At 72.6% G+C, this 57,671-nt stretch carries 37 protein-coding genes (1 of these 37 running past the window's edge); 17 read left to right on the top strand and 20 right to left on the bottom strand.

Annotation, left to right across the window (positions count from 1 at the left end; translation table 11 throughout):
• From AB0F52_RS46425 to AB0F52_RS46415, 3 genes are all read right to left on the bottom strand, one after another.
• Nucleotides 1-853, bottom strand: the 5' portion of a protein-coding gene (locus AB0F52_RS46425) for a glycosyl hydrolase family 18 protein (RefSeq protein ID WP_360185298.1). It extends 1,403 nt beyond the left edge of the window; only the first 853 of its 2,256 coding nucleotides appear in the window; it begins with the start codon at nt 851-853; its stop codon lies off the left edge, out of view.
• A gap of 118 nt (nt 854-971) precedes the next feature.
• On the bottom strand, nt 972-1,751 hold the full coding sequence (locus AB0F52_RS46420) for an enoyl-CoA hydratase/isomerase family protein (RefSeq protein WP_360185295.1): 780 nt from the start codon (nt 1,749-1,751) through the stop codon (nt 972-974).
• A gap of 3 nt (nt 1,752-1,754) precedes the next feature.
• Complete coding sequence (locus AB0F52_RS46415; protein ID WP_360185292.1) at nt 1,755-2,666, bottom strand: PaaX family transcriptional regulator C-terminal domain-containing protein; 912 nt, start codon at nt 2,664-2,666, stop codon at nt 1,755-1,757.
• A 147-nt stretch (nt 2,667-2,813) separates the two neighbouring features.
• Between AB0F52_RS46415 and AB0F52_RS46410 the strand changes: the two genes are divergently transcribed.
• Nucleotides 2,814-4,451 (top strand): ABC-F family ATP-binding cassette domain-containing protein, encoded by a 1,638-nt coding sequence (locus AB0F52_RS46410; protein WP_360185289.1) that lies wholly within the window; start codon nt 2,814-2,816, stop codon nt 4,449-4,451.
• Between the two features lie 686 nt (nt 4,452-5,137).
• On the opposite strand, the gene AB0F52_RS46405 is transcribed toward AB0F52_RS46410, so the two are convergent.
• The 5 genes from AB0F52_RS46405 to AB0F52_RS46385 all read right to left on the bottom strand — a co-directional run bounded on the left by AB0F52_RS46405 (nt 5,138) and on the right by AB0F52_RS46385 (nt 11,395).
• A complete protein-coding gene (locus AB0F52_RS46405; protein ID WP_360185286.1) occupies nt 5,138-5,977 on the bottom strand; it encodes a carbohydrate ABC transporter permease in 840 nt (279 codons plus the stop codon).
• The gene (locus AB0F52_RS46400) at nt 5,974-6,939 is read right to left on the bottom strand and encodes a sugar ABC transporter permease (protein ID WP_360185283.1); all 966 of its coding nucleotides are present in this window, start codon (nt 6,937-6,939) and stop codon (nt 5,974-5,976) included. The genes AB0F52_RS46405 and AB0F52_RS46400 overlap by 4 nt, the downstream gene beginning before the upstream one ends.
• Complete coding sequence (locus AB0F52_RS46395) at nt 6,921-8,192, bottom strand: extracellular solute-binding protein (protein WP_360185280.1); 1,272 nt, start codon at nt 8,190-8,192, stop codon at nt 6,921-6,923. The genes AB0F52_RS46400 and AB0F52_RS46395 overlap by 19 nt, the downstream gene beginning before the upstream one ends.
• A 112-nt stretch (nt 8,193-8,304) precedes the next feature.
• Nucleotides 8,305-10,395, bottom strand: coding sequence for an alpha-galactosidase (locus AB0F52_RS46390; protein ID WP_360185277.1), 2,091 nt, complete (start codon nt 10,393-10,395; stop codon nt 8,305-8,307).
• A gap of 55 nt (nt 10,396-10,450) precedes the next feature.
• Nucleotides 10,451-11,395 (bottom strand): methionyl-tRNA formyltransferase, encoded by a 945-nt coding sequence (locus tag AB0F52_RS46385; protein WP_360185274.1) that lies wholly within the window; start codon nt 11,393-11,395, stop codon nt 10,451-10,453.
• 114 nt (nt 11,396-11,509) lie between these two features.
• On the opposite strand from AB0F52_RS46385, the gene AB0F52_RS46380 reads away from it, so the two are divergent.
• Nucleotides 11,510-12,808 carry a lysine N(6)-hydroxylase/L-ornithine N(5)-oxygenase family protein gene (locus AB0F52_RS46380; RefSeq protein WP_360185271.1) on the top strand — a complete coding sequence of 433 codons (1,299 nt, stop codon included), beginning with the start codon at nt 11,510-11,512 and terminating at the stop codon, nt 12,806-12,808.
• Nucleotides 12,809-13,159: 351 nt separating this feature from the next.
• Here AB0F52_RS46380 and AB0F52_RS46375 read toward each other — a convergent pair whose 3' ends face one another.
• The 4 genes from AB0F52_RS46375 to AB0F52_RS46360 form a co-directional block, all read right to left on the bottom strand.
• The gene (locus AB0F52_RS46375; RefSeq protein WP_360185269.1) at nt 13,160-13,645 is read right to left on the bottom strand and encodes a DinB family protein; all 486 of its coding nucleotides are present in this window, start codon (nt 13,643-13,645) and stop codon (nt 13,160-13,162) included.
• A gap of 80 nt (nt 13,646-13,725) precedes the next feature.
• Nucleotides 13,726-14,529, bottom strand: a complete 804-nt coding sequence (locus AB0F52_RS46370; protein ID WP_360185266.1) for an ABC transporter ATP-binding protein — start codon at nt 14,527-14,529, stop codon at nt 13,726-13,728.
• A gap of 4 nt (nt 14,530-14,533) precedes the next feature.
• Nucleotides 14,534-15,592 (bottom strand): iron chelate uptake ABC transporter family permease subunit, encoded by a 1,059-nt coding sequence (locus tag AB0F52_RS46365; protein ID WP_360185263.1) that lies wholly within the window; start codon nt 15,590-15,592, stop codon nt 14,534-14,536.
• Nucleotides 15,592-16,629, bottom strand: coding sequence for an iron chelate uptake ABC transporter family permease subunit (locus AB0F52_RS46360; protein WP_360185260.1), 1,038 nt, complete (start codon nt 16,627-16,629; stop codon nt 15,592-15,594). The genes AB0F52_RS46365 and AB0F52_RS46360 overlap by 1 nt, the downstream gene beginning before the upstream one ends.
• A gap of 153 nt (nt 16,630-16,782) precedes the next feature.
• Between AB0F52_RS46360 and AB0F52_RS46355 the strand changes: the two genes are divergently transcribed.
• From AB0F52_RS46355 to AB0F52_RS46340, 4 genes are all read left to right on the top strand, one after another.
• Complete coding sequence (locus AB0F52_RS46355; RefSeq protein ID WP_360185257.1) at nt 16,783-34,806, top strand: amino acid adenylation domain-containing protein; 18,024 nt, start codon at nt 16,783-16,785, stop codon at nt 34,804-34,806.
• 2 nt (nt 34,807-34,808) lie between these two features.
• Entirely contained in the window at nt 34,809-35,222 is a 414-nt protein-coding gene (gene panD / locus AB0F52_RS46350) for an aspartate 1-decarboxylase (RefSeq protein ID WP_360185254.1), read from the top strand.
• A gap of 81 nt (nt 35,223-35,303) precedes the next feature.
• Nucleotides 35,304-36,329, top strand: coding sequence for an ABC transporter substrate-binding protein (locus AB0F52_RS46345; RefSeq protein WP_360185251.1), 1,026 nt, complete (start codon nt 35,304-35,306; stop codon nt 36,327-36,329).
• 11 nt (nt 36,330-36,340) lie between these two features.
• On the top strand, nt 36,341-36,550 hold the full coding sequence (locus AB0F52_RS46340) for an MbtH family protein (protein ID WP_360185248.1): 210 nt from the start codon (nt 36,341-36,343) through the stop codon (nt 36,548-36,550).
• Between the two features lie 158 nt (nt 36,551-36,708).
• On the opposite strand, the gene AB0F52_RS46335 is transcribed toward AB0F52_RS46340, so the two are convergent.
• The 3 genes from AB0F52_RS46335 to AB0F52_RS46325 are packed head-to-tail and all read right to left on the bottom strand — an operon-like array spanning nt 36,709 to nt 41,041.
• Complete coding sequence (locus tag AB0F52_RS46335; protein WP_360185245.1) at nt 36,709-38,460, bottom strand: ABC transporter ATP-binding protein; 1,752 nt, start codon at nt 38,458-38,460, stop codon at nt 36,709-36,711.
• Nucleotides 38,457-40,127: an ABC transporter ATP-binding protein gene (locus AB0F52_RS46330; protein WP_360185242.1), complete on the bottom strand. Its 1,671-nt coding sequence runs from the start codon at nt 40,125-40,127 to the stop codon at nt 38,457-38,459. The genes AB0F52_RS46335 and AB0F52_RS46330 overlap by 4 nt, the downstream gene beginning before the upstream one ends.
• A 53-nt stretch (nt 40,128-40,180) precedes the next feature.
• Nucleotides 40,181-41,041 carry a hypothetical protein gene (locus AB0F52_RS46325; protein ID WP_360185239.1) on the bottom strand — a complete coding sequence of 287 codons (861 nt, stop codon included), beginning with the start codon at nt 41,039-41,041 and terminating at the stop codon, nt 40,181-40,183.
• A gap of 44 nt (nt 41,042-41,085) precedes the next feature.
• On the opposite strand from AB0F52_RS46325, the gene AB0F52_RS46320 reads away from it, so the two are divergent.
• From AB0F52_RS46320 to AB0F52_RS46290, 7 genes are all read left to right on the top strand, one after another.
• Nucleotides 41,086-41,598 carry a DinB family protein gene (locus tag AB0F52_RS46320; RefSeq protein ID WP_360185236.1) on the top strand — a complete coding sequence of 171 codons (513 nt, stop codon included), beginning with the start codon at nt 41,086-41,088 and terminating at the stop codon, nt 41,596-41,598.
• A 755-nt stretch (nt 41,599-42,353) separates the two neighbouring features.
• A complete protein-coding gene (locus AB0F52_RS46315; protein WP_360185233.1) occupies nt 42,354-43,454 on the top strand; it encodes a hypothetical protein in 1,101 nt (366 codons plus the stop codon).
• A 9-nt stretch (nt 43,455-43,463) separates the two neighbouring features.
• Nucleotides 43,464-44,174, top strand: a complete 711-nt coding sequence (locus AB0F52_RS46310) for an MBL fold metallo-hydrolase (protein WP_013226852.1) — start codon at nt 43,464-43,466, stop codon at nt 44,172-44,174.
• Between the two features lie 126 nt (nt 44,175-44,300).
• Nucleotides 44,301-45,119 (top strand): ABC transporter permease, encoded by an 819-nt coding sequence (locus tag AB0F52_RS46305; protein WP_360185230.1) that lies wholly within the window; start codon nt 44,301-44,303, stop codon nt 45,117-45,119.
• Nucleotides 45,104-45,808 carry an ABC transporter ATP-binding protein gene (locus AB0F52_RS46300; RefSeq protein WP_360185227.1) on the top strand — a complete coding sequence of 235 codons (705 nt, stop codon included), beginning with the start codon at nt 45,104-45,106 and terminating at the stop codon, nt 45,806-45,808. The genes AB0F52_RS46305 and AB0F52_RS46300 overlap by 16 nt, the downstream gene beginning before the upstream one ends.
• Nucleotides 45,795-46,802, top strand: coding sequence for an ABC transporter substrate-binding protein (locus tag AB0F52_RS46295; RefSeq protein ID WP_360185224.1), 1,008 nt, complete (start codon nt 45,795-45,797; stop codon nt 46,800-46,802). The genes AB0F52_RS46300 and AB0F52_RS46295 overlap by 14 nt, the downstream gene beginning before the upstream one ends.
• On the top strand, nt 46,799-47,902 hold the full coding sequence (locus AB0F52_RS46290; protein WP_360185221.1) for an LLM class flavin-dependent oxidoreductase: 1,104 nt from the start codon (nt 46,799-46,801) through the stop codon (nt 47,900-47,902). Before AB0F52_RS46295 ends, AB0F52_RS46290 begins: the two co-directional genes overlap by 4 nt.
• On the opposite strand, the gene AB0F52_RS46285 is transcribed toward AB0F52_RS46290, so the two are convergent.
• The 5 genes from AB0F52_RS46285 to AB0F52_RS46265 form a co-directional block, all read right to left on the bottom strand.
• Entirely contained in the window at nt 47,899-48,504 is a 606-nt protein-coding gene (locus tag AB0F52_RS46285) for a class F sortase (protein WP_360185218.1), read from the bottom strand. The genes AB0F52_RS46290 and AB0F52_RS46285 overlap by 4 nt on opposite strands.
• Nucleotides 48,494-49,333, bottom strand: a complete 840-nt coding sequence (locus AB0F52_RS46280) for a DUF4397 domain-containing protein (RefSeq protein ID WP_360185216.1) — start codon at nt 49,331-49,333, stop codon at nt 48,494-48,496. Before AB0F52_RS46280 ends, AB0F52_RS46285 begins: the two co-directional genes overlap by 11 nt.
• An 18-nt stretch (nt 49,334-49,351) precedes the next feature.
• Nucleotides 49,352-51,166, bottom strand: coding sequence for a glycosyl transferase (locus AB0F52_RS46275; protein WP_360185213.1), 1,815 nt, complete (start codon nt 51,164-51,166; stop codon nt 49,352-49,354).
• A 95-nt stretch (nt 51,167-51,261) separates the two neighbouring features.
• Nucleotides 51,262-52,047 carry an IclR family transcriptional regulator gene (locus tag AB0F52_RS46270; protein ID WP_360185211.1) on the bottom strand — a complete coding sequence of 262 codons (786 nt, stop codon included), beginning with the start codon at nt 52,045-52,047 and terminating at the stop codon, nt 51,262-51,264.
• Between the two features lie 58 nt (nt 52,048-52,105).
• Nucleotides 52,106-52,696, bottom strand: a complete 591-nt coding sequence (locus AB0F52_RS46265; RefSeq protein ID WP_360185208.1) for a TetR/AcrR family transcriptional regulator — start codon at nt 52,694-52,696, stop codon at nt 52,106-52,108.
• Between the two features lie 87 nt (nt 52,697-52,783).
• On the opposite strand from AB0F52_RS46265, the gene AB0F52_RS46260 reads away from it, so the two are divergent.
• The 4 genes from AB0F52_RS46260 to AB0F52_RS46245 form a co-directional block, all read left to right on the top strand.
• Nucleotides 52,784-53,701 (top strand): oxygenase MpaB family protein, encoded by a 918-nt coding sequence (locus tag AB0F52_RS46260; RefSeq protein ID WP_360185205.1) that lies wholly within the window; start codon nt 52,784-52,786, stop codon nt 53,699-53,701.
• 9 nt (nt 53,702-53,710) lie between these two features.
• Entirely contained in the window at nt 53,711-54,736 is a 1,026-nt protein-coding gene (locus AB0F52_RS46255; protein ID WP_360185202.1) for an LLM class F420-dependent oxidoreductase, read from the top strand.
• A 121-nt stretch (nt 54,737-54,857) separates the two neighbouring features.
• The gene (locus tag AB0F52_RS46250; protein WP_360185199.1) at nt 54,858-56,171 is read left to right on the top strand and encodes an MFS transporter; all 1,314 of its coding nucleotides are present in this window, start codon (nt 54,858-54,860) and stop codon (nt 56,169-56,171) included.
• Nucleotides 56,158-57,671 (top strand): aminotransferase class V-fold PLP-dependent enzyme (locus tag AB0F52_RS46245; RefSeq protein ID WP_360185197.1); only part of this gene is annotated, 1,514 nt, incomplete at its 3' end. The genes AB0F52_RS46250 and AB0F52_RS46245, both read left to right, overlap by 14 nt.

Raw genomic sequence — 57,671 nt, 5'->3', positions numbered from 1 at the left:
TCACCACCGCCGCCGTCGTGGTCACCGTCGTGGCCAAAATGGACCCGCGGTAGACGTCGTAGCTGACCACGCCGGTGTTGTCGGTCGACGCCGTCCAGGCGAGGGAGACGCTGCCCGCATCGGCGGCCGTCGAGCGCAGCCCGCCCGGCGCGGACGGTGGCTGCGTGTCATCGGACGGGTTGTTGGTGGTCACCGCGAGCGTCGCGCTCGCGGGAGAGGTGGTCCCCTTGGCGTCCTTCGCTTTCACCGTGAACGAGTAGGCCGTGCCCGGAGCGAGCCCGGAAACCGTGGCGCTCGTCCCGGTGACCGACGCGGCCAGAGAAGTCCCCTGGTAGACGTCGTACCCGGTCACCGGAAGCGAACCGGCGGCCGACGCGTTCCACGCCAGCGCGACCGTCTTGGTCGTCTTCGCGACCAGGCGCAGGTTCGCCGGCGCGCCCGGCGGGGTGTCCGGTGAACCGTCGCAGTTGGCGTTGTCGACGCGGCACTGCGTGGGCGTCGCCGCGGCGCTGAGCCGGATAGCCGGGCTGTACGGGTAGGTGGTCCGGCCCGGCGCCAGCGTCGCGATGTAGTAGGCGGGGGTCAGCGTGACCTGGGTGCCGTTCTGGGTCACCGTGCCGTTTTCCCCGGTCGAAGCGGTGACGCCGGCGGGGAGCGTGAAGGTGATCGCCCAGTTGCTCACCGACGCGGTTCCGGTGTTGGCGACGGTGTAGGTGCCGGTGGTGCCGTTCATCGCCAGGGTGGCGGTCAGCGAGCCGGCTGCGGCGGCGGGTGGCGCGAGCGCCGCGGTACCACCGAGCGCGATGAGCGAGGCAGCGAGTGCGGAGCGTAGTCGTGCAGGGGTGCGTCTCATGGCGGTTCTCCAAGCGGCACGAGGCGGGGACGATGTGGTCTAGACCACATCGAATGTAACCCGGCGCGAGGAGAACCGCGCACGCCCGAACGGCGGCAACCGGTGTCCGAACGGACTGTTAACGACCCGAGAAGGTCGCTTTCCCCGGTCCGTCGGCGAGGAACGACTTCACCGCGTCGCGGAGGTCCTCGGTCTCGAAGAGCTCGGCCGCGATCGTCGTGATGTGCGCGTTCGCCTCGGGGACGCCGCCGGCCGAGAAGTGGTCGAGGACGCGCTTGGTCGCCGCGTGGGCCCGGGTCGGTCCCTCGGCCAGCCGGCGTGTGAAGGCCCTCGCCGCCTCGTCGAAGCCCTCGCTCGGCAGGACGCGGTTGACGACGTTCCAGCGCTCCAGCGTCGCGGCGTCGTAGGTGTCGCCGGTCATCACGAACTCCTTGGCGCGCCCGACGCCGGCCCGCGCGGCGAGCCGCTGGGTGCCGCCCATGGTCGGCGTCAGGCCCACGACCTTCTCGACCAGGCCGAACTTCGCGCGGTCGGCGGCGAGGATGATGTCGCAGGCCACGGCCACCTCGAACGCCCAGGTCAGGCACAGGCCGTGCGCGGCGAACACCGTCGGGAACGGCAGCGCCGCGATCCGGTCCGGCACCGCGAGCATGGCGTCGAAGAGCACTTTCGCCTCGGCGGGCGAGCCCTGGGCGTCGAACAGCGAGACGTCGACGCCGCCGCTGACGATCTTGCCTTCGGCGCGGATCAGCAGCGCCCGCGCGGGTTCGGCCTCCAGCTCGCCGATCGCCGAGGCGAGCGAGGACTGCAGCGAAGCCGTGTAGAGGTTCAACGGCGGAGCGTCGACGGTTAGGACGGCGAGCCCGCCGTCACGATCGAGGCGGACCTGCTCAGTCATTGCTCACCCTGCTTCTTCGGCTTCGACGATGTCGTCCCAATACTGCTGGGCCTCCGGGCGCCAGTCGACGTGTTTGTGATGGAACAGTTCCGCCGCTTTCGTCCCGCTCCACTTCGCCGGGAGCAGCTCGGCGGGCAGCTGCGGGTCGAGGAACGGGAACCGCCGCCACTCGTGGACCAGCTCGGTCTGGGCGCGCAGCACCGCGCGGCCGCCGGTCGGGTGCAGGCCGGTGAAGCGGTCGATGAAGTCCTCGTAGCGGTCTTTCAGTTCGGTCAGGTCCCACGACCGGGCGACCATGGACTCCTGCTCGCCGACCTCGCCGTACGCGGCGGTGAACGACATCGCCTGCGCCTCCAGGCCCAGGTCGTTGACGATCTGCTGGGCCTCGCGCTGGCGGGACAGGTCCGGGCTGACCCACACGCCGGCGACCGGCGAGCCGAAGCCCGCCCAGGTCAGGCGGGTGCGCAGCCGGTGCCGGAGGTCGCGCTTGGCCTCCGGCACGGAGACGATCAGCATCAGCCACTGCCCGTTCCAGCTGCGTTCCTCGCGGCCGAACGCGTAGATCCGGTCGGCGCCCTCGGTCAGCAGGCGGCGCCCCGGCGGGGTCAGCGACCAGCGCACGCGGCGCCCGACGCGCTCGGAAACCACCCAGCCCTCGGCGGCGGAGCGGGCCAGCGCCTGCCGGGCGGACTTCTCCTCGATGTCGAGGATGCCCAGCACCTCGACGAGCATCGACGTCCAGACCGGTTTGTCGCGCGGCAGCGTGTACTCGCCGAGGACGGTCATCAGCAGCGACCGCGCGCTGGCGTGACTGACCTCGCGGCGCCGGCTCACCGTGGGCCGTGGCGCGGACGATCGGCCTTCCCTCGGCTTCGGCCTGCGGCCGAGGGTGACCGGGGGAGCGGGCTCGCCCATGCTGTTTCACCGACCTCACTGCGCTGCGGGACTGACAACCGAACAGGGTACCCACAGTGAGTGATCAAAGCGCCACGGGACACACACAGCCGGTGGTTTTGACCTTGATCTGACAGTTCACGGCGAGGTCGTAGACTCGGCTACCTCATGAGCGCAACTCTCGTCGCGAAGGACCTGGCCGCCGGCCACGGTGACCGCACCCTCTTTTCCGGCCTCGATCTCGTCGTCGCGCCCGGGGACGTCGTCGGCCTGGTCGGGGTCAACGGCGCCGGCAAGTCGACCCTCCTGCGGACCCTGGCCGGGCTCGCGAAGCCGGACAGCGGCGAGGTCCGGCTGAACCCGCCGGCCGCGACCGTCGGGCACCTGCCGCAGGAGCCGGAACGGCGGGAAGGCGAGTCGGTGCGCGCCTTCCTGGCGCGGCGCACCGGCGTCTCGGCGGCGCAGGCCGACCTCGACTCGGCGACCGACGCGCTGACGGCGGGCTCCGCGGGCGCGGACGACCAGTACGCCGCGGCCCTGGACCGGTGGCTCGCCCTCGGCGGCGCCGACCTCGACGACCGGGCCGCCGAAGTCGCCGCGGACCTCGGCCTGGCCGTGGACCTCGACCAGCCGATGACGTCGCTCTCGGGCGGCCAGGCGGCGCGCGCGGGGCTCGCTTCGCTGCTGCTGAGCCGTTACGACGTCTTCCTGCTCGACGAGCCGACGAACGACCTCGACCTGGACGGCCTGGCCCGGCTGGAGCGGTTCGTCTCGGGCCTGCGCGCGGCGACGGTGCTGGTCAGCCACGACCGCGAGTTCCTGGCCAGGACCGTCGACCGCGTCGTCGAGCTGGACCTGGCCCAGCAGCAGGTGAACGTCTACGGCGGCGGGTACGAGGCGTACCTCGAGGAGCGCGAAGTCGCCCGGCGGCACGCGCGCGAGGAGTACGAGGAGTTCGCCGACACGAAGGCGTCGCTCGAGGCGCGCGGGCGGATGCAGCGGGCGTGGATGGAGAAGGGCGTCAAGAACGCCCGCCGAAAGCAGCCCGACAACGACAAGGCGGCGCGCAAGTTCCGCTCGGAAGCCACGGAGAAGCAGGCGTCGAAGGCGCGGCAGACCGACCGGATGATCGAGCGCCTGGACGTCGTCGAAGAGCCGCGCAAGGAGTGGGAGCTGCGGATGGAGATCGCCGCGGCCCCGCGAGCGGGCGCGGTGGTCTCGACTTCGCGTGGGGCGGTGGTCCGGCGGGGCGGGTTCACGCTCGGGCCGGTCGACCTGCAGATCGACTGGGCGGACAAGGTCGCGATCACCGGGGCGAACGGGTCGGGCAAGTCGACGCTCCTGGCGGCGCTGCTGGGCCGGGTGCCCCTCGACTCGGGCGCCACCGCGCTGGGGCCGGGTGTGGTGGTCGGCGAGGTCGACCAGGCGCGGCGGCTGTTCCTGGGTGACGTCCCGCTGTTTTCGGCGTTCGCCCGTGAGGTGCCGGAGCTGGCGGACGCGGACGTGCGGACGCTGCTGGCGAAGTACGGCTTGAAGGCCGCACACGTCCTGCGCTCGGCGGCGACGCTCTCGCCGGGCGAGCGGACGCGGGCGGCGCTGGCTTTGCTGCAGGCGCGGGGGGTGAACCTGCTGGTGCTGGACGAGCCGACCAACCACCTGGACCTGCCGGCGATCGAGCAGCTGGAGGCGGCACTGGACAAGTACCCGGGGACGCTGCTGCTGGTGACGCATGATCGGCGGATGCTTGATGCCGTGCAGGTGACGCGCCGGTTGGTGGTCGATGGGGGGAAGGTCAGCGAGGTGTGACCTGTGGTGGGGGCGGCTCTTGGGCTTCGGCGGTGTGAGCGGTGCTCTCGCTTTGGGCCACTGTGTTGAGGGGGCCACTGTGTTGAGGGGCCGTATTGAGGATCATTGTGAGCGGTGCTCTCGACTGTGAGCGGTGGCGGCTGTCAGGGGTGAGCAGTGCTCTCGACAGTGAGCACTGCTCGCTGCGGAGGCGAGAGCGATGCTCTCAAATCTGTGCGCTGTCTTCCGTTGGGTCGGAGCGGTGCTCTCGTGGCGCGAGCACCGTCGGTTGGGGCGGGTGAGCGGCGCTCTCGTAACTGACAGCTGCCCGTCGCCGGGGTGGGAGCAGCGCTCTCGGGGCGAGCGCGGCGTGCTGTGGAGTTTGAGCAGTGCTCTCGACGGTGAGTGGTGCTAGCAATCGAATGTGAGCAGCGCTCTCGGACTTGGACGCGGGGCGCTGCTGCGGCTGAGCGGTGCTCTCGGGTGTAAGCGCTGCATGCTGCCGGGGTGTGAGCAGTGCTCTCGGGTGTAAGCGCTACGTGCGCTGGGGTGTGAGCGGTGCTCTCGCTTCTGAGCGCCTCCGCGGTGGCGCGTGAGCGGTGCTCTCGGATGTGAGCGCCTCCCGCAGTCGCGCGTGAGCAGTGCTCTCGGAAGTGAGCTCCGGTTGCGCACGACGGGTGAGCGGTGCTCTCGCGGGAGAGCGCCGCTCACCCCTTTGTCGCCCCGCCGGTCAGGCCCTTCACGAACTGCTTCTGCAACGCCAGATAAAAGATCAACACCGGCAGTGTCGCCAGGAACATCAGTGCGAACACGCTCCCCAGGTCCGCCTGGTACTGGCCGATCGACCGGTAGATGCCCGTCGTGATCGTCGTTCCCTGGCTGGGGCCCAAAATGATCAGCGGGTCGATGAAGTCGTTCCAGATCCACACGCCCAAGAAGATCAACACCGAGGCCGTTGCCGGGCGCAACAGCGGGAACACCACTCGCCAGAACACCTGCATGCGGCTCGCGCCGTCGAGCAGGGCGGCCTCCTCCAGTTCCACCGGCACGCCGCGGATGAACCCGGTGAACACGAACACCCCGAACGGCACGTAGTACCCCACGTTGAACAGGATCAGCCCCTGCAGGGTGGCCATCAAATGAGTCACCCTGAGGACGTCGGTGATCGGGATCAGGATCACCTGCGGCGGGATCATCAAGCCGGCCAGCAGGACCAGCGTGAGCACCTTCGTCCACCGCTTGCCCGAGCGCGCCAAGTAGTGGCCGAGCATCGCGGACAGCACCGTCAGGACCAGGATCGACAACACCGTCACGACGATGCTGTTGGTCAAGCTGACCCAGAACAGCCCGTCCGGCCGGGTCAGCACCGCGTGGATGTTCGCCAACGTCGGCGGCAGCGGCAGCGACGCCGGCTCCTTCGCGATCAGCTCGCCCCGCTTGAACACGTTGGCCAGCACCAGGTACAGCGGCACGAAGAAGACCGCGCTGACGAGAAGGGCAACCGCGGGCCGGGCAATGGAACCGGGACGACGGCGGGAAAGGGTCACAGGTCCACCTCCCGGCGGCGGAGGAAGTTCAGCACCACCGTCGTCACCAGCGCCACGATCACCAGCATCAACACAGCCATCGCGGACGCGTAACCGACGTGGTTCGAGTCGAAACCCGTCTGCAGGACGTCGAACGCGATCGTCGCCGTGGCGCCGGAACCCGGGCCTCCGTTGGTGATCACCTTGACGTAGTCGTAGGTCTTGAACGCCGAGATCAGCAGCACCACCGTGTTGATCGTCAGCGACGGCGCCAGCAACGGCCACGTCACCGCGCGGAACCGGCGCAACGGCCCCGCGCCGTCGATCTCCGCCGCCTCCAGCAGCTCCGGCGGAATCCCCTGCAGGCCGGCCAGGTAGACCACGACGCAGAACCCGAGCATCTGCCAGCACACGATCGACGCGACCGAGTACAGCGCCAGGTCCGGATCGGACAACCAGCCCGGAGGGTGCGAGACGCCCAGGCCACGCAACAGGCTGTTGAGCGGCCCGCGGTCGTCGAGCAACCGGGACCAGACGATCGACACCACGACCGAGCTGAGGATCACCGGGGTGAAGAACACGCTCCGCAAAGCGTTGTACAGCCAGCCTTTCCGGTCCAGCAGCAGCGCCACGCCGAGACCCAGGACGTTGGGGACGATCACCACGATCACCGTCAGGATCGTGGTCACCCGCAGCGCGGTCAGAAACTGCGAGTCGGTGAACAGCAGGCGGTAGTTGTCAAAGCCGACGAACTTCACCGGGGGGTGGAACGGGTTGTAGTTCGTCAGGCTGTACCCGAAGCTGATCAGGATCGGCGCCATCACGAAACACAGGTACACGAGCACGCCCGGCGCGCCGAACGACGCGAAGTGCGCCAGCCGCGGCAGGACCGGCCGGCGTCGGCGGCGGCGCGGGGCCACCGGGCGGGGCGGGGCCGGGGGAGCGGCGACGGCGGTCAAGGACGTCAGCCCGCCTTCGCCCACTCGGTGTCCAGGAAGGCGCACGCGTCGGCCACGGACTTGCGGCCGGTGATCACGTCCTGGGCGGCCTGGTCGACCTTGTCCTTCATCCCGGGCAGCAGCCCGTCGTCGGCGGTTTCCCAGCGGAACGCGTGCACCACGGCGTTCTGCTGCACGGCCTGGGTGTAGAGGTCGTAGCCGGCCTTGAACGTCGCTCCGACGTCGGACGGCGGCGTGTAGCCCTTGATCGCCGGGAACAGGCCGTCGGCCTTGACGGAGGCGTCCAGCTGGTCCTTGTCGAGCTGGAAACCGAGGGCGAACTTCCGGGCGGCGTCGAGGTTCGCGGCCTTGGCGTTGACGATCATGCCGCCGCCGGTGTAGGCGGGGACGACCAGCTTTCCGTCCTCGGTGGGGAAGTTGAAGACGCCGACCTCGAAGTCGTGCTTCTTCGAGTCGGCGTTGGCGGCGAACCAGTTGCCCATCGGGTACATCGCGCTCTGGCCGTCGAGGAAGGCCTGCTCGGTCGCCGCGTAGTCGCGGGACACGCTGGTCTTGTCGACGTACTCCTTCGCCGCGAGGTCGGCGAGCTTCGAAAACGCGTGCTGGAACGCGGGATCGGCGAACTTCACCTTGTCCTGACGCCGCTGGGTGAGCCAGTCCGGCATCGTGTTGTAGACCTCGGTGCTGACCAGTCCGGAGAGGATCATCGACGACGGGAAGCCGTCCTTGCCGCCGCCGATGGTGAACGGCGCGTAGCCCTTGTCCTTGAGCTTGCCGGCGTCGGCGACGAGTTCGTCCCACGTCTTCGGCGGCGCCGCGATGCCCGCGTCGGCGAACATCTTTTTGTTGTAGTAGATCGGCGGGATGGTCTGGGTGTTCGCCGGCAGCTGGTAGTACTTGCCGTTCACCGGGTTGGCCTGCGGGAACTGGAAGTCCTTCAGCTCCTCGGGCGTCCACGCGTAGAGGTTGCCCGCCTCGGCGAAACCGGCCGAGTCGACGGCGATCATCACGTCGGGGAACTGGCCGGACTGCAGGAGCTGCTTCGCGTACGCCGTCCGCCCGTCGGCGGTCGGGGCGACGAGCTTCTTGACCTTGACGCCCGGGTTCTTGTCCGTGACGCGCTTGATGGCGGCGTCCCAGTAGGCGGGGGTGAGGTTCGGGGTTTCGAACGTCAGGAAGGTGATCTCCGCGTCGCCGCCACCGCCGGTGTTCGACCCGACCGAGCACGCGCTCACCGCTAGGAGCGCCACTGCTCCCAGCGTCAGGGACCTTCTCATGACCGCCGCCTTCCGTCACCCACCATATGTGATGTATGAGGCATTCGATCGGACGTTTACCGGAGTGTCAAGCGTCGAATACCGTCGAAAGTGCGGCTGATGGCCCGATAGATCAGATCTTTAACCGGTTGAGGCGGACGACTCTGCTGGCGAAGTCGCCGGTCGGGAGGCCGGGCGGCAGTCCGCCGGCGAGCAGCACGGCGCCGCTGTACGGGGTCCCGGAATCCGGATCCAGGTACCGGTGAGCGGGATCGAGGCCGGCCAGCCGCAGCGGCCGCTCCGGCTCGCCGAAGTGCGCGGCCTGCCGGTACTCGAACACGACCACGCGATCGCCGTGCACGTACTGGAGAGCGGTGACGCCGTCGTCGACCGGCGGCCGGAGCCGGTACAGCGCGCCGTGCTGCACGACCGGCCGGATGTCCTTGTAGAGCGCCACGAGATCCCGGGCCGCCGCGAGCTCGTCGGCCGGCCAGTGCACGAGGTCGCCGCCGAGGCCGAGCACACCGGCCATGGCGACGTGGAACCGGAACGCGAGCGGCACCGAACGGGCCGTCACGAAATTGGGGTTGTCGGTGACCCAGGCGGACATCGCGCGGGCGGGATAGAGCTGGCTGTACCCGTGCTGGATCCGCAGCCGGTCGAGCGCGTCGGTGTTGTCGGAGGTCCAGACCTGGTCGGTGCGGGCCAGGACGCCGAGGTCGATCCGGCCGCCACCGCCCGCGCAGGACTCGATCCGCAGGCCGGGGTGGTCCGCGCGCAGCCGGTCGAGCAGCGCGTACACCGCGCGGGTGTGCTCGACCCACAGCCGGTCCTGGTCAGTTTCGCCGGGCCAGCCCGCTTCGCTGAACGGCCGGTTCATGTCCCACTTGAGGAAGTCGACGCCGTGCTCGCCGACGAGCCGGTCGAGCCACTCGTGCGCCCACTCGGCGACGTCCGGGCGCGCGAAGTTGAGCACCAGCTGCCGCCGCAGCTCCGAGCGGCGCCGGTGCGGGTGGTGCAGCACCCAATCCGGGTGGGAGCGGTAGAGGTCGCTGTCGGGGTTGACCATCTCGGGCTCGACCCAGATGCCGAACCGCATCCCGAGCCCGTGCACCGCGTCGACCAGCGGCTTCAGCCCGTCGGGGAACCGTGCGCGGTTGACCTGCCAGTCGCCGAGCCCGGCGTGGTCGCCGGTGCGGGCGCCGAACCAGCCGTCGTCCATCACGAACAGCTCGACGCCGAGCGCCGCCGCCCGCTCGGCCAGCGCGCGCAGGCCCGCCTCGGTGACGTCGAATCCGGTGGCCTCCCAAGAGTTGTAGAGCACCGGACGCAGTTCGTCCGCGTGCGGCAGGACGTGCGCGAGGACGTAGGCGTGCCACGCGCGGCTCGCCGCGCCGAACCCGCCGTCGGTGTACAGCCCGGCGGAAACCGGCGTGGTCAGCGGACGGCCCGGCCCGACGCGGTGGACGACGCCGTCCTGGCCGAAACCCCCGCTGACCGTCAGCCGTCCGGTCGACGAGCGGGTGGTGGTCAGGCGCCACGACCCGCTCCAGGCCAGCGCGACGCCGTAGACCTCGCCGTGGCGCTCGGTCGCCGTGCCGTCGTCGACCATCACCCAGGGGTTGGCGTGGTGGCCGGTGATCCCGCGACGGCTCCCGAAGCCGGTTTCGCCGTGCGGCGCACTCACGCGGTGCAGCTGCGTCTCCGCCGCCCAGCGACCGGTGACGTGGCTCAGCCGGTAGTCCTCGAAGAGCGGCACCGCCCAGGTCGCCGAGTCGGCCCGGACGACCTCGACGTCGGTGTCGGCGTTCAGCTCGGTCCAACGTTCGAGGACGGCGCCGCGCAGCCGGTAGTGCAGGGTGATCCGCAGCGGGTAGTGCCGGTCCGCGAAGAACAGGCGCAGGTGCTCACCGGTGATTTCGTGGTTCTCGTACCGCCATTCGAGGGCCCGCGTCCCGTCGGCGAAGCGGACCTGCAGCGCGGGCGTCCAGTACCGGGTGCCCCCGTCGGCGGCCAGTTCGGCGAGTCCCTCGTTCGGATCGTTGAAGCCGTCCCACCAGGGAAGGGTTTTCCCGGACAGCTCGAGGACTTCGGCGTCGGACAGCGCGGGGCCCCAGTGGACGTGGGTCGGGACGTCGTCTTCGTCCAGCCGCAGCGCATACGTGCCCGACTCGCCGGTGAGCACCCAGGTGCGGTGTTCGTCGAGGAAGCTGATCCCGGCCATGCGGGACATCCTGCTCACCGGCGTGGCCGCCGCCAAGGGATGTCCCGCTCACCGGTCAGGGACGGTCGGTGAGGTAGCCGCCCATCGTCTTGAAGTACTCGTGCGCGGGCAGTTCGGTCCCGTCGGCGGTGCGGACGCGCTCGACGAGCAGGCCGGGGGACCGGCCGCGCCGGGCGTCCGGCCCGGCGACGATCACGACGCCGTCGCCCTCGCGGATGAAGATCCGGCCCGGCGTGCCGCCGTAGTGGCCTTGGGAGACCGACGCCTTCAGGATCCGCAGCTCCTCGCCGCGGTGGTAGGCGAACGCGTTCGGGTACGGGTCCGACAGCGCGCGCACGAACCGCTCGAGGTCGGCGGGCGGGAGGGTCCAGTCGATCAGGCTGTCCCGCTTGGCCCGCTTGTGGAAGAAACTGGCCTTGGACCGGTCCTGCGGCACCGGCGTGTAGCCGGTCTCGATCAATGCGATGGCTTCGGCGGTGATCGGCGCGATGAGGTCGACCGTGCGGTGGAAGAGGTCGGTCGTGGTGTCGGACGGCCCGACCGGGATCGCGCGCTGCAGCACGATGTCGCCGGCGTCGAGCTCGCCGTCCATCATGTGGGCGGTGACGCCGACCTCGGGCTCGCCGTTGATGACGGCCCAGATGAGCGGCGAGAAGCCCGCGTACGCCGGCAGCAGCGAGTCGTGGATGTTCAGGGTGCCGTGCCGCGGCAGCTCGAAGATCTCCGGCGGCAGCCAGGTGCGCCAGTTGTTCGCCACGATCAGGTCGAGGTCGGCGGCCTTGAGCTCGGCCAGCAGCTCGGCGTCGTCCGGGCGGTTGCGCAGGAGAACCGGGATGTCGTGCGCGGAAGCGAGGTCGGCGACCGAGTCCGCCCAGATCCGCTCGTAGGCGTGGTCGCTCTTCGGGTGCGTGACCACGAGGGCGACCTCGTGACCGGCGTCGATGAGCGCCCGCAGGGTCCGGTGCCCCCAGGTCTGGTAGCCGAACATCGCCACGCGCATTCGAGAGTGCCTTTCATGATCGGGGGACGAACATCACCACGAACGTACTAGGCGAGGCTCGCCTAAGTTAGGTTAGGGTTCCCTGAACCGTACCGGAGCGCGCGAGGGAGCAACATGACTGCAGAGGTCCCGATCCACGACATCGTCGGCGTGGGCTTCGGACCGTCGAACCTGGCCCTCGCGATCGCCCTCGCCGAGCACAACGCCGGTCCCGGTGAGCCGGTGACCGCGCACTTCCTCGAGCGGCAGCCGCGCTTCGGCTGGCACCGCGGGATGTTGATCGAGACCGCGACCATGCAGGTGTCGTTCCTCAAGGACCTGGTCACCATGCGGAACCCGACCAGCGGGTTCAGCTTCCTCAACTACCTGCACGCCGCCGGGCGGCTGGTCGACTTCATCAACCACAAGAACCTCTTCCCGCTGCGGGTCGAGTTCCACGACTACTTCGAGTGGGCGGCCGCCAAGGTCGACGACGTCGTCTCCTACGGCACCGAGGTCGTCTCGGTGACACCGGTGTACGACGGGTCCGAAGTCGCGTACTTCGACGTCCGGGCCTCGGACGGCTCCTGCCTGCGCGCCCGCAACCTGGTGATGGGCACGGGTCTGCGGCCGCAGCTGCCCGAGGGCGTCGCCGCCGGGGACCGGATCTGGCACAACAGCGAACTGCTGTTCCGGGTCGACGCGTTGCGCGATGCCGACCCGAAGCGGTTCGTCGTGGTCGGGGCCGGCCAGAGCGCGGCCGAGGTCGCCGCGTTGCTGCACGAAGAGTTCCCCTGCGCCGAGGTGTGCGCGGTCTTCGCCCGCTACGGCTACAGCCCGGCCGACGACAGCTCGTTCGCCAACCGCATCTTCGACCCGGACGCCGTCGACCAGTTCTACCGCGCGGGCGAGCCGGTGAAGGACCGCCTGATGCGCTACCACGGCGCGACGAACTACTCGGCCGTCGACATCGACCTGATCGACGAGCTCTACCGGCGCGTCTACCGCGAGAAGGTGCTGGGCGTGGAACGGTTGCGGCTGTTCAACGTCTCGCGCCCGGTCGAAGTGACCGACAGCGGAACGGTGACGGTGGAGTCCCTGACGACGGGCGAGCGCACGGTCCTGGACGCCGACGCGGTCGTCTACGCCACGGGGTACCGGCCCGCGGACCCGACGCCGCTGCTCGGCGAACTGGGCCCGCGGTGCCTGCGCGACGCCGAAGGCCGGCTCCGCGTCGAGCGCGACTACCGGCTGGTGACCGAATTCCCGCTGCGCGGCGGGATCTACCTGCAGGGCGGCACCGAGCACACGCACGGCATCACGTCGTCGCTGCTGTCGAACACCGCGGTGCGGGTGGGGGAGATCCTGCAGTCCGTCGTGGACCGCCGGGTGGTCGCGGAGCCGGCCGGGGAGCTTGCCGTCAGCCTACGCTGAATCGCCACACGGCGGTGACATTTAGACGTAGGGTGAGCGCACGACCACCGCCGGACCCGGGAACAGCTGCTTCAGCCGGTCCAGCGCCCGGTCGCTCGCCGAATGCTTGTCTGCTGTCAGCAGCCCCGAGGGCACCCAGGGGTGCCCGGTCGAAGGCGGCTCGAGGAACTCCTGAAGGCGGTCGAAGACGGCGGCGGACAGCGCGTGATGCCGGTTGTCCGGACCTTGTCCGGGTACGCCGTCGCGATGACTTCGAAGTGCCGGCACGAACCGGGATAGGCGATCCGCAGGGAGCCCTCGATCGGCCCGTCGTATCACTGGAGCACGGCGAGCCGGCCGGGGAGTTGGCCGTCAGCGTGCGGTGAGCTGTTCCCGGAGGATGTCGCCGTGGCCGGTGTGGCGGGCGAGCTCCTCGATCAGGAACAGGTAGACGAAGCGGAGGGTGACCTCGCCGACGACGGGGTGCGTCCAGCGGTCGTCGAGCGAGAAACCCGCCGCGATCTCCCGTGAGCGCGCGCTGGTCCGTTCGTACTCGGCGATCACGTCGTCGACCGTTTCTTCGTCGGTGACCACGAAACTGGGGTCCCCGGGGGTCGAAGGCCCGTCGATCTCGGCCTGGTCGAGCCCGGCGATGAGCCACTGGAACCAGCGGCGCTCGGCGACGGCGGCGTGCTTCACCAGGGCGATCGGCGTGGTCAGGGACGGGACCAGCCGGCGCCGGGCGTCCGCTTCCGACAGCCCGCGCGCGTTCTCGACGAGCGCGAGGCGGCCGCGGTCGAGCATGGCCTCCAGCAGTTCGCGTTCGGGGCCGGTGGTCTTTTCGGGCAGCGCGTACACGGCAGTCAGCTTCCTGGGTGGGGGAGTTCGGCCGGATCGGTCCTCGGAGACGGTGAGGACGGCCGGGCCCCAGGATAGCGCTAGTGCACCGGCGCCGGGTGGTGGCGGCTGATCGGGATCACCATCGGCGTCCCGCTCACCGGGTCCGGGGCGACCTGGCAGCGGACGTCGAAGACCTCCTCGACCAGGTTCTCGGTGATCACCGACGCCGGCTCGCCAGAGGCCACCACGCGGCCCGCCTTCATCGCGATCACGTGGTCGGCGTACCGGCACGCCTGGGGCAGGTCGTGCAGCACCATCACCACCGTGCGGCCCTCCGCGCGGTTGAGGTCGACGACCAGGTCGAGCACGTCGATCTGGTGGGCGAGGTCGAGGTACGTCGTCGGCTCGTCGAGCAGCAGCACCGGCGTGCCCTGCGCGACCGCCATCGCGATCCACGCGCGCTGGCGCTGGCCGCCGGACAGCTCGTCCACCGGGCGGCCGGCGAGGTCCAGCAGCGAGGTGGCCTCCAGCGCCGCGCGGACCGCGTCTTCGTCCGATGTGGACCACTGGCGCCACCAGCTCTGGTGCGGGGCGCGGCCGCGGCCGACGAGGTCGGCCACCGTCATGCCTTCGGGGGCCACCGGGGACTGTGGCAGGATGCCGAGTCTTTGAGCGACCTGGCGGGTGGGCAGGTCGTGGATCGAACGGCCGTCCAGGTACACCCCGCCCGCCTTCGGCGTGAGCAGCCGGGCCAGCGTGCGCAGCAGCGTCGACTTGCCGCACGCGTTCGGCCCGACGATCGCGGTGATCTTCCCGGCCGGGATGTCGAGGTCGAGGCCGTCGATGACGACCCGGTCGTCGTAGGCGACGCGCAGGTCCTGCACGCGCAGGGACGGTGTCATCTTCTCAGCCTCCGGAGCCGGATCGGTTGGCCCTGGCCAGCAGCCAGAGCAGCAGCGGGGCGCCGAGCGCGCCGGTCACGATGCCGACCGGCAGCGGGGACGCCGTGAGGGTGCGGGCCAGGAGGTCGCTGCCCAGCACCACCACCGCGCCGGTGAGCGCGGATGCGATGAGCGGTGGGGAAGGCCGGCGCGCCAGGCGTTGCGCGATCTGCGGCGCGGTCAGCGCCACGAACGAGATGGGGCCCGCGGACGCCGTCGCGAAGGCCACCAGCCCGGCGCCGGCCAGCAGCAGCCCCAGCCGGACCGGCTGCACCGGCGTGCCGAGCCCGGCCGCCACGTCGTCGCCGAGCTGCAGCGTGCCCATCCACCGCGACAGGGCCAGCACGAGCGGCAGCAGCACCGCCAGCGCGCCGGCCAGCGGGACGACGTGCTCCCAGCCGCGGTTGGCGAGGTTGCCCACCAGCCAGCCGATCGACGCCTGGGCTTCGGTGATCTGCGCGCGGCTGAGCAGGTAGTCGGTCAGGCTGGTGCACATCGCGAAGATGCCGATGCCCACCAGGATGATCCGGTAGCCGGTGGTGCCGCGCCGCCACGCGAGGACGTACACGAGCAGGCCGGTCAGCAGCCCTCCCAGCAGGCCGAGCGTGGGGGTGCCGAGGCCGCCGCCGAAGCCGAACGAGATCCCGGCGACGACGGCGGTGGCCGCGCCCGCGTTGATGCCGATCAGGTCCGGGCTGGCCAGCGGGTTGCGCGTGATGGTCTGGAACACCGCGCCGGACGCGCCGAACGCCAGCCCGGCCAGCAGCCCGGTCAGCGCCCGCGGCAGCCGCAGCTCCCGCACGATGTAGCCGGTGCCGCTGTCGCCCCCGCCGAACACAGCGGGCAGGACGTCGGACACGCCGAGCGGGACGTCGCCGATCGTCATGCCCACGCAGAACAACGCGAACGCCAGCACGGCGAGCACGAGCGAGACGGCCACCGGCCGGAGCCGGACCTGGCCGGACACCGCGGGTTTCGCGAGGCGGAAGGTGACGCGGCCGCGCCGGACCTGCAGCAGGCTCATCAGGCCTCCACCAGCTTGCGGCGGCGGACCAGCCAGATGAAGAACGGTGCGCCGAGGAAGGCGACGATCACCCCGGCGCGGACCTCGCCGGGCCGGGCCATGATCCGGCCGAGGATGTCCGCGGCCAGCAGCAGGCAGGGCGCGAGGACCGCGGTGTAGGGCAGCAGCCACCGGTGGTCCGGCCCGATGACGAACCGCACGGCGTGCGGGACGACCAGGCCGAGGAACACGATCGGGCCGGCGACCGCGACGGACGCGCCGGTCAGGAGCGTGATGGCCAGAGCGCCGCGCAGCCGCAGCGGGCCCAGCCGCCGCCCGAGCGCCACCGCGACGTCGTCGCCGAGGGCGAGGCTGTTCAGCGCGGGGCCGCTCGCGATGGCCAGCACCACGCCGGCGACGAGGAAGGGCAGCACCCGCAGCAGGGATCCGCTGTCGACGCCGGCGAGCGAACCGGCCGACCAGAACCGGAACCGGTTGAGCGCCACCGGGTCCGACAGCACCATCGCGCTGGTGAACGACCCGAGCAGCGCCGTGACGGCGGCTCCGGCGAGGGCCAGCTTGACCGGGCTCGAGCCGTTGCGGCCCCGGGTGCCGAGGAAGTAGACGACCGTGGTCGCGGCGAGCGCACCGGCGAAGGCGAACCAGATGTAGCCGTAGAGGGAGCTCACGCCGAGCACCGTGATGGAGAAGACGATGGCGAACGCGGCCCCGGCGCTGACGCCGAGCAGTCCCGGGTCGGCCAGGGGGTTGCGGGTCAGCGCCTGCATGAGCGTGCCGGCCAGCCCGAGCGCGGCGCCGATCAGTACGGCCAGGAGCGTGCGCGGCATCCGGACACTGTGGATGATCACGGCGTCGGCGGAGCCGTCGTCGTGCCACAGGGCCTGCCAGACGGCGCTGAACGAGATCTCCTTGGAGCCCAGCCAGACACTCAGCAGGCAGAGGAAAACCAGGACACCGAGAGCGGCCAGCAGACCGAGCGCGCGGCCCGTGTGTGGCGGGCGTCGCTCGAGAGCGATCCCTCCGGGGTCTGTTCGCACCGCACCTCCGACTGGTACTGATTTAGGTAAGGCTAACCGATGGTACAGGAGTGCATCCTCACCATCCGTTTGTTAGGGTCACCTAAGTTGGCACCCCGATCGGGGTGCCGTGAGCAGCGGGAGGCTGGTCTACCGGTGAGCAACGGTGACGCTGTGCAGCAGCAGGTGTCGAGGCTCGGTTTCTGGCGGGACCGCCTCGCTTCGGCGCCGAAGGAGCTGCCGCTGCCGGTCGACCGGCCGTACCCGGCGGAGCCCGCCGCCCCGGTGACGCTCGCCCGGCCCGTGCCCGAGGCCGACGAGCTCACGCTCCTCGCGGCGTTCACCGTGCTGTTGTCCCGCTATGCGGGAACGGCCGACGTCCTGCTCGGGATCGGCTCGCTGGTGCCATTGCGGGTGGATCTGGGCGGCTCGCCCGGATTCGCCGACGTCGTCGCGCGTGTCCGTGAGGCGCGAGAAGCGGCGCTGGGGCACGAGGTGCCCTTCGCCGACCTGGTCGCCGAGCTGGACCCGGAGCCCGGTCGCGGCGGGTCGCTGCTCGTCAATGTCGGCTTCGGCGCCGAGACCGGCCTGCCCCTGGACCTGAACCTGACCGGCGAGGGGGTGCGCTACCGCCCCGACGTCCTCGATGAGTCCACTGTGGACCGCATGCTCGACCACCTGGGCCATCTCCTCGCCGAGGCGGCGGAACGTCCACAGTGGCCGGTCGACCGGCTCGCGCTGATGGCCGCGCCGGAACTGGACCGGATCCTGGACGGCTGGAACGACACGGACCTGGCGACGCCGCCGTCGACCTTGCCGGAGCTGTTCGCGGCCCGGGTCCGGGAAAACCCGGACGGGATCGCGCTGGTCTTCGAAGACGAGGAACTCACCTACGCCGAGCTCGACGCCCGCGCGAACCGGCTCGCCCACGTCCTCGTCGGCCGCGGCGCCGGTCCGGAACGGGTCGTCGCGCTCGCCGTGCCGCGGTCGGTGGACATGATCGTCGCCGAACTCGCGGTGCTCAAGGCCGGCGCCGCGTACCTGCCGCTGGACCAGGACTACCCGGCCGAGCGCATCGCGTTCATGGTCGCCGACGCCCGCCCGGTCTGCGTGGTCACCACCCGCGAACTCGCCGATCGGTTCGACGGCGATGTCCTGCTCCTGGACGAGGTGAGCCTGGACGACGTCCCGGCGACGGACCCGGCCGCCGCGATCGTCCCGGCCAACGCCGCCTACGTCATCTACACCTCCGGCTCCACCGGGCGCCCCAAGGGCGTCGTGGTCTCCCACGCGGGTGTCGCGAAGCTCGTCGCGACGCAGTCCGAGCGGTTCGGCGTCGGCCCGCACAGCCGCGTGCTGCAGTTCGCGTCGCCGAGTTTCGACGTCGCGTTCTGGGACCTGTGCCTCGGTCTGCTCTCCGGCGGCCGCTTGGTGGTCGTCCCGGCCGAACGCCGGGTGCCCGGCCCCGAGCTGGCCGAATACGCGCACGCCCACGGTGTCGACTTCATGATCCTCCCGCCCGCGCTGCTCGCGGAGTTCCCCGAGGACTGCGACCTGCCGCGGAACAGCGTGCTGCTGGCGGGCACTGAACGGGTGTCGCCGGAGCTGGTCCGCCGCTGGGCGCCGGGGCGGCGGATGTTCAACGCCTACGGTCCGACCGAGGCCACGACCAACTCGACGCTCGGCCTTTGCGATCCGGAGATCGTTCCCGGCTCCGCCGTCCCGATCGGCGTGCCGGATCCCGGCACCCGGGCGTACGTCCTCGACGCGCACCTCGCCCCGGTGCCGATCGGGGTGGTGGGGGAGCTGTACCTCGCGGGAAGCGGCCTGGCGCGGGGCTATCTCGGGCGGCCGGGGCTGACGGCGGAGCGGTTCGTGGCCGACCCCTTCGGCTCCGGTGGCCGGCTCTACCGGACCGGTGACCTGGTCAAGTGGCTGCCGGACGGGCGGTTGGTGTTCCTGGGCCGGGCCGACGACCAGGTCAAGATCCGCGGCTACCGGATCGAGCTCGGCGAAATCGAGTCGGTGCTCGCCGAACACCCGCGCGTCGGGCAGCCGGTCGTCGTCGCGCAGGACGGGCAGCTGATCGCCTACGCCGTGCCGGCGCCCGACCGGGACCGGACGGCCGAGCAGGGCCACGTCGACGAATGGCACGACGTCCACGAGGAGATGCTCGCCGGGTCCCACGGCATCGAAGAGAACTTCGCCGGCTGGAACTCCAGCTACGACGGCTCGGAGCTCCCCCTCGACGAGATGCGGGAGTGGCACGCGGCGACGATCGAGCGGATCCGGGCGCTCCGGCCGAAGCGGGTGCTGGAGATCGGTGTCGGCAGCGGGCTGATCCTGTCGCGGATCGCCCCGGACGCCGCTGAAATCTATTGGGGCGTCGACCTTTCGGAGAGCGCCATCGAGAACGTCCGGCGCGAGGTCGCCGCCATGCCCGAGCTGGCGGGCAAGGTTCATCTCGCCGCGCGGCCCGCCCACGACCTCGGCGAACTGCCGGACTTCGACACGGTGATCATCAACTCCGTCGCCCAGTACTTCCCGAGTGCGGACTACCTCGCCGAAGTCGTGAAAACCGCCGCCGCGCGGCTGGCCCCGGGCGGGACCATCTTCCTCGGCGACATCCGCAACCTGCGTTCGCTGCGGGCCTTCCGGACCGCGGTCGAGCTGCACCGCGGCCGGACCGACGTCGCCGCGGTGGACCAGGCGATCGCGCGGGACGGCGAGCTGGTCCTCGACCCGGACTTCTTCGCCGCCCTGGCCCGGGAACTCGACGGCTTCGGCGACGTCGACCTGTGGGTCAAGCGCGGCCACGCGCACAACGAGCTGACCCGGCACCGCTACGACGTCGTCCTGCGGAAGGCCCCGCGGCCGGAAGCGGCCGAAGAGCAGGTCGTCGCGTTCGGCGACCTCGGTGCGGTGGAACGGTTCCTGTCCGCCGAGGCGCCGGAGAGGCTGCGCGTCACCGCGATCCCGGACGCGCGGCTGGCCGGCGAACTGGCCGCGGTCCGCGCCCTGGACACCGGTGACGCCGGGGCCGCCCTGACCGCGCTCGGCCGCCGGGACGGCGTCGACCCGGAAGACCTGCACCGGCTCGGCGAACGCGCCGGCTACCACGTGGCCGTCACCTTGGCGGCCGCGGGCGGCGAGCTGGAAGCCGTCTTCACGAGGGGCGAAGACGGTTCCGCCTACCGGCCGGTGCGCCAGACGGGCGCGCCGGGGTCGTACGCCAACAACCCCGCGGCCCGGCGAGAGACCGGGGCGCTGGTGGCGTCGCTGCGCGCGCACGTCCGGGACCGGCTGCCGCGGTACATGGTGCCTTCGGCGTTCGTGATCCTCGACAAGCTGCCGGTGCTCGCCTCCGGCAAGCTGGACCGCAAGGCCCTGCCGAGCCCCGAGCGGTTCACCGCCGGGCCCGGCCGCGCGCCGCGCAACCCCGTCGAGCAGCTGCTGTGCGAGATGTTCGCCGACGTCCTCGGGGTGCCGCAGGCCGGGCCGGACGACGACTTCTTCGCGCTCGGCGGGCACTCGCTGCTCGCCACCCGGCTGATCCAGCGCATCCGCGCGGCCGTCGGCGCCGAAGTGCCGGTGCGGGCGGTGTTCGACGCGCCGACGCCGGCCGCCCTCGCGGACCTCCTCGCCGGCGCCGTCACCGAGACCGGGCGGCGCCCGCTCGTGCGCGTCACCGAGCGGCCGGAGCGGCTGCCGCTCTCGTTCGCGCAGCAGCGCCTGTGGTTCCTGCACGGGCTGGAAGGCGGCTCGGCGACCTACAACGTCCCGCTCGTCATGGAGCTGGCCGGGGAGCTCGACGTCGACGCGCTGCGTTCGGCGCTCGCCGACGTCCTGGGCCGGCACGAGGCACTGCGGACGGTCTTCCCGGTCGTCGATGGCGTGCCGTACCAGCGGGTGCTTCCCGAAGGGACGGTGGCGCTGACCGTCCGGAAAGTGTCCGATGTAGACGCCGAAGTGGCCGCGCTCGTGCGCGGCGTGTTCGACCTCGGTGCCGGGGTGCCGGTGCGCGCGGAACTGCTGGCCGCCGACCCGCGGCGGCACGTGCTGGTCCTGGTCGTGCACCACATCGCCGCCGACGGCTGGTCGCTGTCACCCCTGTGGCGGGACATCGCGGCCGCCTACCGCGCGCGCCTGCGCGGCGAAGCTCCCCAGTGGACGCCGCTGCCCGTGCAGTACGCGGACTACACGCTCTGGCAACGCGATCTCCTCGCCACGGAGGAGGCCGCCCAGCTCGGCTACTGGCGGGAAGCCCTCGACGGCCTGCCCGACCGGATCCCGCTGCCGCTCGACCGGCCGCACCCGCCGGCCTCCGCCTACCGCGGCGGGTTCTTCACCTTCACCTGGGACGCCGGGCTCCAGGCCGGGCTCGCCGACCTGGCCCTCGCGTGCGGGGCCAGCCCGTTCATGGTCGTGCACGCGGGCCTGGCGGCGCTGCTCACGCGGCTCGGCGCGGGCACCGACATCCCGATCGGCACCCCGATCGCCGGCCGGACCGACCCGGCCCTCGACGAGCTCGTCGGGTTCTTCGTCAACACCCTGGTGCTGCGGGTGGACACCGGCGGTGACCCGTCGTTCCGCGACCTCGTGGCCCGGGTGCGCGAGCGCAGCCTCGACGCCTACGCCCACCAGGACGTCCCGTTCGAGCGGCTGGTCGAGGTGCTCAACCCGGCCCGGTCGCTGGCCCACCACCCGCTGTTCCAGACCATGCTCGCCTGGCAGAACACCCCCGGCACCGGCGTCGCACTGCCCGGCCTGACCGTGACCGAGCGGCCCGTCGGCACCGGCACGGCCAAGTTCGATCTCTGGTTCTCCTTCACCGAGCGCGCCGACGGCCTGCACGGCCAGGCCGAGTTCAACGCCGAGGTGTTCGACCGGGCCACCGTGACCGGCGTCCTCGACCGCCTGGAAACCCTGCTCCGCCAGGTCGCGGCCGCCCCGGACCGCCGCCTCGGCGCCCTCGACGTGCTCACCCCGGCCGAGCGCGACGGCCTCGAACGGACCTGGTCAGGGGCCGTCGAGGACGTCCCGGCGGTCACCGTCCCCGAGCTGTTCGCCGCTCAGGTCGCGCGGACCCCTGACCACCCCGCGCTGGTCTTCGAGGACGAAGAACTCACCTACGCCGAGCTCGACGCCGTCTCCGACCGCCTGGCCCGCGTGCTGGCCGCGCGGGGTGCCGGGCCGGAGCGCGTGGTCGCGTTGGCGCTGCCCCGCTCGACGCACCTGGTCACCGCGATCCTCGCCGTGCTCAAGGCGGGCGCGGCCTACCTGCCGCTCGACCCCGGCTACCCGGCCGACCGCATCGCGTTCATGCTCGAAGACGCCGACCCGGCGCTGGTGCTGGCCGTCGCGGACACCGCCGTCCCGGGCGCCCTGCTCCTGGATGACCCGGACACCCTGGCCGGAGTTTCGGACGCGCCCCTGGAAGTCGTGCCGCGGCCGGAGAACCCGGCGTACGTCATCTACACCTCCGGGTCGACGGGCCGGCCGAAGGGCGTGGTCGTCCCGCACGCCGGGATCGTGAACCGGCTGCTGTGGATGCAGGCCGAGTACGGCCTCACCGCCGGCGACCGCGTGCTGCAGAAGACGCCGTCGAGCTTCGACGTCTCGGTGTGGGAGTTCCTCTGGCCGCTGATCACCGGCGCCACCGAGGTGCTCGCCCGGCCGGACGGGCACAAGGACCCCGCCTACCTCGCGCGGCTGATCCGCGACCGGGACATCACGACCGTCCACTTCGTCCCGTCGATGCTCCAGGTCTTCCTCCAGGAGCCGGCGGCGGGGGAGTGCACGAGCCTGCGCCGGGTGCTGTGCAGCGGTGAGGCCCTGCCCCCGGACGCCGTCGCGCAGTTCGGTCGAGTCCTGACCGCCGAGCTGCACAACCTCTACGGCCCGACCGAAGCCTCGGTCGACGTCACGTCGTGGCGGACGTCCACGGAGGACACTTCCGTCCCCATCGGACGTGCGGTGTGGAACACCCGCACCTACGTCCTCGACGCCGCCCTGCGTCCGGTGCCGCCGGGTACCCCCGGCGAGCTGTACCTGGCCGGCGTCCAGCTCGCCCGCGGCTACCTCGGCCGGGCCGGGCTCACCGCCGAGCGGTTCGTCGCCGACCCCTTCGGCGCGCCCGGCGCCCGGATGTACCGCACCGGGGACCTCGCCCGCTTCCGCCCCGACGGCGTCCTCGAGTTCCTCGGCCGCGGCGACGAGCAGATCAAGATCCGCGGCTTCCGCGTCGAACCCGGGGAGATCGCCGCGACCCTGGCCGCCCACGACGACGTCGCCCACGCCGTCGTCGTCGCCCGCGAGGACCGGCCCGGCGACGTCCGCCTGGTCGGGTACGTCGTCCCCGCCGACACCGCCGGTTCGGCCGGGGAGGAGACCGAGCAGGTCGGCGAGTGGCGCGAGCTGTACGACTCGATGTACTCGGGCGACCGCGACGAGTTCGCGGGCTGGACCTCCAGCTACACCGGCGAGCCGATCCCGCGCGCGGAGATGCGCGAGTGGCGCGACACGATCGTCACCCGGATCCGCGACCTGAACCCGCGGCGGGTCCTGGAAATCGGCGTCGGCAGCGGCCTGCTGCTGACCGAGCTGGCCCCGCACTGCGAGGCCTACTGGGGCACGGACTTCTCCGCCGAGGTCATCGCTTCGCTGGGCGAGCGGGTCGCCGCCGATCCGGTGCTCGCCGGGCGGGTCGAACTGCGCACCGGCGACGCCGCCGACGTCACCGGCCTGCCGCCGGAGTTCTTCGACACCATCGTGCTCAACTCCGTCGTCCAGTACTTCCCGAGCGGGACGTACCTCCTGGATGTCGTGCGCAAGGCCCTGGACCTCTTGGCGCCGGGCGGCTCGCTCTTCGTTGGGGACGTCCGGGACCTGCGCCAGGTCCGGGCGTTCCACACGGCTGTGGCCCAGGCCCGCGGCGGTGACGTCGAACAGCGCCTGCTGCGGGAGAAGGAGCTCCTGGTAGCGCCGGAGTTCTTCGCGGGCCTGGACGGGGTCGCCGCGGACATCCGGGTCAAGCGCGGCCGCGCGGTCAACGAACTCACCCAGTACCGCTACGACGTCGTCCTGCGCCCCGGTACTGCCGAGCCGCTCAAGGCCGAGGCGCTGACCTGGGGCACCGATGTGTCCACTGTGGATGAAGTGGCCGCGCGGATTCGCGACGGCCTGCGCGTCGAAGGCGTCCCCAACGGGCGGATCACCGAAGGCGTGAACCCCGAAGACTGGTACGAGCTGGGTGCGGTCGTCACCTGGTCCGCGGCCGGCGACGGCTCGGTCGACGTCCTGTTCACCAGCGGCGACCCGGCCGGCGCGGTCCGGCCCGGCCCGGACCCGATCCTGTCCTACACCGGCAATCCCCGGCGCTCGCGCCGGAGCACGGCCTTGCCCGCGGACCTGCGCACCTTCGCCGCCGAACGGCTGCCGGAGCACATGGTGCCGTCGGCGATCGTCGTGCTCGACGCGCTGCCGGTGACGGCGAACGGCAAACTCGACCGCCGCGCGCTGCCGGCCCCGGACGTGAGCGCACCGGTCTCGGACCGCGAGCCGCGCACCCCGGTCGAACGGGAGCTGTGCGCGCTGTTCGCCGACGTCCTCGGCCTGCCGCGGGTCGGCCCGGACGACAGCTTCTTCGCCCTCGGCGGGCACTCGCTGCTGGCCACCCGGCTGATCGCCCGCGTCCGCACCGCCCTGCACGCCGAACTGGAGGTGCGGGCGGTCTTCGAGACGCCGACCCCGGCGGGCCTGGCCGGGGTGCTCGCCACCGCCCGCGGTGCCGCGCGCCCGCCGCTGGTCCCGGTGCGCAGGCCGGACCTCGTCCCGCTGTCCGGCGCCCAGCAGCGGCTGTGGTTCCTGCACCACCTCGAAGGGCCGTCGGCCACCTACAACGTCCCGCTGATCATGCGTCTCGAAGGCGATCTCGACGTCGAGGCACTGCGCCGGGCACTGACGGACGTGGTCGCCCGGCACGAAGCGCTGCGCACCCGGTTCCCGCAGCGGGACGGCGTGCCCTACCAGGACATCCTCCCGGCCGGCGAGGTCGACCTGCCCGTCCGTGAAGTCGAGGACCTCGACGAGGCCCTGACCGGGCTGGTCCGCGGGTCGTTCGACTTGGAGCGGCACGTGCCGGTGCGCGCGGAGCTGCTGCGGCTCAGCGCCCGCGAGCACGTCTTCGCGCTGGTGTTCCACCACATCGCCTCCGACGGCTGGTCGATGGCCCCGCTGTGGCGCGACATCGCCACGGCCTACGCCGCCCGCCGGTCCGGTAAAGCTCCACAGTGGACGACGCTGCCGGTGCAGTACGCGGACTACACGCTGTGGCAACAGGATCTGCTCGGCCGCGAAGACGACCCGGACAGCGTGCTCAGCGGCCAGCTGGACTACTGGCGGACGGCCCTCGACGGCCTGCCGGACCGGATCGAGCTGCCGTTGGACCGGCCGCACCCGGCGACCGCGACCTTCCGCGGCGAGCTGCACACCTTCACCTGGGACGCCGGGCTCCACGCGGGGCTGGCCGACCTGGCCCGCGAGAGCGGCGCGAGCGTGTTCATGGTCGTGCACGCGGCCCTCGCCGCCCTGCTCACGCGCCTCGGTGCGGGCACCGACGTGCCGATCGGCTCGCCCATCGCCGGCCGCACCGACCCGGCCCTGGACGACCTCGTCGGCTTCTTCGTCAACACCCTGGTCCTGCGCGTCGACACCGGCGGCGAGCCGACGTTCCGGGAACTGCTCGCCCGGGTCCGCGAGCGCAACCTCGACGCCTACGCCCACCAGGACGTGCCGTTCGAGCGGCTGGTCGAAGTGCTCAACCCGGCGCGGTCGCTGTCCTACCACCCGCTGTTCCAGGTGATGATCGCCGGGCAGAACAACGCCCGCGCCGAGGTGACCCTGCCCGGCCTGGCCGTCACGGAGATCCCGGTGACCACCGGCACGTCGAAGTTCGACCTCTCGATCTCGCTGACCGAGCGCGACGCCGGGATCGCCGGGGTGCTGGAATTCAACGCCGACGTCTTCGACCACCCGAGCGCGAACGCGATTCTGCGCCGTCTCGAAGTGCTGCTGCGCGCAGCCTTGGCCGAACCCGACCGCCCGGTCGGCGCCCTGGACCTCCTCGAAGGGGACGAGCGCGACCGCGTGCTCACCGCATGGGCCGGGTCCCTCGAGCCGGCGGGCACCGAGACGTTCCCCGGGATGTTCGCCCGCCGCGTCGCCGAGGCCCCCGATGCGGTCGCGCTCGTGTTCGAGGACGTCGAGCTGACCTACGCCGAGGTGAACGCCCGCGCCAACCGGCTCGCGCACCTGCTGCTCGAGCGCGGCGCGGGACCGGAGCGGGTCGTCGCGCTGGCCGTGCCGCGGTCCCCGGACATGATCATCGCCGAACTGGCGGTGCTCAAGGCCGGTGCCGCGTACCTGCCGATCGACGTCGACTACCCGGGCGACCGGATCGCCTACATGGTCGACGACGCGGCCCCGGTCTGCGTGGTGACGACCCGGGACGTCGAGGCGAAGCTGCCCCCAGCTCTGTCCCGGGTCCTCCTGGACGACGTGGCACTCGCCGGAATGTCCACCGAGGACCCCGAGGTGACGATCGCGCCGGAGAACGCGGCGTACGTGATCTACACGTCCGGCTCCTCCGGACGGCCGAAGGGCGTCGTCCTCCAGCACTCCGGCGTCGCGAAGCTGGTCGCCACCCAGGTCGAACGCTTCGGCGTCGGCCCGCACAGCCGGGTGCTGCAGTTCGCGTCGCCGAGTTTCGACGTCGCGTTCTGGGACCTCTGCCTCGGCCTGCTCTCGGGCGGGCGCCTGGTCGTGGTCCCGGCCGAGCGGCGGGTCGCGGGCCCGGCGCTGACCGAGTACGCGCACGCCCACGGCGTCGACTTCATGATCCTGCCGCCCGCCCTGCTCGACGCGATGCCGGCGGACCTCGACCTCCCGCGCGACAGCGTGCTGCTCGCGGGCACCGAACGGGTGTCGCCGGAGCTGGTGCGCCGCTGGGCGCCGGGCCGGCGGATGTTCAACGCCTACGGCCCGACCGAGGCGACCACCAACTCGACGCTCGGGGAGAGCGACCCGGCCGAGCTGGCGGACGCGACGATCGTCCCGATCGGCATCCCCGACCCCGGCACCCGCGCGTACGTGCTCGACGCCGGGTTGCGGCCGGTCCCGCCCGGCGTGGTGGGGGAGCTGTACCTCGCCGGCAGCGGTCTGGCGCGGGGGTATCTCGGGCGGCCGGGCCTGACCGCGGAGCGGTTCGTCGCGGACCCGTTCGGTGCGGGTGGGCGCCTCTACCGCACGGGTGACCTGGTCAAATGGCTGCCGGACGGGCGGCTGGTGTTCCTCGGCCGGGCCGACGACCAGGTCAAGATCCGCGGCTACCGCATCGAACTCGGCGAAATCGAGTCCGTGCTGGCCGAGCACCCGGCCGTCGGGCAGTCCGTCGTCGTCGCCCGGGACGGGCGGCTCATCGCCTACGCCGTGCCGTCGGCCGGGCGGGACGAACAAGCGGAACTGGACCACGTCGGCGAGTGGCGCGAGCTGCACGAGAACGTCTTCACCGAAGCGGCGTCCGGTGGGCTCGAGGAGAACTTCACCGGCTGGAACTCCAGCTACGACGGCTCGGAGATCCCCCGGGACGAGATGCGGGAGTGGCACGCGGCGACGATCGACCGGATCCGGGCGCTGCAGCCGAAGCGCGTCCTGGAGATCGGGGTCGGCAGCGGCCTGATCCTGTCGCGGATCGCCCCGGACGCCGAAGAGTACTGGGGCGTCGACCTGTCCGAGCAGGCCATCGCCAACCTGCGGCGGGAACTCGCGGGGACGCCGTTCGCGGCCAAGGTCCACCTGGCCGCGCGGCCCGCCCACGACCTGGGCGAACTGCCGGACTTCGACACGGTGATCATCAACTCGGTCGCCCAGTACTTCCCGAGCGTCGGCTACCTCGCCGAAGTCCTCCGCACGGCCGCGGCGCACGTCCGGCCGGGCGGCGTGCTCTTCCTCGGCGACATCCGGAACCTCCGCTCGCTGCGGGCGTTCCGGACCGCGACCGAGCTGCACCGCGGCCGGACCGACGTCGCCGCGGTGGACCAGGCGATCGCGCGGGACGGCGAGCTGGTCCTCGACCCGGGCTTCTTCACGGCTCTGGCTCTCGACGGCTTCGGCGACGTCGACCTGTGGGTCAAGCGCGGCCACGCGCACAACGAGCTGACCCGGCACCGCTACGACGTCGTCCTGCGGAAGGCCCCGAAACCGGCCGCGGCCGCCGAGCAGGTCGTGCCCTTCGAGTCCGTCGGCGAACTGGACCGGCTGCTGGCCGCGCACCCGGCCCGGCTGCGCGTGACCGGCGTGTCCGACGCCAGGCTGTCCGGTGAACTCGCCGCCGTCGCCGCGCTGGCCGCGGGCGACGCCGAGACGGCACTGTCCTCTCTGGAGGATCGGTCCGGAGTGGACCCCGAGACCCTGCACGACCTCGGCGGCCGGCACGGCTACCGCGTGTACGCGACCCTCACCGCGCACGCGGGCGAGCTGGAAGTCGTGTTCACCACGGGCGAGCCCACCCGGATCCACCGCGCCCACCCGGTCCGGGCCGCCCTCGACGCGCTGGGCAACCACCCGGCCGGGCAGCGGGACACCGGTGCGCTGGTGGCGGCGCTGCGGGCGCACGCCCGCGACCGGCTGCCGCGGTACATGGTGCCGTCGGCGATCGTGCTGCTGGACCGGCTCCCGCTGCTGGCTTCCGGCAAACTGGACCGGCGCGCCCTGCCGAACCCCGACAAGCAGGCGGCCACCACCGGCCGGGCTCCGCGGACGCCGGTCGAAGAAGTCCTCTGCGGGCTCTTCGCCGAGGTCCTCGACACGGCGTCGATCGGCGTCGACGACGACTTCTTCGCCCTCGGCGGGCATTCGCTGATGGCCACCCGGCTGGTCGCCAGGCTGCGCGCGGTGTTCGGCGTCGAACTGCAGGTGCGCTCGGTGTTCGAGACGCCGACGGTGGCGGGGCTGGCCGCTCTGCTGGCCACGTCGGGCGCTTCGCCCGCCCGGCCCGCCCTGGTGCGCGCCGACCCGCGTCCGGACGTGCTGCCGCTGTCGTTCGCCCAGCAGCGGCTGTGGTTCCTGCGCCGCCTGGAAGGCCCGTCGGCGACGTACAACATGCCGACGGCGGTCCGGCTGAGCGGCGCCCTCGACGTCGACGCACTGCGTACGGCATTGTCCGATGTGGTCGAGCGCCACGAAGCCCTGCGCACGGTCTTCCCGGAGATCGACGGCGAGGCCCGGCAGCTCGTCCTCGGCGACGTCACGATCCCGCTGCCGGTCCGGACGGTCACCGAGGCCACGCTCGCCGACGCGGTGTCCGAAGCGGCCGCGACGGTGTTCGAGCTCGAGTCGGAGATCCCGCTGCGGGCGCAGCTGCTCCGCCTCGGGGCCCGCGAGCACGTCCTGGCGCTGGTGTTCCACCACATCGCCTCGGACGGCTGGTCGACCGCGCCGCTGTGGCGCGACCTCGCGACGGCCTACACCGCCCGCCAGACCGGGGAAGCTCCACAGTGGACGCCGTTGCCGGTGCAGTACGCGGACTACACGCTGTGGCAGCGGGACGTCCTCGGCGAGCCGGTGATCGAACCGCAGCTGGCGTATTGGCGCGAGGCCCTCGCGGGCCTGCCGGAGCGGATCGAACTGCCCACGGACCGGCCGCACCCGGCGGAAGCGTCCTACCGCGGAGAGCAGTTCGCCTTCGGCTGGGACGCCGGACTCCACAGTGGACTCCTCGAGCTGGCCCGCGCCTGCGGCGCGAGCGTGTTCATGGTCGTGCACGCCGGGCTGACCGCAGTGCTCACCCGGCTCGGTGCGGGCACCGACATCCCGCTCGGCACGTCCATCGCCGGCCGCACCGACGCCGCGCTCGACGAGCTCGTCGGGTTCTTCGTCAACACCCTGGTGCTGCGGGTGGACACCGGCGGTGACCCGTCGTTCCGCGACCTCGTGGCCCGGGTGCGCGAGCGCAGCCTCGACGCCTACGCCCACCAGGACGTGCCCTTCGAGCGCTTGGTCGAAGCGCTGAACCCGGTCCGGTCGCTGGCCCACCACCCGCTGTTCCAGACGATGCTGGCCTGGCAGAACAACGCCGTCGCCGACCTCGCGCTGCCGGGTCTCACCGTCGCGGAGGAGCCCGTCCGCACCGGCACCGCCCGCGCCGACCTGACGTTCTTCGTCGGCGAGCGGCCCGGGCACCAGGCCGGGATCCGCGGCACGGCCGAGTACAACAGCGACGTCTTCGACCGCGCGAGTGTCGAGGCGATCCTGGAGCGGCTGCGGACGCTGCTGGCCGCCGTCGTCGCCGACCCGGACACGAGGATCGGCGCCGTCGACCTGCTCACCCGCGCCGAGCGCGACCAGCTCGCCGCCGACCCGGCGACACCCCTGCCCGCGGAGACGCCCGCGGGGCTGTTCGCCGCCCAGGTCACGCGGACACCGGACGCACTTGCCTTGGTGTTCGGCGCCGAGCGGCTCAGCTACGCCGAACTGGACACGCGGGCCACGGCCCTCGCCCGGGCGCTGCTCGCGCGGGGCGCGGGGCCGGAACGGGTGGTCGCGGTCGCGCTGCCGCGGTCGGTGGACCTCGTCGTCGCGCTGCTGGCGGTGCTCAAGACCGGTGCCGCGTACCTGCCCCTGGACCTGAACCACCCGGCCGAGCGCCTCGAGCTGATGCTCGCCGGCGCGGCACCGCACCTGGTCGTCGCCGAGGGCGGCTTCGGGGAGCGGCTCGTCCGGCCGGGGGACACCGGGCCGGAACCCGCCTGGCCGTCGATCGGCCCGGACCACCCGGCGTACGTGATCTTCACGTCGGGCTCCACCGGCCGCCCGAAGGCGGTCGCCGGAACCCAGCGAGCCCTGGCCAACCGGCTGCACTGGGGCCGCTCGGCGCTCGGGCCCGGTGTGCGCGTGGCCAAGAGCGCGCTGACGTTCATCGACGGCTCGACCGAGCTGCTCGGCGGCCTGGTGGCAGGCGACCCGGTGGTCCTCGCCGACGACGTGACGGCCACCGACCCGATCGCGCTCGCCGCGTTGGTGCGCGAGTCCGGCGCCCAGGTGCTGACCGTCGTCCCGAGCCTCCTCGACAGCTTCGCCGAAGACGCGCCGGCCGGGGCGTTCGACGCGGTGACCACCTGGATCACCAGTGGCGAACCGCTTTCCGCCGCCCTTGCCGAGAAGGTCGCGGCCCGCTGGCCGTCGGCGAAGCTGGTCAACCTCTACGGCTGTTCGGAAGTTGCGGGCGACAGCCTGGCCCAGGTCTGCGGCCCGGTGGCCATCGGGCGGCCGGTCGCGAACACCCGGGCGTACGTCCTCGATGCGGCGTTGCGGCCGGTGCCGCCGGGCGTCCGCGGCGAGCTGTACCTCGCGGGCGCCGGACTCGCGCGGGGTTACCTCGGCCGGCCGGCGCTCACCGCCGAACGGTTCGTCGCCTCGCCGTTCGAGCCGGGGGAGCGGATGTACCGGACCGGCGACCTCGCCCGCCGCCGCGCCGACGGGGCACTGGACTTCCTCGACCGCGCCGACCAGCAGATCAAGATCCGCGGGTTCCGCGTCGAGCCGGGTGAGGTGGAAGCCGCGCTGACGGCCGACGCGTCGGTGGCGCGCGCGGCCGTGATCGCCCGGGAAAACCGGCTGATCGCCTACGTGGCGCCCTCGGGCGACCCGGTGGCGCTGCGGGCGTCGCTCGCCGCGCGGCTGCCGGAATACCTGGTGCCGTCGGCGATCGTCGTCCTGTCCGAGCTGCCGGTGAACGCCAACGGCAAACTCGACCGTGCGGCCTTGCCCGACCCGGAGGTGCGCGCATCCGGGCGTCTCGCGCGGACCCCGGCCGAGCAGGCGCTGTGCGAACTTTTCGCCGATGTCCTCGGCGTTCCGGCGGTCGGCCCGGACGACGGGTTCTTCGCCCTCGGCGGGCACTCGCTCCTGGCGACGCGGCTGGTCAGCCGGATCCGCGCGCTCCTCGGCGTCGAAGTGCCGCTCCGGGCGGTGTTCGACGCGCCCACCCCGGCCCGGCTCGCCGAAGCCCTGGACCCGGGCCGCGGCCGCCGTCCGGCGCTGGTCCCGGCCGAGCGGCCGGACGTCCTGCCGCTGTCGTTCGCCCAGCAGCGGCTGTGGTTCCTCGATCGCCTCGACGGGCCGTCCGCGACCTACAACATCCCCTGGGCGTGGGAGTTGACCGGTCCGGTCGACACCGACGCGCTGCGAGCCGCCTTGGGTGACGTCGTGGCGCGGCACGAGGTGCTCCGGACGCTCCTGGTCGAGGAGCAGGGCACGCCCCGGCAGGTCATCCTCGATCGAGCCGACCCGGTGCTGGTCACCGAGACGGCCGCCGACCTCGACGAGCGCGTCACCGCGGCGGCGTCGTACTGCTTCACCCTTGACGCCGAGATCCCGATCCGGGCGACGCTGGTCTCGGCCGGGCCGGACCGGCACGTGTTCGTGCTGCTGGTGCACCACATCGCGGGCGACGGCTGGTCGCTGCCGCCGCTGAAGCGGGACCTCGACACCGCGTACGCGGCCCGGCTGCGCGGTGAACGTCCACAGTGGACGCCGTTGCCGGTGCAGTACGCGGACTACACGCTTTGGCAGCGGGAGATGTTCGGCCGCGCCGACGACCCGGACAGCCTCCTCGGCCGGCAGGCGGCGTTCTGGCGCGACACCCTCGCGGGGATCCCCGACGAGCTGGCGCTCCCGGCCGACCGGCCGCGGCCGGCACGCTCGACCGGCCGCGGCGCCGCCGTGCCGTTCACCGTGCCCGCTTCCGTCCACAGCGGACTCCGGGAGCTGGCCCACCGCAGCGACACCAGCACGTTCATGGTCCTGCAAGCGGTGCTGGCCGCCCTGCTGACCCGGCTCGGCGCGGGCACCGACATCCCCCTGGGGACCCCGGTGGCCGGCCGCTCGGACCACGCACTGGAGGACCTCGCCGGGTTCTTCGTCAACACCCTCGTGCTGCGGACCGACACCGGCGGCGACCCGACGTTCCGGCAGCTCCTCGACCGCGTCCGCGAGGCCGACCTGGCCGCGTACGCCCACCAGGACCTGCCGTTCGAGCACCTCGTCGAGCTGCTCAACCCGCCCCGGTCGCTGGCCCGGCACCCGCTGTTCCAGGTCATGCTCGCCGTCTACCACTCCGGTTCGGAGCCGGAACGGCTGCTCGGGCTGGACGCGGCCTACCGGGACACCGGGCTGCGGCAGGCGAAGTTCGACCTGTCGTTCGACCTGGTCGAGACGGCCGACGGCATCGACGGCAACCTCGAGTTCAGCCTCGACCTCTTCGACGAGTCCACGGCCCGGACGCTCACCGAGCGCCTGGTCCGGGTGATGGCGGCGGTCGTCGCCGATCCGGACCGGCCGCTGAGCCGGATCGACGTCCTCGATCCTGGTGAGCGAGACCGGATTCTGCGCGACTGGGGTGCCGGGGCGCCGCTGACGCTCCCGGCGCCGACGGTCGTGGACCGGCTGGCCGCCCAGGTCGCGGCGACCCCGGACGCGACCGCGCTGAGCGACGCGTCCTCGAGCGTCACGTTCGCGGAGTTCGCCGCGCGGACCGACCGCCTCGCCCGGTGGCTGGCCTCCCAGGGGGCCGGACCGGAGAAGGTCGTGGCGCTGGTCCTGCCCCGGTCGGCGGCGGTCGTCGAGGCGATCTTCGGCGTGTTCAAGACGGGCGCGGCCTACCTACCGATCGACCCGGACCAGCCGGTGGACCGGATTTCGGCAATCCTCGCCGACGCCGGTGCCGCTTTGGTGCTCACGAGTCGTTCGCTGGCTTCGGTCGTTCCCGGCGCCTTGTTCGTCGAGGACATTGTGGACAGTGACACGGCGCTGACCCCGCCGTCGCCGGCAAATCCGGCGTACGTGCTCTACACCTCCGGCTCGACGGGCAAGCCCAAGGGGGTCGTCATCCCGCACTCCGGGCTGGTGAACCTGTTCCACAGCCACCGCGAGACGTTGTACCGCCCGGCCGTCGCCGCGGCGGGGGGACGGCGGCTGCGGGTCGGGCACGCGTGGGCGTTCTTCTTCGACGCGTCCTGGCAGCCGCAACTGTGGCTGCTGGACGGGCACGAGGTGCACGTCGTCGACGACGACACCCGCCGCGACCCGGACCGGCTGGCGGCGGTGGTCCGCGAACGCGGGCTCGACTTCCTCGAACTCACGCCGTCGCACTTCGCGCAGCTGGCCGCGGCCGGGGTGATCTCGGACGGCCGGTGCGCCCTCGGCGTGGTCGGTGTCGGCGGCGAAGCCGTTTCGCAGACGCTGTGGGAGACGTTGTCGTCGACGCCGGGCACGGCGGCGTACAACCTCTACGGCCCCACCGAGGCCACGGTGGACGCGCTGGTCGGCCGCTTCGGCGACGCCGACCGGCCGGTGGTCGGGCGGCCGGTGCACAACACGCGTGCATACGTCCTCGACAGCGGTCTTTCGCCGGTGCCGGCGGGCGTGCCGGGCGAGCTGTACCTGGCCGGCGCCGGGCTGGCCCGCGGCTACCACGGGCGGCCGGGGCTCACCGCGGACCGGTTCGTCGCCGATCCGTCCGGGCCGGCGGGGGAGCGGATGTACCGCACCGGCGACCTCGTGCGGTGGCGGCCGGACGGGCAGCTGGAGTACCTCGGCCGCACCGACGACCAGGTCAAGCTCCGCGGTTTCCGGATCGAACCGGGCGAGATCGAGACGGCACTGACCCGCCACGACGACGTCGCGCAGGCCCTGGTCGTCGTCCGCGAGGACCGGGACAAGCGGCTGGTCGCCTACGTCACCCCGGCGACCGCGGATCCCGGGCGGCTGCGGGAGTTCGCCGCCCGGTCGCTGCCGGAGTACATGGTGCCCGCGGCGATCGTCGCGCTGGACGCGTTCCCCGTGACACCCAACGGGAAGCTCGATCGGGCGGCGCTGCCGGTGCCCGAGGTCGCGGCTCGCGGCCGGGCGCCGGAGACGCCGCTCGAGAAGGCCCTCTGCGAGATCTTCGCGGAGGTGCTGGACATCGCCGCGGTCGGCGCCGACGACGACCTGTTCACCCTCGGCGGCCATTCGATGCTGCTGGTGGTCCTGCGCAACCGGATCACCGAACGGCTCGGGACCGAGCTGCCCATCGCCGAGTTCTTCCGTACCCCCACCGCGGCGGGCCTCGCCGCGCTGGTGACCCGAGACCCGGAGTAACCGTGCACCGCACCCTGATGAACGCCAAGATCCACCGCGCCACCGTCACCCAGGCCGACCTGCACTACGTCGGCTCGCTGACCATCGACGCGGACCTGATGGCCGCCGCGGACATCGTCGAGGGCGAACGCGTCCAGGTCGTCGACATCACCAACGGCGCCCGGCTGGAGACCTACGCCATCACCGGCGAACCGGGCTCCGGCGTGATCGGCGTCAACGGCGCGGCCGCGCACCTCGTGCACCCCGGCGACCTCGTCATCATCATCACCTACGCGCAGGTGGCGGAAACAGAGCGCGCCGGGCACCGGCCGCGGGTGGTGCACGTGGACGCGGACAACCGGCAGGTCCACCTGGGACACGACCCGGCGGAGCCGGTGCCCGGGGCTTCCGCGCAGCTGTCCGGCCGTGGGCGTTGACACAGCGCGGTCCCGACGGTTGCGCTGCGCAGGCTGCCCTAAATAAGGTGTGCCTATCCTAAAGTCCAGCGAGAGGCTCTCATGTCCGTGTTCCAAGGCGCTGCCGGGCTCAGCCGGCGCGGATTCCTGATCGGGGCGGGCGGCGTCGCGGCCGCCGCGGCCCTCACCGCGTGCGGCAGCGGCGGCAAGCCGGCGGCCGGCGGCAGCACCGGCCCGTGGGAGTTCACCGACGACCGCGGCCAGAAGGCCACGCGCGACCAGCGTCCGGCGCGGGTGGTGGCCTACGCCAGCTCGGCCGCGGCGCTCTGGGACTACGGCGTCCGCCCGGCCGGCGTGTTCGGCCCGCAGAAGACGGCCGACGGCGGCAAGGAGATCCAGGCCGGCAACATCGACCTGAACGCCGTCACCTCGATCGGCAACGCCTGGGACGACTTCAGCATGGAGAAGTTCGCCGCGCTCAAGCCGGACCTGGTCGTCACCGGCCTGACCGGCACCAAGCCGACGGACATGTGGGTGCTCACCGACGACCTCGGCCCCAAGGTGCAGCAGATCGCGCCGATCGTCGCGCTCTCGGAGTACAAGGTCACGCTGCCCAAGGTGATCGAGCGCTACGCGCAGCTGGCCGTCGCGCTGGGCGGCGACGCGAACTCGGACACCATGAAGAAGGCCAAGGCCGACTTCGACAAGGCGTCGGAGGACCTGCGTGCGGCGGCGAAGGAGAAGGCCGGGCTCAAGGTTTTGGTGCTGTACGGCGACAAGGACGGCTTGTACATCGCGAAGCCGGACTTCTTCGCCGACCTCGCGTACTACCGCGAACTCGGCCTGGACATCGTCTCCGGCGGCGGCAGCGAGGACTACTGGGAACAGCTGTCCTGGGAGCAGGCGGGCAAGTACCCGGCGGACCTGATCCTGACCGACTCGCGCTCGTACGCGTTGCCGCGCGCGCAGATGACGCAGTTCCCGACCTGGAACCAGCTGCCCGCGGTCAAGGCGAACCAGCTGGGCGACTGGTCGGCCGAGCCGCGCTTCAACCACCTGCTCGCCACACCGGTCATCCAGAAGCTGACCGCGCTGGTGAAGGGTGCCCGCACGGACATCACCGCCTGAGGAGGCCCGCGATGACCAACCCGTTCGAAGACCCCGACGGCACGTACCTGGTCCTGGTGAACGCCGAGAACCAGCACAGCCTGTGGCCGGAGTCCACCGACGTCCCAGCCGGCTGGACGGTCACCTTCGGCCCGTCGTCCCGCCAGGCCTGCCTCGACCACGTGGAAGCCACCTGGACGGACATGCGCCCCAAGTCCCTGGCCGACGCCATGGACGCCTGACCACCTCCCGCCGAAAGCGCCGGGAGCCCGATGGCTCCCGGCGCTTCCGCTTGCCCTCCCGCCGCCGGCCCCAGGTTGGTGCCGCGAATGACTCATTCGGGACCTCAGAGGTCCCGAATGAGTCATTCGCGACCTCGGGCCGGCGGTCTTGCCCGGGGTCAGGCGCGCTGGCCGGACCAGGCTTCCCAGAGCTTCGCGTACTGACCACCCGCGGCGACCAGGTCTTCGTGGGTTCCGGACTCCACCACGGCTCCCGCGTCGAGGACCACGATCCGGTCGGACGCCGCCGCCTGGGTCAGGCGGTGGGCGACCACCAGGGCCGTGCGGCCCTCCAAGGCCGCCGCGGCCGCCGTTTCCAGGACCTTCGATCCCGCGCTGCCCGCCTCCGCCGTGGCTTCGTCGAGGATCGCGATCGGCGGGTCGGCCAGCACCAGCCGGACCAGGGCCAGCTGCTGCGCCTGCGTCACCGTCAGCTGGTGACCGCCTTCGCCGACCACGGTGGCCAACCCGGAGGGAAGCGACGACACCCAGGTCAGCGCGCCCACCTTGGCCAGCGCGGCCCGCAACTCGGCGTCGGTCGCGGACGGGCGGGCGAGCCGCAGGTCCTCGGCCAGCGGGCCCGCGAAGACGTGGACCTCCTGGCTGATCAGCCCCACCGCCCGGCGCGTGCCCTCCGGCCCCAGCTCGTCCAACGACACCCCGCCGAGGGTCACCGAGCCGGTGTCCGGGCGGTGGATGCCGGCGATCAGCTTGGCCAGCGTCGTCTTCCCGGCCCCGCTCGCGCCGACCAGCGCCACCCGTTCGCCGGGTGCGACACCGAGGTCGACCTCCCGCAGCACCGGATGACCGTCCACATAGGAGTATCCGATTCCCGCCGTCTTCACCGACGCGTCCACCGGCCGTGACGGCTGCGCGGGCGACGGCTCGGCCGGCAGGTCGGCGACGCCGATCAGCCGCGCGAGGCTGGCCGCGGCCGCCTGGGCGTCGTCGACCAGCGCGAGCGCCGTCGTGATCGGCCCGAACAGGCTGTGGAAGTACAACGCCGCCGCCGTCGCGACACCGACCGTCACCGCGTCCGCGCCCACCAGCAGGAACCCGAGTGCCAGCACCGCCGACAGCCCGACGAACTCCGCCAGGTTGAGCCGCGCGTAGAACCGCGTCACCAAGCGGATTCCCCGCAACGCCAGCGAGACGGCCGCGTCGGACCGGTCCCGCACCCGCTCGAGATGCGTGTCCGCCAGCCGGAACGCGCGGACCGTCTTCGCGCCGCCGATGGTGTCCAACAGCTGCTGCTGTTGCGCCCCGACCGCCTCCCGTTGGGCCACGTACAACGGCTTCGCGCGCGGCACGTACCAGCGGACGGTCCACAGCTGGATCGGCACGGCCAGCAGCGCCGCGAGCAGGAACCGCCAGTCCAGCACGGCCAGCGCGCCGAGCGTCAGGACGACCGTCAGCACCGACCGCCCCAGCTCGGGCAGCGCCTGCCGGACGCCCTCGGCGACCACCGAAACGTCGTTCGTCACGCGGGCGGTGAGGTCGCCGGACCCGGCGCGCTCGAGCTGATCGAGCGGCAGGCCCAGCGCGCGTTCGACGAAGCGTTCGCGCAGCTCGGCCAGGATCGTCTCGCCCAGCCGCGCCACCAGCGACACACCGATCGCGGTCGCCACCGCCTGCGCCACCGCGACGAGCACCAGGCCGACGATCGGCGTGACCAGCTCGGCGGCCGGGCGGCGCGTGGCGACCAGGTCGACGACCCGGCCGAGCAGCGGCGCGGTCAGCAGGCCGATCGCGGTGGCCGCGACGAGCGTCGTGAACGCGGCCGCGACCCGGCCTTTTGCCCGGCCGGCGAGCTCGCCGAGGACGGCGCGGATCCGGCGGCCGTCGGCCACGGGGAGGAGTTCGCGGGTCACGACAGCACCGCCGCTCGGTAGTCGGGACGGCCGGCCAGCTCGGCGTGCCGGCCTTCGCCCGCGACGCGCCCGTCGTCGAGCAGGACGACGCGGTCGGTGGCGGCCAGCAGCGCCGGGCTGGTGGTCACGAGGATCGTGGTGCGGCCGCGCCGCAGTTCGGCGAGCCCGGCGGCGATCCGGGCCTCGGTGACCGTGTCGACGGCGGTCGTCGGGTCGTGCAGCACCAGCACCGGCGCGTCGGCGGCGAGCGCCCGGGCGAGCGCGACCCGCTGCCGCTGCCCACCCGAGAGCGACCGGCCGCGTTCGGTCACGGCGGTCGCGACGCCGTCGGGCAGCGCGCTCGCCACCTCGTCGACGGCGGCCGCGGTCATCGCCTCGGCGGTCTTCGGCCCGGTGGCCACGTTCTCGGCGACCGTCCCGGCGAACAGGTCGGCATCGTGCGCCGCGACCAGCACCACCTCGCGGACCCGGCTGGGATCCACTGTGGACAGATCGACCGAGTCGACCGACACCGAGCCGCCCGCCGGATCGGCGGCGCGGCCCAGGCAGTCCAGGAGGTCGGTCGCCGCGGCCGGGTCGGTGGTCACCACGCCCAGCAGCTCGCCCGGACGTGCTTCGAAGCCGACGTCGCGCAGGGCGCCGCGGTTCAGCGCGGACAGCTTGACGTGCCCGGCCGCCGGAACCGGCAGTGCCGCGTCCCCGGCGCCGACGGCGTGGGCGGCGTTCAGCACTTCGGCGATCCGCGCGGCCGACGCCCGGCCCTGCGCGAGCTCGCCGTTGACCCACGAAAAGATGCTGAACGGCGTGATCAGGTACTGCGCGAGCCCGACCGCGGCGACCAGGTCGCCGACGCTGATGTCGCCGGCCGCGGCGAGGTTGCCGCCGACGAGGGCGACGACGGCGATGAAGATCCCGGTGAGCGCCAGCAGGGCACCGTTGTGCCAGGCCTGGGCCCGGGCGGCGCGCAGCGTCGCCCGCAGCGAATCCTGGCTGGTCCGCCGGTAGCGGGCGACGGCGGCGCGTTCGGCGCCGACCCCCTTGAGCACGCGCAGCCCGGCGACGAGGTCGGTGGCGACGCCGGAGGCGAACGCCGACCGCTCCTGCTCGGCCTCGCTCCGGCGTTCCAGGGGCTTTCCGATCAGGTGCGCCAGGTAGAGCATCGGCGGCGTGCCGAGCAGCACGAGCAGGCCGAGCGGCAGCGACATGGTGAGCAGCACGACGGCGCTGACCAGCAACCCGGCCAGGCCGGCGACGCCGAAGGGCAGGACGCCGTTGACCGTGCCGACGCGCTTGGCGTCCGACGTCCCGATGCTCACCAGTTCGCCGGCGAGGGTGCCGGAACCGGCCACACCGCCGGGGTGCAGCACCCGACGTCCGACGTCGAGGCGGAGGTCGTGCGCCGCGCGTTCGGCCGCGCGCTCGCCGAAGCGGGCACCGAGGCGGTAGCTGGTCGACAGGGCGGCGAAGAGGACGCCCAGCACCGCCAGCCAGACCAGGAGCGTGCTCACCGAGCCGCCCGCGACGGCCTGGTCGATGACCACGCCGATCACCACCGGGACCAGCGCTTCGCCGCCTTGGTGGCCCGCGGTCAGGAGCGCCGCGAGCGCCACCGATCGTCGTTGCCCGGCGATCGACCGGCGGAGGACCTGCCGTCCCGTCGTGCTCACCCGCGCCTCCCTCTCCAGAGCTGGGATAGGTAAGGCTAGTCTAAGTAAAGAAGTTACGGGAGCACGGTCGGCTTCGTCTCAGTCCGCGGTTCGGTCGCCGGTTCGCCGAACCGGGCCAGCGCGAGGGCGGCCACCACGGCGAAGGCGAACCCGGCGACGGCGACCAGCGCGAAGCCGGGCCGGGTGCGGTCGCCGAGCGCCAGCACGCCGACCAATGACGGGAACACCGTCTCGCCGAGCACCATCATCGCGGTCGAGGTGGTGACGCTCCCGCGCTGCAACGCCGTCGCGTAGAAGAGCATCGCCAGCCCGCCGGCGACCGCGACGGTGTAGGTCGCGGGGTCGGTGAGCAGGTCGAGCGGCGCGAGGCTGGGGATGATCCGGCCGGCGATCGCCACGACACCGAAGCACAGCCCGGCGACGAGCCCGAGCGCCGGCGTCCGGATCCGGCGGTTCGCCTTGCCCGCGACGAGCCCGGCCGCGGCGAGGACGGCGACCGCGCCGATCAGCGTCAGCCGGAAGCCGAGCCCGACCGGGTCCGAGCCTTCGCTTTCGGCGGCGGCGCCGAGCAGGGCGAGCCCGGCGCACACGACGCCGACGGCCACCCATTCGCGGCGGCCGAGCCGCACGCCGAGGAACCGCGCGCAGACGGCGGTCACGGCGAGGCTCGCGGCGAGCGCGGCCTGCACGACGAACAGCGGCAGGACGTGGAGGGCCACGATCTGCGCGACGAACCCGAGGACGTCGAGGGCGAGGCCGAGCACGAACTTCCCCTGGCCAAGCACGCGGACCAGCAGTTTCGGGTCGACACCGTCGGCGCCGGTGTCCGTGGCCCGGGCGGCGACCGACTGCATCACCGAAGCCACGCCGTACGCGCATGCCGCGCCCAAGGCGCAGAGCAGTCCCCACCACATGCGGGTCACTCTATTTTGTCGGTCCACTGAGGTACGGTGCGGCCATGTCGAACACGAGTTCGAAGACGCATCGCCACTGGCCCGCGCCGGTGGCGGCCGACGAGCTGCGCCTGTTGCTGGACTTCCTGCAGTTCCTGCGCGCGACGGCGGTGAACAAGCTGGCGGGGCTGACGTTGCCGCAGGCCACGGCGACACCGCTGCCGGCGTCGCCGCGGATGAGCGCGCTGGGGGTGGTGAAGCACCTGACTGCGGTGGAGCGCTGGTGGCTGGCGATCGAGGCGGGTGGGGCGGATCTGCCGTCCCTGTGGGCGGGGAGCCCGGACCCGAGCTGGGACATCGGACCGGAGGACACCCCGGCGTCGGTGGTGGCGGCGTACAAGGCGGAGTGGGCCCGGGTGGAGAAGGCCCTGCGCGGACTGGGCCCCGACGACCGGACGCGGCGGCGATCGGAGTTCACGGTGCGGTGGGTGCTGGCACACGTGGTGCAGGAGACGGCGCGGCACGTCGGACATCTGGACGTGCTGCGCGAGCTGGCGGACGGGGAGGTGGGTGAGTGACGCAGAGGTGAGTAGGCGGTAGTGGGGGAGGGAGGAGACGGTGGTCCGGGTTTCGGTGCTGGTTGCCGGTTGCTGGCTTGCCTGACCTGACCAGCCTTGGCTCGGCCTGCCCTGCCCTGCCCTGGCCTGCTCGGCTCGCTCGGCCTGCTCGCCCAGCCCTGCCCTGCCCTGCTCAGCCCTGCCCAGCCCTGGCCTGCTCGGCTCGCTCGGCCTGCTCGCCCAGCCCTGCCCAGCCTCGGCCTGGCCGGCCTCAGCTCGGCCTGGCCCGGCTGGCTTGGCCTGGGGTGTCTCGGGCCGGTTCGGCTCGGCTCGCCTGGCCCGGCTGGCTTGCCGGGCCCGGCCGGCTTGGTTCGGCTCGGCTGGGCTCGGTCCGGGGTCTCGTCTCGGACCGACTCGGCTCGGGCAACCGGTAGCCGACTGCCGACTGCCCCAGCCGGCTCGAGGAGAACCGGTGCGGTCCAGTCGGGTGCGGCGCAGCGCCGGAGTGATCGCCGTACCAGCGGTGGGCTTCCGCCTAGAAAACCGGATGACAAGCGCCGCTACCCTGGATTCGTGGCCGTCGTCGCGGAGTACCGCCGATTTACCGGCCCCCTGGCCCCTTCCGGGTGCCTGCGGGGTTCCGGGGCCATGGCCGCAGCCGGCACTGCCTGAGCCGGCACCGCCTGAGCCGGCACCGCCTGAACCGACCTCGCCGGGTGTCCGGGGCCAGGGGGAACCACCCCCCCAGCCGTCCCGCTCATCCCGGAGGTTCCGTCTTGCCCGAAACACTCACTCCCGCCCAGCTGGCCCGCGACCTCGCCGTCCGTGATCTCACCGATGCCGCCGCCGGGCCGCACGCCATCCAGCTCGTCGTCGAGCAAGCCGTCGAAGCCGTTGCCGCGCTCTGGTCCTGTGCTGTCCGGCGGCACCCGGGCGAGCGCATCGTCACCGTGGCCGACAACTACGACCACCTCGGCTACCATCCCGCCGACGTCACGCGCGACGCCCGCTACACCCGGTACGTCGACGGCCGGCACGTCCTGCGCAGCCACTCCACCGCGATGATCCCCGCCGCGCTGCGGGCGCTGGCCGCGAACCCCGCCGAGGACGTCCTGCTCGTCTGCGCGGGCGTCGTCTACCGCCGGGACAGCATCGACCGGCTGCACAGCGGCACGCCCCACCAGCTCGACCTGTGGCGGATCACCCGCGGCCCGACCACCCGCGCCGACCTCGAGGAGATGGCCGGCGCCCTCGTCCCGGACCGCGCTCACCGCCTCGAACCCCGGCGGCATCCGTACACAGTGGACGGTGCGCAGCTGGACGTCGGACACGAGGGTGCGTGGGTGGAGGTCGCCGAGTGCGGGCGGGTACACCCCGCCGTCCTGGCGCGCGCCGGGCTCGGGGACGGCTGGTCCGGGCTCGCTCTCGGCCTGGGCCTCGACCGGATGCTGATGCTGCGGAAGGGCATCCCGGACATCCGGCTGCTGCGCGAAACCGACCCGGCGATCGCCGCCCAGATGACCGACCTCGCGCCCTACCGCCCGGTCTCCGCCCTGCCACCGGTGCGCCGCGACCTCTCGATCGCCGTCGACGCCCACGACCGCGCCGAGGACCTCGGCGACCGCGTCCGCGACGCCCTCGGCGAAGACGCCGGCGTCGTCGAGTCGGTCGAGATCCGGCAGGAGACGCCGTGCGCCCTGCTGCCACCGCAGGCGCGAGCCCGCCTGGGCGCCCGCCCGGACCAGAAGAACCTCCTGGTCCGCCTGGTGCTCAGACCCCTGGCCAGTACGCTGTCCGACGCCGAGGCGAACGTCCTGAGAGACCGGGCGTACGCGGCCCTCCACCAGGGAAGCGCCCACGAGTGGACCACCCCGTAGGGTGGGCCCATGGCAGATCGTCTGTACTTCCGGCAGCTGCTCGCCGGGCGGGACTTCGCCGTCGGTGACCCCGTCGCGACGCAGATGGCGAACTTCGCCTACCTGATCGGGGACCGCGAGACCGGGGACGCCGTCATCGTCGATCCGGCCTACGCGGTGCGGGACCTGCTCGACGTCCTGGCGCAGGACGGGATGCGGCTCACCGGCGTGCTGGCGACCCACCACCACCCCGACCACGTCGGCGGCGAAATGCTCGGCTTCTCGCTGCCCGGGATCGCCGAGCTCCTCGCGATCGAACAGGTGCCGATCCACGTCAACGGCGCCGAGACCGAGTGGGTCCGGCGGGTCACCGGCGTGTCCGGCACCGATCTGCGTGCGCACGACCACGACGACGTCCTCGAGGTCGGGGCCATTCCCATCCGGCTGCTGCACACGCCCGGGCACACGCCGGGCAGCCAGTGCTTCCTGGTCGAGGACAAGCTCGTTTCCGGTGACACGCTCTTCCTGGAAGGCTGTGGCCGCACCGACTTCCCGGGCGGCGACGCCGAAGAGATCTACCGCAGCCTGCAGGCGCTCGCCGGGCTGCCCGGCGACCCGGTGGTCCACCCCGGGCACCAGTACTCGGCGGAGCCGTCGGCCGCGCTGTCGGAGGTGAAGCGCACCAACTTCGTCTACCGGCCGCGCTCGCTCGACGAATGGAAGGTCATGTTCGGCGGCTGAGACAAGGGCGTTCCACGGGGTGAAACACGGGGTGTTCACGGAGTGGGCGCCGATTGACTTCGCTTCCCGGGGACCGGAAGGTCGGGACCACGCAATCCCGAACGTCCCCGTCCCCGGGAGAAATCCGTGTCGATTTCCACCACGGGCGTGCTCACCCGCGCCCGGAAACGCGCCGCCGAGCCGCCGCGCACCGCCGCGCGGCGGCCCGATCTCCGGCGCTGGATCAGCCCGGTGGTGCTGCTCGCCGCCTGGCAGATCGCCAGCGCCACCGGCGTCCTGCCGCCCGACAAGCTCAGTGCACCGTGGACGGTCGTGCAGGCGGGCGTCGAGGCCGCGCGCAGCGGCGAACTCGGTGCCGCCTTCGCCGTTTCGCTCGGCCGGGTCGGCGCCGGGTTCGCGCTCGGCGCGGTCGCCGGTGTCCTGCTCGGCATCGTCTCCGGGCTGTCGCGCTGGGGCGAAGCCCTGGTCGACCCGCCGGTGCAGATGCTGCGCACCCTGCCGTTCCTCGGCCTGATCCCGCTGTTCATCCTGTGGTTCGGCATCGGCGAAGAGACGAAGATCGTGCTCGTCGCCCTCGGCGTGGCGTTCCCGCTCTACCTCAACGTCCACTCGGGAATCCGCGGCGCCGACCCGGACCTCGTCGAAGCCTCCCGGGCGCTCGGGTTCAGCCGCGCGGAACGGCTCTGGCACGTCGTCGTGCCCGGCGCGCTGCCGCAGGCGCTCGTCGGGCTGCGGCAGTCGCTCGGCCTCGCCTGGCTCGCGCTGATCGTCGGCGAGACGGTCAACGCCGACGCCGGGGTCGGCTACCTCATCAACAACGCGCGGGAATTCCTGCGCACCGACGTCGTGGTCGTCGGGCTGGTCCTGTACGCCCTGCTCGGCCTGGTCACCGACGCGCTGGTCCGGCTGCTCGAACGGAAGGTGCTGCGGTGGCGAACCCGGTAGCCGAGGTCCGCGGTCTCACCAAGCGGTTCGGCGACCGGACCGTCCTGTCCGGACTCGACCTGACCGTCGAGCGCGGCGAGTTCGTCGCCCTGCTCGGCCGCAGCGGGTCCGGCAAGTCGACGCTCCTGCGGGTGCTCGCCGGCCTCGACGATGACGTCGACGGCGGCGTGGAAGTCACCGGGACCGTTTCGGTCGCGTTCCAGCAGCCGAGACTGCTGCCGTGGCGGAAGGTGTGGCGCAACGTCGTCCTCGGCCTGCGCCAGGACGGCGTCGCGAAGTCCCGCAACCGGGGCCTGGCCGAGAAAGCCTTGGCCGAAGTGCACCTGGCTGAGCACGCCGACGACTGGCCGCTCACGCTGTCCGGCGGCGAGGCCCAGCGCGTGTCACTCGCCCGCGCGCTGGTGCGCGAACCCGATCTGCTGCTGCTCGACGAGCCGTTCGGCGCCCTGGACGCCCTCACCCGGATCTCCATGCACGGCCTGGTCCAGGACCTCTGGCGGCGGCACCGGCCGGGCGTGCTGCTGGTGACCCACGACGTCGACGAGGCCCTGCGGCTCGCCGACCGCGTCCTGGTGCTCGACGGCGGCCGGATCGTGGCCGCGCACCGGCCGCGCGAAACCGCCGATCACGACGACCTCCGCCGCCGCGTGCTGGCCGACCTGGGAGTGACCGAAGATGCTGTGGCGTAAGGGAATACTGGCTGTCGTCGCGGCTCTCGCCGTATCGGCGTGCGGGACGGAGACCGGCGGTGAAGCACCGGTGCCGGCCGCGGTGAGCGCGGCCGACCTGGCGAAGGTGACGCTCAAGGTGGGCGACCAGAAGGGCGGCGTGAAATCCCTGCTCACCGCGGCGAACCTGCTGCAGGGGACGCCTTACAAGATCGAATGGGCGACCTTCACCTCGGGACCGCCGCTGCTCGAGGCCGCCTCGGCCGGCGCCATCGACACCGGGCGCGTCGGCAACACGCCGCCGATCTTCGCGGCCGCCGCGAAGGCGAAGATCAAGGTGGTCAGCGTGTCGCGCAGCAACGTCGAGCGGGAAGCCGTGCTCGTCCCGCCGGACTCGCCGCTGCAGGACGTCGCTTCGCTGAAGGGCAAGACGATCGGCGTCGCCAAGGGCTCCTCGGCGCACGGGCAGCTGCTGAACACGCTGCACCGCAACGGCTTGTCCACCAAGGACGTAAAGCTGACCTTCCTGCAGCCGGCCGAGGCGTACGCCGCGTTCACCCAGCACACGATCGACGCCTGGGCGATCTGGGACCCCTACACCGCGCAGGCGCAGATCGAAGCCCACGCGCGGGTGCTGGCGGACGGCCGCGGCGCGTCGAACGGCCTGGGCTTCCTCACCGCGAGCACGGCGGCACTCGGCGACCCCGGCAAGAACTCCGCGTTGCGCGACTTCGCGGTGCGCGTGGTCAAGGCCCAGAAGTGGGCCGACACGCACCGCGAAGAGTGGGCGCAGGCCTGGGCCAAGGAGACCGGGCTGAAGCTCGAAGTCGCGCAGAAAGCCGTCGAAGCGGGCCGTGACCTGCCGATCGTGCTGGACGACTCCGTGGTGGCGTCCGAACAGCAGCTCGCGGACGCCTTCACCGACGAGAAGACTTTGCCGGGCAAGGTGGACTTCGCCGCCTTCGTCGACCGGCGGTTCGGTCCCGACCTGGACCAGGCGAGGAGCAACGGATGAGCACCAGGCTGCACTGGTTCCTGCCCACCAGCGGGGACGGCCGCACGATCGTGGAACGCTTCCACGCCAACCGGTCCGCGGGCCCGGCCGCCCAGCGCGACCCGGACCTGGACTACCTGGCCCAGGTCGCCCGCGCGGCCGAGCGGCAGGGTTTCGAGGGCGTCCTGACGCCGACCGGCACGTGGTGCGAGGACGCCTGGCTCACCACGGCCGCGCTGATCCGGGAGACCACCCGGCTGAAGTTCCTGGTCGCGTTCCGCCCGGGCGTCATCTCACCGACCCTGGCCGCGCAGATGGCGGGGACGTTCCAGCGCCTGTCGGGCGGCCGGGTCATGCTCAACATCGTCACCGGCGGTGACGCGGTCGAGCAGCGCCGCTTCGGCGACTGGCACGACCACGACGCCCGGTACGCGCGGACGGACGAGTTCCTCACCATCGTGCGCGGGGTCTGGTCCGGCGAGCCGTTCAGCTTCGAAGGCGAGCACCTGCGCGTCGAAGGCGCGACGACGCTGGCCGCGCCGGACCCGGTGCCGCCGATCTACTTCGGCGGCTCGTCACCGGCCGCGCTGCCGGTCGCGGCGCGGCACGCCGACGTCTACCTGACCTGGGGCGAACCGCCCGCGCAGGTGGCGGAGAAGATCGGCAAGGTCCGCGAGCTGGCCGGGGACCGGCCGATCCGGTTCGGCGTCCGGCTGCACACGATCTCGCGCGACACCTCGGCCGAGGCCTGGGCGGAGGCGCAGAAGCTGCTCGACGCGCTGAGCCCGGAGCAGGTCGCGAAAGCGCAGGCCCAGCTGGCCGCCAGCGAGTCGGTGGGCCAGCAGCGGATGGTCGCACTGCACGGCGGGAAGCACGACGGCGGCGTCCGCGGGCTGGAGATCCACCCGAACCTGTGGGCCGGCGTCGGCCTCGTGCGCGGCGGTGCGGGGACCGCGCTGGTCGGGAGCCACGAGGAGGTCGCGGACCTGATCGAGGAGTACCACAGCGTCGGGGTGAGCGAGTTCGTGCTGTCGGGCTACCCCCACCTGGAGGAGGCGTACTGGTTCGGCGACGGCGTCCGGCCGGAGCTGGCCCGGCGCGGCCTGCTCAAGGAGTACTAGTCCCAGCGCGTCGAGGCGTAGACGACGATGTTGTCGCGGTAGGAGCGTTTCGCCGCGTCGAAGCTGCCGCCGCAGGTGATGAGCCGCAGCGCGCTGCCCGGCGCGGGCCCGTACACCGCGTCCGTCGGGAACGCGTCCTTCGGGTAGCGCTGGACGGCGTCCACGACGAACCGCGTCTCGAGGCCGTCCGAGCGCGCGACGAACACCTGGTCGCCCTCGTGCAGGTCGCGCAGCCGGAAGAACGGCGCCGGCCCGGCCCGGGAGTCGACGTGCGCGGCGATCACCGCCGGGCCCGGGTCGCCCGGCACCGGGCCGGCGGCGTACCAGCCGACGTCCTCGAACCGCGCGGGCGCTTCCAGCTGGTGGGCGGCGCCCAGCCCGAGCGGGACGAGCGCCGCCGCGTCGACGCCGATGGCGGGGATGCGCAGCCGCAGCGGGCGGACGCCGGCCGCGGCGGGCAGCGGCAGCGGCCCGCTCGCGGCCGGCGGAGACACCGACGTGGCCAGGACGACGGATGGCGGCGCGACCGGAGCCGCCGGGGCCGTCGAGCAGCCCGCGGCCAGCACGGCCACGACGAGCAGCGCGCCGGTGTCAGCGCGCACGAGCCGCCCGGCGCCCCACGAGGAGCGCGGCCAGCAGCCCGGCGACCGCCGCGAACACCGGCCACAGCGGGGTGGACCCGGGCGCGGTGCCGCCGCCCCCGGTCTCGACGCCGAACTTCGGCGGTTCGGGCAGCGACGCGCCGTCGGAGAGGGGGTTCGCCTTCAGCGCGCCGGCGTTCTCCGTGACCAGCAGCGTCATGGACGACCCGGCCTTGACGTCGACGTCGGCGGCCGACTTGACCGAGCCGCCGCTCAGCTGCAGCGGCCACCGTCCTTCCGGGACATCCACATAGGACGACGTCTGGCCGTACGCCGCGTCCTTCGCGACGGTGACGCCCTGCGGACCCGCCACGGTGACCGGCGCGATCGCCGCCGACCCCTGCACGACCCGGACGCGGCCCTTGCCCGCGGCCGGCGGGGTGAGGTCGTCGGTGACCAGGTCGCCCTTGAGCGTGTCGCCGGGGCCGTTGGTGAAGACCAGCAGCGAATAGGCGTTGCGTTCGGCGACCTCGATCGTCGCCGACAGCGCGGGCGGCGTGGCCGGTGCGGCGTCGGCGGGCCGCATCGAGAGCGTGTACTTGCCGGGGCCGAGCGACGAGTACGGCGTGACCGCGCCGTAGCCGGCCTTGCGGATGACGACCTTCTCGGCCTGGCCGAAGGGCGCGAAGTAGATGTCCACCGGCGGCACTTTCGGCGACAGGTGGCCGACCCGGATCCAGCCGACGCCCGGGCCGGGGCCGGTGGCCGCCTCGGCCGTCACCGGTGTCAGCGCGACGAACAGGAGGGCTGCGGCGGCCAGCCCGCCGGGTCTGAGGAGGAGGGTGCGCATGGGAGGGGCCTTTCACCGTCAGGGGGAGGAGAACGGGACCAGCAGTCCCGGGGGTGCGAACAGCGGGTACGTGACGAGCACGCCGCCCGCGGTGCGGGCGACCGAGGACGGCCGGAACAGGTCGCGCTGGCCGGCGTAGAACGCGGCCGCGCCTTCCGCACCGTCGGTCAGGAGCACCCGGCGGCGCGGTTGCCCGGCCGGGTCTTCGCCGGGAACGGCGGGGAACGCCGCGACGCCCACCGGCTGGAGGGCCGCGAGCGCGGCGATCGTCGCGATCAGCCGCGGGTCGGCGCGGCCCGCGCGCAGCACGGCGAGGGCGTCCGGGGTGCAGGTGATCCGGGCCGACGCCGCCAGCGCCGCACCCGCGTGGGTGCGGGCGGACTCCTCCGACGGCGCGGCCGGGTCGGCGGCGGGCAGGCCCAGGCGGGAGACGGTGACCTGGCCGAACACCGCGGTCACGCCGGCGTCGGCCAGCGCGGTACCGAGGGCCGGATAGCTGCTCCGGAGGCCGTCCGCGCCGGTGGCGAACACGGCCCAGTCGGCGGGCGGACAGCCGGCCGCGCACGCGGCGGCCGGGACGAGCAGCCCGGTCGGCCAGCCGGCCTTGGCGAACTCGGCCCACGCGCCGTCGTCGACGAGCACGCGCGCGCCGGAAGCGTTGGCCCGCAACCAGTCCTGGGCTTCGACGAGCGGTCCGCCGCGGCCGGTGGCCGGCCGCAGGGCCGGGTAGCCGTAGATCCAGCCGGCGGCGACCACGGCGACGAGGACGCCCGCGGCCAGCACGGTTCCGGGGCCGCGGGCGCGGTTCCCCCGGTGCACCGGGACGCGCTGGCGCGCCAGCGCTTGGACGACCGCGGCGAACAGCAGCGGTGTGAGGGGCAGCAGCAGCGCGAGCACGGCGGTGTCCGGCACGCCGGGCACGAGCAGGGCCGCGACGAGGAGCAGGCCGGACACCGCGAACGGCCGCAGGGCCGTGACCGCCAGCGCGGCCACCAAGGCGACCGTCGAGAGCACTGCCCACGCCGGGTCGAGAGCGACCCAATCGGCCACCGACGGCGGGCTCGCGGCCGCGAGGTGCGGGCGGAGCTCGGCGGCCGCCGGGCCGAACGCGAGGCCCAGCCCGAGGTTGAGCAGCACCGCCACCAGCGCCGCGCGGGCGGGCGCGCGCCGCACCAGCAGCCAGCCCGCGGCGGGCAGGAAGAGCAGCGCCAGCGGGGAGGTGAGCACCGCCGCGAGCAGGCAGACCGCGGCCAGGACGTCGTGCCGGATCCGGGCGCCGGGCCGGGTGATGAGCACCAGCGCGCCGAGGACCCAGACGGCCGCCAGATGCTCGACGACGACCAGCCGCTGCAGGCCGAGCGCCAGCGGCGACGCCGCGACCAGCAGCACCGCGGCCGCCGACGCCCACCGCGTCAGGCCGAGCCGGCGCGCCAGGAACCACAGCAGCACGGTGCCGAGCACCGCGGCGACGAGCATGGTCTCCCGGACCGCCGCGAGCGCCGACGCCGAACGCCCGAAGGCGTCGGAGACCATCGTGTACGCCGTGAGCTGCCACCAGCCGAACGGGCTGACCCCGGCACCGCCGGCGTCGGTGAACGGCGTGAAGTGCCCGAGCGCGTAGGCGTGGGCGACGTTCGCGGCCTCGGCGGGCAGGGCCGGCGCGGGCGCGGCGAGGTACAGCACGCGCAGCCCGCCCGCCAGCGCCAGCAGGGCCAGCACGATGTCGAGCGACAGCAACCGGTGTGCGGCCGGGAAGCCGGTGGCCGCCGGTTCGGGAAGCGTCGCGGGGGAGGAGCGGCCCGGGTCGGTCGTCTCCCGGCTGTGCTGGGCCATTGGACGGATCGTAGCCTCTCCCGATCACCCGTCCAGCTCGGGACGGTTACGTCAGCCGGACGGCCCAGTCGCGGGAAAAGCGTTGCCCGGCAAGATTATTTCCCACCGCGCGCCCCGGAGCCGGAGAGGGTCCGGCTCAGCGCCAAGGCGACCGTTCGGACGGCGGGGGCGACCCGTTCGGTCCGCATCCGGTTGGCCCAGCCGGAAATCGACACCGCCGCCACGGCGACGCCGTGCGTGTCGAGCAGGGGGCTGGCCGCGCACACCACCCCGACGCCGGATTCCTCGCGCTCCAGGGCGATCCCCTCCTCCCGCACCCGGGTGAGCTGACGGCGCAGCAGGCCGGGCGCGGTGATCGTCCGCGCGCTCAGCCGCGGCAGCCCGGCGTCGATCACCTGGTCCACCACGGATTCCGGGGAGAACGCCAGGATCGCCTTGCCGACGCCGGTGGCGTGCGCGGGGAACCGGCCGCCGATGCGCGAGGGCAGCGTCGGCGCGTCCGGCCCGCGCAGCACGTCGAGGTACACGACTTCGGTGCCTTCGAGGATCGCGAGGTGGACGGTGTTGCGCGTGGCTTCGCGCAGGTCGGCCAGGTACGGCCGGGCCGCCTCGACCAGGCCACGGCGGGGCGAGGCCAGTTGGCCGATTTCGAACAGCCGCAGCCCGAGCCGCACCGCGCCGGCCTCGCGTTCGAGCAGGCCGGTCTCGGCGAGGTGCCCGACGAGCCGGTGCACGGTCGTCTTCGCCAGCCCGGTCCGGCGGCCCAGCTCGGAGACGCCGAGGGTTTCGTCACCCGGCCGGAAGGCTTCCAGGAGCGCGGCGAGCCGGGCCGCGACGAGGCCGTCGCCGCTCGCGCCGTCGTTCCGCCCAGCGGTACGCATGGGTTGAGTGTGCCCGATCCGCCGCGCGACTGTCACCAGGTCGGGCAAGGGAGGTGCGTCAGTGGCCGTCGGCGCCGAGGACGAGTTTCACGCAGTGCGCGACGAGCCGCTCGCGCGAAACCTTCAGCGAGCCGTCGAGGTAGGCGACGAAGACGTTGGTCAGCGCGCCGACCAGCCCGACGGCGACCATCCGGCGTTCGGCCTCGTCACCGTGGGTGAGCTGCTCGCCGACCAGCGCGGCGAACACCGGCAGCAGGTGCAGGCCGCGGCGGGTCAGCGCGGGGTCGGTGAGCGGGGCGAGCAGCAGGACCCGGCCCTTGCGGGGGTCGTCGACGATCAGCTCGACGAACGCGCGCACGGCGTTCTCCGCCCGCGACACGGGGGTGGGGGCGTCCCGCACCGCGTCGACGAGCGCCTGCCGCGCCTGCTCGCCGACGTGCTCGTAGACCGCCGCGACGAGTTCTTCGCGGTCGGCGAAGCTCTCGTAGAAGTAGCGCTCGGTCAGCCTCGCGTGCCGGCACACCGCGCGGACGCTCGTCCCGGCCGAGCCTTCGGTGCCGAGCAGTTCCAGGCCGGCGGCCACGAGCTGCTCGCGCCGGAGCGCCTTCCGGTCGTCCAGCGTCGTGCCCGCCCAGGTCCGGCCCGGCATCACAGCTCCTCGGTTGACTACAACTGTTGTCAGATCCTAGCCTGACAACAGCCGTAGTCAGTTCGAGACTCGACGAGGAGTGCGCCGATGACCCCCCAGCCCCTGGGTCCCGACTCGCTGACGTGGAAGTACTTCGGCGACTGGCGCGGCCTGCTGATCGGCCTGTGGGCCGGCTCCATGCAGAACATGCACCCCGGCCTCGGCGCCGGCGTCGAGCAGCACTCGCGGTTCTTCGAAGAGCGCTGGCAGCGGCTGTTCCGTTCGCTCTACCCGATCGGCGGGGTCGTCTACGACGGCCCGCGCGCCCACCGGACCGCCCTCGAAGTCCGCGGCTACCACGACCGCATCAAGGGCGTCGACGCCCAGGGCCGCCGCTACCACGCGCTCGACCCGGACACCTACTACTGGGCGCACGCGACGTTCTTCGTCAGCACGATCCTCATCGCCGACCACTTCATGGGCGGCATCGGCGAGGCCGAGAAGCGGCAGCTGTTCGACGAGCACGTCCGCTGGTGGCAGATGTACGACATGACCATGCGGCCGGTGCCGGAAAGCTGGGAGGACTTCCAGCGCTACTGGAAGCACATGTGCACCGAGGTCCTGGAGGACAACAAGGCCACCCGGGACGTCCTGGACATCCGCGGGCTCGGCAAGCCGCCGTTCCTGCCCTGGCTGCCGGACCCGCTGTGGCGGCCGGTGCAGCGGGTGATCGCGCGCAACTTCGTGTGGCTGACGATCGGCCTGTACGACCGCGAGGTCCGCGACCTGCTCGGCTTCCGCTGGACCGAGCGCGACGCGCGCCGGCACCGGCGGTTCGGGAAGCTGGTCAACGCCGTGTTCACGCTCGTCCCGCACGATCGCCGCTACCACCCGCGAGCGCGCGCCGGCTGGCGCCGCGAGCGCGGCGAGGTGGCTGCGGACGCACCCTTGGTCGAGACTCCACGCAGGAACCTGCCGCCGCTGTCCGAGCGGGGCAAGCCCGAGCACTACGCGCCGAACGTCTAGGAGGCTTTCGTGAAGCTGGGATTCCACGTCGGGTACTGGCAGAGCGGCCCCACCCCGGGTGCGCTGGAAGCCGTCCTCAAGGCCGAGGAGCTCGGCTTCGACTCGGTGTGGACGGCGGAGGCGTACGGCTCGGACGCGTTCACGCCGCTGGCCTGGTACGGCGCTTCCACCAGCCGGATCCGGCTCGGCACGAACATCGTGCAGATGGCCGCGCGCACCCCGACGGCGACGGCGATGAGCGCGCTGACCCTCGACCACCTCTCCGGCGGCCGGATGGTGCTGGGGCTCGGCGCGTCCGGCCCGCAGGTCGTCGAGGGCTGGTACGGCCAGCCGTACCCGAAGCCCCTCGCGCGGACCCGCGAGTACGTCGACATCGTCCGGCAGGTGATCGCCCGCGAGGCGCCGGTGACCCTCGACGGCGATCACTTCCAGCTGCCGTTCAAGGGCGGCACCGGGCTCGGCAAGCCGCTGAAGCCGACGGTGCACCCGCTGCGCAAGGACATCCCGATCCACCTGGCGGCCGAAGGTCCCAAGAACGTGGCCCTCGCGGCGGAGATCGGCGACGGCTGGCTGCCGCTGTTCTTCTCGCCCAAGAGCAACGACTTCTACAAGGCCGCGCTCGAGGAAGGCTTCTCGCGGCCGGGCGCGCGGCACACCTTCGCCACGTTCGAGGTGCCGTGCTCGCTGCCGGTGATCGTGCACGACGACGTCGAGGAGGCGGCGAGCTGGATCAAGCCGTCGCTGGCGTTGTACATCGGCGGGATGGGCGCGAAGAGCGTCAACTTCCACCACGACGTCTACGCGCGGCTGGGCTACGGCGACGTGGCCGACAAGGTCCAGGAGCTCTTCCTCGCCGGCCGCAAGGAGGAGGCGGCCGCGGCGATCCCGACGTCGCTGGTGGAGGACACCTCGCTGATCGGGCCGCCGGAGAAGATCCGCGAGGAGCTCGAGGCCTGGGAGGACACCGTGGTCACCCAGCTGCTGCTGCGCGGTGACGCCGCGACGCTGGAGAAGATCGCCCGCGCCCTCGGCTGACCGGCGGCCCCCGTCGTGGCCTTGGTCACGACGATGGCACGATTCCCCTCGACCACTACCGGGTGCGCGCCGAGATCGAATACTCATGGCCTGCACCCGGTACGCCGTTTCGAGGAGGACCATGGCGACGCTGTCCGGCCGGACGAGGTTCCGCTATTCGCTCGGCTCGTTCGTCACCGGGTCCTTCGGCACGGTCCCCGGCCTGGTGCTGGTGAAGTACCTGACCGACACGATGGCCGTCCCCGCGGGCTGGGCGGCGGCGATCGTGTTCGTGCCCAAGGCCTGGGACGTGCTGTTCAACCCGATCGCCGGGCGGATGTCCGACGCCGACCTGCTCAAGACCGGCAGCCGGCGGCGCTTCCTGCTGATCGGCGGTATCGGCGTGGCGATCCTGTTCGCGGCGATGTTCGCCCACCCCGGGTTCGGCGGCCCGCTGCCGGACGCGCTGTACGTGGCGATCACGTTCGCCCTCTGCGCCACGGCGTACGCGCTGTTCCAGGTGCCGTTCAACGCGCTGCCCGCCGAGCTGACCGATTCCGCGACCGAGCGGACGAAGCTCACCAGCGTCCGCATCGGGGTGCTGGCCGTGACGATCCTGATCTGCGGCGGCGGCGCCCCGGCGATCACCGCCGGGATCGAGGGGGTTGCCGGCTACCGGATCATGGCCGTGGTGATCGGGCTGATCGTGCTGGTCGCGACGCTGCTGGTGTACTTCGGGCTCAAGGACGCCCCGGTCGGCTCGCTGCGGCCGAACACGGTGAACCTGAAGGAGCTGGTGCGCACGCTCGCCGCCTGGCGGCCGTTCCGCTGGCTGCTCGGCACGTACTTCATCCAGGCACTGGGCATCGGCACGGTGCTCGCCGCGATCCCGTTCTTCGCCCAGCGCATCCTCGGGAACGACGGCTACGGCACGATCCTGTTCGTCATCTTCGTCGGCCCGGCGCTGGTCACCATGCCGCTGTGGCCGCGGCTCGGCGACCGCGTCGGCAAGCTCAACGGCTTCCGCCTGGCCACGGCGGCCTTCGCGATCGGCCTGCTCGGCCTGGTCTTCGCCCAGGAGATCCCGCTGGTCGTCACGTTCGTGTTCGTGGCGCTGTGCGGGGTCGGGTACGCCGGGATTTCGGTGTTCCCGCTGGCCATCCTGCCCGACCTGATCACCGCCGAAGAGGAGCGCACCGGCGAAACCCGCGCGGGGATCGCGGCGGGCGTGTGGACCGCGGGGGAGACCCTCGGGCTGGCCTTCGGCGGCGGCCTCTGGGCGCTGATCCTGGCGTTCGGCGGGTACGTGTCCAGCACCGACGCCACCGCGGCGCAGCCGCACAGCGCGATCGTGGCGATCCTCGTCGGGGCGTCGATCATCCCCGGCGTGCTGATCGCGCTGGCCCTGCCGCTGCTGCGGCGCAAGGTGCTGGAGCCGCGCCGTGAACCCGTCTGAGGACGTCCTCGCGGCGCTGCGGGAGCTGCGCGCGGGCGACCTGCCGACGCACGGCGGCCGGACCCTGGCCTACGTCTACGACAGCGGGCTGTCCGAAGTGGACTCCCTGGGCGCGGCGGCGCACGCGCTGGCGTCGTCGGCCAACGGCTTGGACCCGACGGCGTTCCCGAGCCTGCTGCGCATGGAGAACGACCTCGTCGCCGCGGCTTCCGCGCTGCTCGGCGACGTCCCGGGCGTGGTCGGTTCGGTGACCTCCGGCGGCACGGAGTCGTGCTTGCTGGCGGTGCTCGCCGCCCGCGACGCGCACCCCGGGATCGCGGCACCGTCGATCGTGCTCCCGACGACCGCGCACGCGGCGTTCCACAAGGCGGCCCACCTGTTCGGGCTGCGGCGGATCGACGTCCCGGTCGACCCGGTGACCTTCCGCGCCGACCCGGCGGCGATGGCCGCGGCGATCGACGACTCGACGGTCCTGGTCGTGGCGAGTGCGCCGTCGTACGCCCACGGCGTGCTCGACCCGGTACCCGAGATCGCGGCGGCGGCGCTCGAGCGCGGCGTCCGGACGCACGTCGACGCCTGCATCGGCGGCTGGGTGCTGCCGTACTTCGCCCGCCTCGGCGCGGACGTCCCGCCGTTCGACTTCCGCGTCCCCGGCGTCACGAGCATTTCGGTGGACCTGCACAAGTACGCGTACTGCCCGAAGGGGACGTCGGTGCTGCTGCACGCCTCGGCGGAGCTGCGGCGCACGCACTACTTCGCGAGCGCGGCCTGGCCGGGCTACACGATGCTGAACACGACCATCCAGAGCACCCGTTCGGGTGGGCCCCTCGCCGCGGCGTGGGCGGTGGTCAACCACCTCGGTTCCGACGGCTACCTGAAGCTGGCATCGGCCGCGCGTGAGGCGGTGGCCCGGATCCGGTCCGGCATCGAGGAACTACCGGGCCTGCGGGTGCTCGGCGACCCGGTGTCGACGCTGATCGCGTTCACCGGCGACGACGGGTTCGACCTGTTCACGGTGGCCGACGAGATGAAGGCGCGCGGCTGGTACGTCCAGCCGCAGTTCGCTTTCGAAGCGTCTCCGGCGAACCTGCACTTGACGGTGACGGCGGCCAACCACGGCGGCGAGAAGGAGTTCCTGACCGACCTGGCCGCGTCGGTGGACGCCGCGCGGGCGGCGGGCCCGGTGGTCGTCGACGCCGCCGTGGCGGAGTTCGTCGCGGCCCTCGACCCGGCAACGTTGACGTCCGAGCAGTTCGCGGGCCTCGTCGCGGCGGCGGGCCTGGGTGGCGCTTCGGGACTGCCGGAGCGGATGGCCCCGATCAACGCGCTCCTCGCAACGGCACCGGCGCCGTTGCGGGAGCGGTTGCTGCTGGAGTTCCTGGGCGCCCTCTACACACCGTCGTGGGGGGTTTGGGGGGGGGGGGGACGCCGGAGAACAAACACCCCCACAGACTGTGGGGGGAGGCGAACCCCCCCCCCGGGGGAGATGAGGCCCGCTGA

It is taken from the genome of Amycolatopsis sp. NPDC024027 (genome assembly GCF_040638975.1).
GTDB lineage: Bacteria > Actinomycetota > Actinomycetes > Mycobacteriales > Pseudonocardiaceae > Amycolatopsis.
This window is presented reverse-complemented; position numbering and strand designations above follow the sequence as displayed.

Bases quoted from the DNA above. Each gene is read 5' to 3' on its own strand.
- AB0F52_RS46340 (WP_360185248.1), top strand. From the start codon at position 36,341: ATGACCAACCCGTTCGAAGACCCCGACGGCACGTACCTGGTCCTGGTG.
- AB0F52_RS46385 (WP_360185274.1), bottom strand. From the start codon at position 11,395: ATGCGCGTGGCGATGTTCGGCTACCAGACCTGGGGGCACCGGACCCTG.
- AB0F52_RS46380 (WP_360185271.1), top strand. From the start codon at position 11,510: ATGACTGCAGAGGTCCCGATCCACGACATCGTCGGCGTGGGCTTCGGA.
- AB0F52_RS46365 (WP_360185263.1), bottom strand. From the start codon at position 15,592: ATGAGCCTGCTGCAGGTCCGGCGCGGCCGCGTCACCTTCCGCCTCGCG.
- AB0F52_RS46270 (WP_360185211.1), bottom strand. From the start codon at position 52,047: ATGCGTACCGCTGGGCGGAACGACGGCGCGAGCGGCGACGGCCTCGTC.
- AB0F52_RS46295 (WP_360185224.1), top strand. From the start codon at position 45,795: ATGCTGTGGCGTAAGGGAATACTGGCTGTCGTCGCGGCTCTCGCCGTA.
- AB0F52_RS46390 (WP_360185277.1), bottom strand. From the start codon at position 10,395: ATGGCCGGGATCAGCTTCCTCGACGAACACCGCACCTGGGTGCTCACC.
- AB0F52_RS46250 (WP_360185199.1), top strand. From the start codon at position 54,858: ATGGCGACGCTGTCCGGCCGGACGAGGTTCCGCTATTCGCTCGGCTCG.
- AB0F52_RS46260 (WP_360185205.1), top strand. From the start codon at position 52,784: ATGACCCCCCAGCCCCTGGGTCCCGACTCGCTGACGTGGAAGTACTTC.
- AB0F52_RS46290 (WP_360185221.1), top strand. From the start codon at position 46,799: ATGAGCACCAGGCTGCACTGGTTCCTGCCCACCAGCGGGGACGGCCGC.
- AB0F52_RS46345 (WP_360185251.1), top strand. From the start codon at position 35,304: ATGTCCGTGTTCCAAGGCGCTGCCGGGCTCAGCCGGCGCGGATTCCTG.
- AB0F52_RS46280 (WP_360185216.1), bottom strand. From the start codon at position 49,333: ATGCGCACCCTCCTCCTCAGACCCGGCGGGCTGGCCGCCGCAGCCCTC.
- AB0F52_RS46320 (WP_360185236.1), top strand. From the start codon at position 41,086: ATGTCGAACACGAGTTCGAAGACGCATCGCCACTGGCCCGCGCCGGTG.
- AB0F52_RS46415 (WP_360185292.1), bottom strand. From the start codon at position 2,666: ATGGGCGAGCCCGCTCCCCCGGTCACCCTCGGCCGCAGGCCGAAGCCG.
- AB0F52_RS46325 (WP_360185239.1), bottom strand. From the start codon at position 41,041: ATGTGGTGGGGACTGCTCTGCGCCTTGGGCGCGGCATGCGCGTACGGC.
- AB0F52_RS46395 (WP_360185280.1), bottom strand. From the start codon at position 8,192: ATGAGAAGGTCCCTGACGCTGGGAGCAGTGGCGCTCCTAGCGGTGAGC.
- AB0F52_RS46275 (WP_360185213.1), bottom strand. From the start codon at position 51,166: ATGGCCCAGCACAGCCGGGAGACGACCGACCCGGGCCGCTCCTCCCCC.
- AB0F52_RS46310 (WP_013226852.1), top strand. From the start codon at position 43,464: ATGGCAGATCGTCTGTACTTCCGGCAGCTGCTCGCCGGGCGGGACTTC.
- AB0F52_RS46370 (WP_360185266.1), bottom strand. From the start codon at position 14,529: ATGACACCGTCCCTGCGCGTGCAGGACCTGCGCGTCGCCTACGACGAC.
- AB0F52_RS46410 (WP_360185289.1), top strand. From the start codon at position 2,814: ATGAGCGCAACTCTCGTCGCGAAGGACCTGGCCGCCGGCCACGGTGAC.
- AB0F52_RS46265 (WP_360185208.1), bottom strand. From the start codon at position 52,696: ATGCCGGGCCGGACCTGGGCGGGCACGACGCTGGACGACCGGAAGGCG.
- AB0F52_RS46420 (WP_360185295.1), bottom strand. From the start codon at position 1,751: ATGACTGAGCAGGTCCGCCTCGATCGTGACGGCGGGCTCGCCGTCCTA.